At 61.6% G+C, this 56,784-nt stretch carries 51 protein-coding genes (2 of these 51 only partly in view); 22 read left to right on the forward strand and 29 right to left on the reverse strand.

What is annotated here, in order from left to right:
* From HCF10_RS22220 to HCF10_RS22240, 5 genes are all read right to left on the reverse strand, one after another.
* A protein-coding gene (locus HCF10_RS22220) for an ABC transporter ATP-binding protein (protein ID WP_131700401.1) crosses the window boundary here: on the reverse strand, positions 1–228 show its 5' portion. It extends 1,575 nt beyond the left edge of the window; 228 of the gene's 1,803 nt are visible here — the first part of the coding sequence; its start codon is at positions 226–228; the stop codon falls past the left edge of the window.
* Positions 221–823 carry a DsbA family protein gene (locus tag HCF10_RS22225; protein ID WP_178116745.1) on the reverse strand — a complete coding sequence of 201 codons (603 nt, stop codon included), beginning with the start codon at positions 821–823 and terminating at the stop codon, positions 221–223. Before HCF10_RS22225 ends, HCF10_RS22220 begins: the two co-directional genes overlap by 8 nt.
* Positions 824–859: 36 nt before the next feature.
* On the reverse strand, positions 860–1,801 hold the full coding sequence (gene trhO, locus HCF10_RS22230; protein ID WP_131700399.1) for an oxygen-dependent tRNA uridine(34) hydroxylase TrhO: 942 nt from the start codon (positions 1,799–1,801) through the stop codon (positions 860–862).
* A 118-nt stretch (positions 1,802–1,919) separates the two neighbouring features.
* Complete coding sequence (locus HCF10_RS22235) at positions 1,920–2,216, reverse strand: BolA family protein (RefSeq protein ID WP_131700398.1); 297 nt, start codon at positions 2,214–2,216, stop codon at positions 1,920–1,922.
* 6 nt (positions 2,217–2,222) lie between these two features.
* Positions 2,223–2,741, reverse strand: coding sequence for a DUF2059 domain-containing protein (locus HCF10_RS22240; protein WP_003236690.1), 519 nt, complete (start codon positions 2,739–2,741; stop codon positions 2,223–2,225).
* Positions 2,742–2,932: 191 nt separating this feature from the next.
* On the opposite strand from HCF10_RS22240, the gene HCF10_RS22245 reads away from it, so the two are divergent.
* A complete protein-coding gene (locus HCF10_RS22245; protein ID WP_167656419.1) occupies positions 2,933–4,315 on the forward strand; it encodes a class II fumarate hydratase in 1,383 nt (460 codons plus the stop codon).
* Here the strand turns inward: HCF10_RS22245 and HCF10_RS22250 are convergent.
* From HCF10_RS22250 to pap, 3 genes are all read right to left on the reverse strand, one after another.
* On the reverse strand, positions 4,312–5,268 hold the full coding sequence (locus HCF10_RS22250) for a DMT family transporter (protein WP_131700396.1): 957 nt from the start codon (positions 5,266–5,268) through the stop codon (positions 4,312–4,314). The genes HCF10_RS22245 and HCF10_RS22250 overlap by 4 nt on opposite strands.
* A gap of 115 nt (positions 5,269–5,383) precedes the next feature.
* On the reverse strand, positions 5,384–6,568 hold the full coding sequence (locus HCF10_RS22255) for a thiolase family protein (RefSeq protein ID WP_167656420.1): 1,185 nt from the start codon (positions 6,566–6,568) through the stop codon (positions 5,384–5,386).
* Positions 6,569–6,850: 282 nt separating this feature from the next.
* Positions 6,851–8,365, reverse strand: coding sequence for a polyphosphate:AMP phosphotransferase (pap, locus tag HCF10_RS22260; RefSeq protein ID WP_131700394.1), 1,515 nt, complete (start codon positions 8,363–8,365; stop codon positions 6,851–6,853).
* A 141-nt stretch (positions 8,366–8,506) separates the two neighbouring features.
* Between pap and mnmC the strand changes: the two genes are divergently transcribed.
* Positions 8,507–10,501, forward strand: coding sequence for a bifunctional tRNA (5-methylaminomethyl-2-thiouridine)(34)-methyltransferase MnmD/FAD-dependent 5-carboxymethylaminomethyl-2-thiouridine(34) oxidoreductase MnmC (gene mnmC / locus HCF10_RS22265; protein WP_167656421.1), 1,995 nt, complete (start codon positions 8,507–8,509; stop codon positions 10,499–10,501).
* Positions 10,502–10,509: 8 nt separating this feature from the next.
* Here the strand turns inward: mnmC and HCF10_RS22270 are convergent, their stop codons facing one another.
* Positions 10,510–15,330 carry an NEL-type E3 ubiquitin ligase domain-containing protein gene (locus HCF10_RS22270; RefSeq protein WP_167656422.1) on the reverse strand — a complete coding sequence of 1,607 codons (4,821 nt, stop codon included), beginning with the start codon at positions 15,328–15,330 and terminating at the stop codon, positions 10,510–10,512.
* Between the two features lie 309 nt (positions 15,331–15,639).
* Between HCF10_RS22270 and HCF10_RS22275 the strand changes: the two genes are divergently transcribed.
* The 4 genes from HCF10_RS22275 (at position 15,640) to HCF10_RS22290 (ending at position 20,841) form a co-directional block, all read left to right on the forward strand.
* Complete coding sequence (locus tag HCF10_RS22275; RefSeq protein ID WP_167656423.1) at positions 15,640–17,412, forward strand: N-acetylglutaminylglutamine amidotransferase; 1,773 nt, start codon at positions 15,640–15,642, stop codon at positions 17,410–17,412.
* 3 nt (positions 17,413–17,415) lie between these two features.
* Positions 17,416–19,164, forward strand: coding sequence for an N-acetylglutaminylglutamine synthetase (gene ngg, locus HCF10_RS22280; protein WP_131700390.1), 1,749 nt, complete (start codon positions 17,416–17,418; stop codon positions 19,162–19,164).
* 205 nt (positions 19,165–19,369) lie between these two features.
* Entirely contained in the window at positions 19,370–20,554 is a 1,185-nt protein-coding gene (locus HCF10_RS22285) for an osmoprotectant NAGGN system M42 family peptidase (RefSeq protein WP_131700389.1), read from the forward strand.
* A 59-nt stretch (positions 20,555–20,613) separates the two neighbouring features.
* Positions 20,614–20,841 (forward strand): YheU family protein, encoded by a 228-nt coding sequence (locus HCF10_RS22290; RefSeq protein ID WP_003236706.1) that lies wholly within the window; start codon positions 20,614–20,616, stop codon positions 20,839–20,841.
* Position 20,842: 1 nt separating this feature from the next.
* Here HCF10_RS22290 and csrA read toward each other — a convergent pair whose 3' ends face one another.
* The gene (csrA, locus tag HCF10_RS22295; RefSeq protein ID WP_131700388.1) at positions 20,843–21,040 is read right to left on the reverse strand and encodes a carbon storage regulator CsrA; all 198 of its coding nucleotides are present in this window, start codon (positions 21,038–21,040) and stop codon (positions 20,843–20,845) included.
* Positions 21,041–21,167: 127 nt separating this feature from the next.
* Complete coding sequence (locus tag HCF10_RS22300; RefSeq protein ID WP_090406965.1) at positions 21,168–21,983, reverse strand: SDR family oxidoreductase; 816 nt, start codon at positions 21,981–21,983, stop codon at positions 21,168–21,170.
* Positions 21,984–22,312: 329 nt separating this feature from the next.
* Between HCF10_RS22300 and HCF10_RS22305 the strand changes: the two genes are divergently transcribed.
* A complete protein-coding gene (locus HCF10_RS22305; RefSeq protein WP_015885095.1) occupies positions 22,313–22,465 on the forward strand; it encodes a DUF3309 family protein in 153 nt (50 codons plus the stop codon).
* A 53-nt stretch (positions 22,466–22,518) separates the two neighbouring features.
* Here HCF10_RS22305 and HCF10_RS22310 read toward each other — a convergent pair whose 3' ends face one another.
* The 5 genes from HCF10_RS22310 to HCF10_RS22330 all read right to left on the reverse strand — a co-directional run bounded on the left by HCF10_RS22310 (position 22,519) and on the right by HCF10_RS22330 (position 28,189).
* Positions 22,519–24,606 carry an LTA synthase family protein gene (locus tag HCF10_RS22310; protein ID WP_167656424.1) on the reverse strand — a complete coding sequence of 696 codons (2,088 nt, stop codon included), beginning with the start codon at positions 24,604–24,606 and terminating at the stop codon, positions 22,519–22,521.
* Between the two features lie 312 nt (positions 24,607–24,918).
* Complete coding sequence (locus HCF10_RS22315; protein WP_003172956.1) at positions 24,919–25,110, reverse strand: PLDc N-terminal domain-containing protein; 192 nt, start codon at positions 25,108–25,110, stop codon at positions 24,919–24,921.
* 67 nt (positions 25,111–25,177) lie between these two features.
* Positions 25,178–25,708 carry a hypothetical protein gene (locus HCF10_RS22320; protein ID WP_131700385.1) on the reverse strand — a complete coding sequence of 177 codons (531 nt, stop codon included), beginning with the start codon at positions 25,706–25,708 and terminating at the stop codon, positions 25,178–25,180.
* A gap of 41 nt (positions 25,709–25,749) precedes the next feature.
* Positions 25,750–26,265, reverse strand: a complete 516-nt coding sequence (locus HCF10_RS22325; protein ID WP_131700384.1) for an ankyrin repeat domain-containing protein — start codon at positions 26,263–26,265, stop codon at positions 25,750–25,752.
* Between the two features lie 97 nt (positions 26,266–26,362).
* On the reverse strand, positions 26,363–28,189 hold the full coding sequence (locus HCF10_RS22330) for a long-chain-acyl-CoA synthetase (RefSeq protein WP_167656425.1): 1,827 nt from the start codon (positions 28,187–28,189) through the stop codon (positions 26,363–26,365).
* A 393-nt stretch (positions 28,190–28,582) separates the two neighbouring features.
* Here HCF10_RS22330 and HCF10_RS22335 point away from each other — a divergent pair, with 393 nt between their 5' ends.
* On the forward strand, positions 28,583–28,861 hold the full coding sequence (locus HCF10_RS22335) for a DUF3509 domain-containing protein (protein WP_131700382.1): 279 nt from the start codon (positions 28,583–28,585) through the stop codon (positions 28,859–28,861).
* Between the two features lie 160 nt (positions 28,862–29,021).
* Here HCF10_RS22335 and HCF10_RS22340 read toward each other — a convergent pair whose 3' ends face one another.
* Complete coding sequence (locus HCF10_RS22340) at positions 29,022–29,930, reverse strand: LysR family transcriptional regulator (RefSeq protein ID WP_131700381.1); 909 nt, start codon at positions 29,928–29,930, stop codon at positions 29,022–29,024.
* 127 nt (positions 29,931–30,057) lie between these two features.
* Here HCF10_RS22340 and HCF10_RS22345 point away from each other — a divergent pair, with 127 nt between their 5' ends.
* Both HCF10_RS22345 and HCF10_RS22350 read left to right on the forward strand, forming a co-directional pair.
* Positions 30,058–30,810 (forward strand): SDR family oxidoreductase, encoded by a 753-nt coding sequence (locus HCF10_RS22345; protein ID WP_167656426.1) that lies wholly within the window; start codon positions 30,058–30,060, stop codon positions 30,808–30,810.
* 178 nt (positions 30,811–30,988) lie between these two features.
* Complete coding sequence (locus tag HCF10_RS22350; protein WP_167656427.1) at positions 30,989–31,660, forward strand: glutathione S-transferase family protein; 672 nt, start codon at positions 30,989–30,991, stop codon at positions 31,658–31,660.
* Between the two features lie 328 nt (positions 31,661–31,988).
* On the opposite strand, the gene HCF10_RS22355 is transcribed toward HCF10_RS22350, so the two are convergent.
* The 4 genes from HCF10_RS22355 to aroC form a co-directional block, all read right to left on the reverse strand.
* Positions 31,989–32,258: a response regulator transcription factor gene (locus HCF10_RS22355; RefSeq protein ID WP_131700378.1), complete on the reverse strand. Its 270-nt coding sequence runs from the start codon at positions 32,256–32,258 to the stop codon at positions 31,989–31,991.
* A gap of 210 nt (positions 32,259–32,468) precedes the next feature.
* Complete coding sequence (locus HCF10_RS22360) at positions 32,469–32,999, reverse strand: 1,2-dihydroxy-3-keto-5-methylthiopentene dioxygenase (protein WP_167656428.1); 531 nt, start codon at positions 32,997–32,999, stop codon at positions 32,469–32,471.
* Positions 32,996–34,156 carry an MFS transporter gene (locus tag HCF10_RS22365; protein WP_167656429.1) on the reverse strand — a complete coding sequence of 387 codons (1,161 nt, stop codon included), beginning with the start codon at positions 34,154–34,156 and terminating at the stop codon, positions 32,996–32,998. Before HCF10_RS22365 ends, HCF10_RS22360 begins: the two co-directional genes overlap by 4 nt.
* Positions 34,157–34,166: 10 nt before the next feature.
* Positions 34,167–35,258 carry a chorismate synthase gene (aroC, locus tag HCF10_RS22370; RefSeq protein WP_027603936.1) on the reverse strand — a complete coding sequence of 364 codons (1,092 nt, stop codon included), beginning with the start codon at positions 35,256–35,258 and terminating at the stop codon, positions 34,167–34,169.
* Between the two features lie 143 nt (positions 35,259–35,401).
* On the opposite strand from aroC, the gene HCF10_RS22375 reads away from it, so the two are divergent.
* The gene (locus HCF10_RS22375) at positions 35,402–36,364 is read left to right on the forward strand and encodes an alpha/beta hydrolase (RefSeq protein WP_167656430.1); all 963 of its coding nucleotides are present in this window, start codon (positions 35,402–35,404) and stop codon (positions 36,362–36,364) included.
* Between the two features lie 99 nt (positions 36,365–36,463).
* Complete coding sequence (locus HCF10_RS22380; RefSeq protein ID WP_065940505.1) at positions 36,464–37,273, forward strand: hypothetical protein; 810 nt, start codon at positions 36,464–36,466, stop codon at positions 37,271–37,273.
* Positions 37,274–37,339: 66 nt separating this feature from the next.
* On the opposite strand, the gene prmB is transcribed toward HCF10_RS22380, so the two are convergent.
* Complete coding sequence (prmB, locus tag HCF10_RS22385; RefSeq protein WP_145336485.1) at positions 37,340–38,248, reverse strand: 50S ribosomal protein L3 N(5)-glutamine methyltransferase; 909 nt, start codon at positions 38,246–38,248, stop codon at positions 37,340–37,342.
* 239 nt (positions 38,249–38,487) lie between these two features.
* Here prmB and HCF10_RS22390 point away from each other — a divergent pair, with 239 nt between their 5' ends.
* The 5 genes from HCF10_RS22390 (at position 38,488) to HCF10_RS22410 (ending at position 41,270) form a co-directional block, all read left to right on the forward strand.
* Complete coding sequence (locus HCF10_RS22390; RefSeq protein ID WP_065926616.1) at positions 38,488–39,078, forward strand: cysteine hydrolase family protein; 591 nt, start codon at positions 38,488–38,490, stop codon at positions 39,076–39,078.
* Positions 39,079–39,219: 141 nt separating this feature from the next.
* Positions 39,220–39,540: a hypothetical protein gene (locus tag HCF10_RS22395; protein ID WP_131700373.1), complete on the forward strand. Its 321-nt coding sequence runs from the start codon at positions 39,220–39,222 to the stop codon at positions 39,538–39,540.
* A 75-nt stretch (positions 39,541–39,615) separates the two neighbouring features.
* Positions 39,616–40,173 (forward strand): Smr/MutS family protein, encoded by a 558-nt coding sequence (locus tag HCF10_RS22400; RefSeq protein WP_105162625.1) that lies wholly within the window; start codon positions 39,616–39,618, stop codon positions 40,171–40,173.
* A 78-nt stretch (positions 40,174–40,251) separates the two neighbouring features.
* Positions 40,252–40,797: a GTP cyclohydrolase I FolE gene (folE, locus tag HCF10_RS22405; RefSeq protein WP_003442011.1), complete on the forward strand. Its 546-nt coding sequence runs from the start codon at positions 40,252–40,254 to the stop codon at positions 40,795–40,797.
* A 101-nt stretch (positions 40,798–40,898) separates the two neighbouring features.
* Positions 40,899–41,270 carry a glutathione S-transferase N-terminal domain-containing protein gene (locus tag HCF10_RS22410; RefSeq protein WP_065926614.1) on the forward strand — a complete coding sequence of 124 codons (372 nt, stop codon included), beginning with the start codon at positions 40,899–40,901 and terminating at the stop codon, positions 41,268–41,270.
* Positions 41,271–41,318: 48 nt separating this feature from the next.
* On the opposite strand, the gene HCF10_RS22415 is transcribed toward HCF10_RS22410, so the two are convergent.
* The 3 genes from HCF10_RS22415 to HCF10_RS22425 are packed head-to-tail and all read right to left on the reverse strand — an operon-like array spanning position 41,319 to position 44,261.
* Complete coding sequence (locus HCF10_RS22415) at positions 41,319–41,645, reverse strand: AtuA-related protein (protein WP_131700372.1); 327 nt, start codon at positions 41,643–41,645, stop codon at positions 41,319–41,321.
* Complete coding sequence (locus tag HCF10_RS22420) at positions 41,642–42,967, reverse strand: acyclic terpene utilization AtuA family protein (RefSeq protein WP_167656431.1); 1,326 nt, start codon at positions 42,965–42,967, stop codon at positions 41,642–41,644. Before HCF10_RS22420 ends, HCF10_RS22415 begins: the two co-directional genes overlap by 4 nt.
* A gap of 1 nt (position 42,968) precedes the next feature.
* Positions 42,969–44,261: a CitMHS family transporter gene (locus HCF10_RS22425; protein WP_167656432.1), complete on the reverse strand. Its 1,293-nt coding sequence runs from the start codon at positions 44,259–44,261 to the stop codon at positions 42,969–42,971.
* A 130-nt stretch (positions 44,262–44,391) separates the two neighbouring features.
* Here HCF10_RS22425 and HCF10_RS22430 point away from each other — a divergent pair, with 130 nt between their 5' ends.
* Positions 44,392–45,288, forward strand: a complete 897-nt coding sequence (locus tag HCF10_RS22430; protein WP_145336492.1) for a LysR family transcriptional regulator — start codon at positions 44,392–44,394, stop codon at positions 45,286–45,288.
* Positions 45,289–45,348: 60 nt separating this feature from the next.
* On the opposite strand, the gene HCF10_RS22435 is transcribed toward HCF10_RS22430, so the two are convergent.
* Positions 45,349–45,951 carry a glutathione S-transferase family protein gene (locus tag HCF10_RS22435; protein WP_131700368.1) on the reverse strand — a complete coding sequence of 201 codons (603 nt, stop codon included), beginning with the start codon at positions 45,949–45,951 and terminating at the stop codon, positions 45,349–45,351.
* A gap of 10 nt (positions 45,952–45,961) precedes the next feature.
* Entirely contained in the window at positions 45,962–47,128 is a 1,167-nt protein-coding gene (locus HCF10_RS22440; protein WP_167656433.1) for an aminotransferase-like domain-containing protein, read from the reverse strand.
* 81 nt (positions 47,129–47,209) lie between these two features.
* On the opposite strand from HCF10_RS22440, the gene HCF10_RS22445 reads away from it, so the two are divergent.
* The 3 genes from HCF10_RS22445 (at position 47,210) to HCF10_RS22455 (ending at position 49,837) form a co-directional block, all read left to right on the forward strand.
* Positions 47,210–47,644 carry a MarR family winged helix-turn-helix transcriptional regulator gene (locus HCF10_RS22445; RefSeq protein ID WP_167656434.1) on the forward strand — a complete coding sequence of 145 codons (435 nt, stop codon included), beginning with the start codon at positions 47,210–47,212 and terminating at the stop codon, positions 47,642–47,644.
* A gap of 190 nt (positions 47,645–47,834) precedes the next feature.
* A complete protein-coding gene (locus tag HCF10_RS22450; protein WP_167656435.1) occupies positions 47,835–49,181 on the forward strand; it encodes a solute carrier family 23 protein in 1,347 nt (448 codons plus the stop codon).
* A 14-nt stretch (positions 49,182–49,195) separates the two neighbouring features.
* Positions 49,196–49,837, forward strand: a complete 642-nt coding sequence (locus tag HCF10_RS22455; RefSeq protein ID WP_167656436.1) for a LysE family translocator — start codon at positions 49,196–49,198, stop codon at positions 49,835–49,837.
* Here HCF10_RS22455 and HCF10_RS22460 read toward each other — a convergent pair.
* Complete coding sequence (locus HCF10_RS22460; RefSeq protein WP_167656437.1) at positions 49,818–55,034, reverse strand: dermonecrotic toxin domain-containing protein; 5,217 nt, start codon at positions 55,032–55,034, stop codon at positions 49,818–49,820. The two genes, HCF10_RS22455 and HCF10_RS22460, sit on opposite strands and share 20 nt — an antisense overlap.
* A gap of 156 nt (positions 55,035–55,190) precedes the next feature.
* On the reverse strand, positions 55,191–55,544 hold the full coding sequence (gene uraH / locus HCF10_RS22465) for a hydroxyisourate hydrolase (RefSeq protein WP_131700362.1): 354 nt from the start codon (positions 55,542–55,544) through the stop codon (positions 55,191–55,193).
* A 380-nt stretch (positions 55,545–55,924) separates the two neighbouring features.
* Between uraH and puuE the strand changes: the two genes are divergently transcribed.
* Positions 55,925–56,784 carry the 5' portion of an allantoinase PuuE gene (gene puuE, locus HCF10_RS22470; protein ID WP_131700361.1) on the forward strand. 67 nt of this gene lie beyond the right edge of the window, so only the first 860 of its 927 coding nucleotides appear in the window; the start codon lies at positions 55,925–55,927; the stop codon falls past the right edge of the window.

A 56,784-nucleotide genomic window follows, 5' to 3' on the forward strand; every position in this document is an offset into this window, starting at 1 on the left:
CTGCCAGACCAGGGGCAATGCGTGGTTCATCACCTTGAGCGCGGCATCGCCATGGCCCAGCAGCACTTCGTCCACCAGCAACGGCAACAGCAAGGGGATCGGCACGCTGCATAGCGTCGCCAGCACGGCGACGCCATTGGCGATCCACAGGGATTTCTTGTGACGCAGGGCCAGGCGGCGAATTTCCGCCCAGGTCAGTCGGTCGGTGCGTGGTGATTGGTCATGCACAGGTTGCTCGCTCCAGCCATCGACCCAACAACGGTGACAGCTCGGACAGCGGCTGGTAGCCGTTAGTCAGCAACGCCAACTGGCCGTTACGCTCGGCGAGCAAGGTCGGAAAGCCAGCGATACCCAGGTCCTGGACCCAGGTGAAGTCAGCGGCCGTCGCGGCATGCTGCTCGGCACGGTCGAATTCGCCGGCAAACTCGATGCGCGGGATGCCCGCCTCCTCCGCCAACTCCACCAGCACGCTGGCGAGGGTTACGTCGCGGCCCTCGACATAAAACGCGCGCTGGATCAGGCCCAGCAGTTTCCACGCACAATCCGGCGCCAGGCTGCGCGCGGTGACAATGGCACGGCACGCAGGCTCGGTGTCGTAGACAAAACCGTCGGGCAACGCGCCGTCGCGCTTGAACGGCTGGCCGGTGGCGTCGGTGACCGCCTGCCAGTGCTCGAGGATATAGCGCCGCGTGGTCGGTTCCAGTGCCGCGCCGCTGCCGGTGCGAAGGCCGCCCACCACCAGGTGCACGTCCACGCCGGCCGCCTGGGCCTGCTCAACCAGCGCCTGCGCCACCGGGGCAAACCCCCAGCACCAGGAACACATCGGATCCATTACATAGAGCAGGCGCGCGGACATGGGTCAGGCCTCGGAAGGGGTTTGCTTATAGTTGAAGCCAATCGGGTGCGGCATATTGCGGGCCTTGGCCAGCTCAATCTGCTTTTGCCGATCGATCGCGCTGCGGCGGGTTTTCTCTGGCAGCTTATCCCAGCAATGGGGGCAGCTGATGCCAGCTACATAGTGTTCGGATGCGCGGTCTTCGACGCTCACCGGTGTGCGGCAGGCATGACATTGATCGTAGTCGCCTTCGCTCAGGTCGTGGCGCACAGTGACGCGATTGTCGAACACAAAGCAGTCGCCCTGCCATTTGGTTTCTGCCTGCGGCACCTCTTCGAGGTACTTCAGGATCCCGCCCTTGAGGTGGTAGACCTCATCGAAACCTTCGCTGAGCATGTAGCTCGACGCCTTCTCGCAACGAATGCCGCCGGTGCAGAACATGGCGACCTTCTTGTGCTTGGCCGGGTCGAAGTTGGCTTTGATATAGTCGGGAAATTCGCGAAAACTGGTGGTTTTCGGGTCGATTGCGCCTTCAAAGGTGCCAATCGACACTTCGTAGTCGTTGCGGGTATCGATCAACAGCACTTCGGGGTCGCTGATCAGCGCATTCCAGTCCTGCGGGTCCACATAGGTGCCGACTTTCTTGTTCGGGTCGACGCCTTCGACGCCCAGGGTCACGATCTCTTTCTTGAGCTTGACCTTGGTGCGGTAGAACGGCTGCTCATCGCAGTACGACTCTTTGTGGTCGATGTCGTCCATGCGCGGGTCATTCTTCAGCCAGGCCATCAGGCCATCAATGCCTTCGCGGCTGCCGGAAACGGTGCCGTTGATGCCTTCTTCGGCGATCAGCAAGGTGCCTTTGATGCCGTTGTCGACCATTGCCTGCAGCAATGGCTCGCGCAGGGCGACGTAATCTTCGAGGGTGACGAACTTATACAGTGCCGCCACGACAATCGGTTGAGTCATGGGTGTTCTCTCCAGGTGGCTACCCTCGTAAGGGGTGAACCGGATGCAAAAAAAACGCGCCGGCTAAGCGGCGCGTTGCGGATTCTAGCAAATGCAGGGTTTTAGAAACACCCGCGTATCAGCTATGCCCGCCGGCGCAGGTCGGCGAGGCCGGGGCTGCGTCGATTTTGGCCCATTCATCGGGCGTGTAGGTATGCAGCGCCAGCGCATGAAATTCGCTCATCAGGTCACCCAGGGTGGCGTAGACCTTCTGGTGGCGCTTGACGCGGTTAAGCCCCTCGAACTGCTGGCTGACCAGCACGGCCTTGAAGTGGGTCTGCAGCCCACGGCTGTGCATATGGCTTTCATCCAGCACGCTCAAGTGGTCCGGGTCCAGGGCGGCGAGCGCCGTTTCGATACGCTGTTGCATGGTCATTCCTGCTTACTTCTTCTTGGCCGGTGCAGCGGCTTTTGGCGTCAGCTCGTTGGTCATGTCTTCCAACAGTTTGTTCACCACCGGCACAGCACTTTCCAGCTTGGCCTGGGTCATCTGGGCCGATTGCTGGGTCAGCTGCGGCATTTTCTCCAGGACTTTCTTGCCCAGTGGCGACTGGTAGAAAGCAACCAGGTCCTTGAGCTCGGATTCACTGAAGTTGGTGGTGTAGAGCTTGACCATGTCCGGTTTCAGCTTCGGCCAGCCGATGGCCTGGTCCAGGGCGGCGTTGGCCTTGGCCTGGTAGCTGTCCAGTACGGACTGCTTGGCGGCAGGCGCCTTGGTCTGTTCGAAACGCTGGGCGAACATTTGCTGCACTTGCATGTACACCGGGGTACCCAGCTTGTCGGCATGGGCCAGGGTAAGGAAGGCTTCGGCACTGGCGTTGTGGCTGGCGGTATCGGCAAAAACCTGGCCGCTGGCGCAAACCAGAGCAACCGCGGTACAGATGGCACGAAGACGAGTCATCGAGTTTCCTTTCTAGCAGGCGAGGTAAGACCCCAAGGGCGCCCATTCTGCGCCTAAAAAACGCTGCGGCTCAACCCCGAGCCTTACCGGGCGCGGATTGCCGTGAATGAATCCGATGAAAAGTCTTTTAGGGAACCCCCCAGGCTGATCAGGGCCTAAACTGCGCAAACGAACCTGAAGGAGTGTGCCCGATGAGCCGTATCGAAACCGACAGCCTGGGAGAAGTGGAAGTCCCGGATGACGCTTACTGGGGCGCCCAGACCCAACGTTCGCTGGTGAATTTCGCCATCGGCGAGCAGCGCATGCCCCTGGCGGTACTGCACGCGCTGGCCCTGATCAAGAAGGCCGCCGCCCGGGTCAACGACCGCAACGGCGACCTGCCCGCCGACATTGCCCGCCTGATCGAACAAGCCGCCGACGAAGTGCTCAATGGCCAACATGATGACCAGTTCCCCCTGGTCGTCTGGCAAACCGGCAGCGGCACCCAGAGCAACATGAACGCCAACGAGGTCATTGCCGGCCGTGCCAACGAGCTGTCGGGCAAGCCCCGTGGCGGCAAAAGCCCGGTGCACCCCAACGATCATGTGAACCGCTCCCAAAGCTCCAACGACTGCTTCCCTACGGCCATGAGCATTGCGGCGGTGCAAGCGGTGCACCAGCAGTTGTTGCCGGCGATCAATACGCTGTCCGGCGGACTCGCGGAATTGTCGGCACGCCATGCAAAGCTGGTGAAGACGGGCCGCACCCACATGATGGACGCCACGCCGATCACCTTCGGCCAGGAAATCTCGGCGTTTATCGCCCAACTCGATTACGCCGAACGCGCGATCCGCAGCGCCCTGCCCCAGGTGTGCGAGCTGGCCCAGGGCGGTACGGCGGTGGGCACCGGGCTCAATGCGCCCCATGGCTTCAGCGAGGCGATTGCCTCGGAATTGGCAGCCTTATCGGGCCTGCCCTTCGTCACCGCGCCGAACAAATTCGCCGCGCTGGCCGGCCATGAACCGATAGTGACCTTGCACGGCGCCCTGAAAACCCTGGCCGTGGCCCTGATGAAAATCGCCAACGACCTGCGTCTGCTGGGCTCCGGCCCGCGGGCCGGCCTTGCGGAGGTAAAACTGCCGGCCAACGAGCCGGGCAGCTCGATCATGCCCGGCAAGGTCAACCCGACCCAGTGCGAAGCGCTGTCGATGCTGGCCTGCCAGGTACTGGGCAATGACGTGACCATCGGCATCGCGGCGAGCCAAGGGCATTTGCAGTTGAACGTGTACAAGCCGGTGATCATCCACAACCTGCTGGAATCGATCCGACTGCTGGCCGATGGCTGCAATAACTTCCAGGAGCACTGCATCGCCGGCCTCGAACCCGACGCCGGGAAAATGGCCGAGCACCTGGAGCGCGGGCTGATGCTGGTCACGGCGCTCAACCCGCACATCGGCTATGACAAGTCGGCAGAGATCGCCAAGAAGGCCTACGCCGAAGGTTTGACCCTTCGGGAAGCAGCGCTGGACCTGGGCTACCTCACCGACGCAGAGTTCGACCAGTGGGTACGCCCGGAAAACATGCTGGGCGCCTAAGACGCCATTCGTAGCCGCCGGGCCTTGAGCCCGGCGAGCAACGACGGCGCCAGCGCGACCGCCGCCGACCCCACGACCACCACCAACGCGCCGAAATAGCCCAAGGCATTGATCTCTTCGGCCTGCACATAGTGGGGCCACAACCACGCCGCCAACGCCACCGCGACAAAGGTCACCAACGGCGTCAGTGCCAGGGTTGCACTCACCCGCGAGGCTTCCCAGTGGGCCAGTGCTTCGGCAAATGCGCCATAGGCCACCAGTGTGTTCATGCAGCACGCGAGCAACAGCCAGCCTTGCAGCGGACTCAGGTCCAAAGCCTCCAGCGGATGCGCCCATGGCGTCAGCAACACGGCGCAAGACAGATAGATCACCATCATCACTTGCAGCGAATTCCATACCGTCAGCAACTGCTTCTGGCCCAGGGCGTAGAACACCCAGATCGAAGTGGCGAGCAGGATCGTCAGCACACCGGCGGTATAAGCGCCGAGGGACGTCAGCAACTCCTCCAGGCGTTGGTTGAAGAACAGACCGAAACCGACGATCAGCACCACCAGGCCCACGCTCTGCCCGACGCTGAAACGTTCCTTGAACACAAACACGCTGGCAATCATCAGGAAGATCGGCCCCATCTGCACCACCAGTTGCGCAGTACCGGGGCTGAGCACTTTCAGGCCCACCAGGTACAACACGTAGTTGCCCACCAAGCCGCACACCGCCATCGCCACCAGCCAGCCGCCCTTGGGGCCGAGCACTTTACGACTGGGCAGGCGCTTGGTCGCGGCGAGGTACACGAACAGGCAACTGCCGGCCACCACCATGCGAAACCAGGTGACGGTGATCGGGTCCATCACCTGCAAGACTTGCTTGAGTTTGATCGGCAGAATGCCCCAGAGCAGCGCGGTCAGCAGGGTCAGGAAAAAACCGTAGACCCAGCGGCCGGAAGAGATGTGCATGAGCGCCCCAGAAAATGCCAGAGGTGGAGGAGCGGCCATTCTAGGGGCAAGTGGACGAATTGGGATATGGCGCTGCTTACCTATGGGAGGGGGCACGTCCCCTCCCACATTTAACTTAGCGCACGGCTTCGAACAGCCCCGTGGCGCCCATGCCGCCGCCCACGCACATGGTGACGATGCCATAACGCAAATTACGCCGCTGCAGCTCACGCACCAGATGCCCTACCTGGCGCGAGCCGGTCATGCCAAACGGGTGGCCGATGGAAATCGAGCCGCCGTTGACGTTGTACCTGGCGTTGTCGATTTCCAGGCGATTGCGCGCATACAGGCACTGCGAAGCAAATGCCTCGTTGAGTTCCCACAGGTCGATGTCCGCCACCTGCAAGCCCCGCGCCTTGAGCAGCTTGGGCACCGAGAACACCGGGCCGATGCCCATCTCATCCGGCTCGCAACCGGCCACGGTGAAACCGCGGAAGAACGCCTTGGGCTTGAGCCCCAGCGCCAGGGCTTTCTCCAGGCTCATCACCAGCGTCATGGAGGCGCCGTCGGAGAGCTGCGACGAGTTACCCGCCGTCACCGAGCCGTCTTCGGCAAACACCGGCTTCAATCCAGACAGGCTGGCCAACGTGGTGTCCGGGCGATTGCAGTCATCGCGATCAACGACGCCGTCGAGGATTTGTACGGCGCCAGTGTGCTTGTCCTCGACCTTGTACTTGACCGCCATCGGCACGATTTCATCATCAAACAAGCCATCCGCCTGAGCCTGAGCCGTGCGCTGCTGGCTTTGCAGGGCATAAAGGTCCTGCTCTTCGCGGCTGACGTTATAGCGGCGGGCGACGATTTCGGCGGTCTGGCCCATGGGGAAGTAGATGCCCGGCACCTGTTCCTTGAGCAATGGGTTGATCAGGTTATCGGTGTTGACGCTTTTCATGGTCAGGCTGATGGACTCGACGCCGCCGGCAACGATGATCTCGCTGCAGCCCGACGCGATCTGGTTGGCCGCAATCGCAATCGCCTGCAAACCCGACGAGCAGAACCGGTTGAGGGTCATGCCCGCGGTGCCGGTACCCAATTGCGACAGCACTGCCACGTTGCGCCCGATGTTGTAGCCCTGGGCGCCTTCGTTGGAACCGGCACCGACGATGCAATCCTCGACACTGGCCGGGTCGATGCCGTTGCGGGTCAGCAGCGCGTTGACGCAATGGGCCGCCATGTCATCCGGGCGAGTCTGGTTGAACTTGCCGCGAAAGGATTTGGCCAGGCCGGTTCGCACGCTGTCGACGATCACTACTTCACGCATGGGCTACCTCGATCTTGTCGTTGTGGGGAGATGGATCGAGGATAGATCCAGGCCTGCCCCACCGCGACGATCATTCACCCGGCGTATACAAAAACATGGGGACGAACATAAACCTGTGGCGAGCAGGCTTGCCCTGCGTTGGGGCGCGAAGCGGCCCCGCCCCAGGCGCCGCGTTCTTTCAGGCAGACCTTATTGGCTGGTTTTGGGGCCGCTTCGCAGCCCAACGCGGGGCAAGCCCGCTCGCCACAGAGGCCTGCATCCTGGACAACACCAGGCAAGTGGTTATTTCTTTTTCTTCTTGTCGTGCTTGTCAGCCTTGGCGAACGCTTCCTCCAAGGCCAGGTTGATGGTGCGCAACACCTTGACCCGCGCCCAGCGTTTGTCATTGGCTTCCACCAGCGTCCACGGCGAGACCTCGGTGCTGGTGCGGTCGACCATATCGCCCACAGCGGCGCGGTAGTCGTCCCATTTGTCGCGGTTGCGCCAGTCGTCTTCGGTGATCTTGAAGCGCTTGAAGGGAATTTCCTCACGGGCCTGGAAACGTTCAAGTTGGGTCTGCTTGTCGATGGCCAGCCAGAACTTGACCACGATCACACCCGCGTCACGCAATTGCTCTTCAAAGTCATTGATCTCGCCATAGGCGCGCATCCAGTCGGCCGGCGTGCAGAAGCCCTCGATGCGCTCCACCAGTACGCGGCCGTACCACGAGCGGTCGAACACGGTGAACTTGCCCCGCGCCGGGATCTTCTGCCAGAACCGCCACAGGTACGGCTGGGCGCGCTCATCCTCGGTCGGCGCGGCAATCGGCACGATGTGGTACTGGCGCGGGTCGAGCGCGGCCGCCACCCGCCGGATCGCCCCGCCCTTGCCGGCCGCATCGTTCCCTTCAAAGACCGTCACCAGCGCGTGCTTGCGCATGCGCTTGTCGCGCATCAGGCCAGAGAAGCGCGCCTGCTCGGTAATCAGTTGTTCTTCGTAGTCGTCCTTGTCCAGGCTCAGGGTCATGTCGAGGCTGTTGAGCAAGCTCATTTGGTCCACGGACGACGGCAACGGTGCCGGGTTCATGCCGCTGGCCTTGCCCTTGGGCAGCTTCAGGGCATTCTGCAGGCCTTCGAGCAGGATCTTGCCCACCGTGAGGCTGCGGTAGTTGGCGTCGACGCCTTCGATCACATGCCAGGGTGCGTAATCGCGGCTGGTACGGCGCAGGATGCGCTCGCCGAAATGCACGAACTTGTCGTAGGTCTCGGACTGCTGCCAGTCCAGCGGGCTGATGCGCCAGCTGTGCAGCGGGTCGTCGGCCAGGGCCTTGAGTCGCGCCTTCATTTGCTTCTTGGACAGGTGGAACCAGAACTTGAAGATCAGCGCGCCTTCATCGCAGAACATCTTCTCCAGGCGCTCGGCACCGGCGATGGCCTGGTCGAGCCGCGCGTCCTTGATCTCGCCGTGGACCCGGCCCTGCAGCATCTGGCTGTACCAGTTGCCGAAAAAGATGCCCATGCGGCCTTTGGCAGGCAATTGGCGCCAATAGCGCCAGGCCGGTGGGCGCGCCAGTTCTTCGTCGGTCTGCTGGTCGAAGGTGCGCACCTCGATCAGGCGCGGGTCCATCCATTCATTCAGCAGTTTGACCGTCTCACCTTTACCGGCGCCTTCGATGCCATTGATCAGGATGATCACCGGGAAGCGCTTTTGCTGTTGCAGTTCGTACTGCACCTCCAGCAAGGCTTCGCGCAGGGCCGGCACTTCGGCGTCGTAGGTGTCTTTGTCGATGGCGTGACCGATTTCGGCAGATTCGAACATGGGCGGCTCCGTTCCAGAATTCAGCAAGACTAGCGGATTGGGCAGCGCGGCGTGCCAGGAAATTCCACTGCCGCTTGCCATGGATCAATGACGCGCCTGTTGATCGGCTAGAATGGCCGCCTTGCCTTTACCGAGCCGCCCATGAATCCCGTAACCCACGCCCAGCTCGACTGGGATGACCAAGGTCGCCCGCACTCGCGGGTGTTCGATGACGTGTACTTCTCTGACCAATCGGGCCTGGAAGAAACCCGCTACGTGTTCCTCCAACAGAACCGTTTGCAGGAACGCTTCGCCGCACTACCGGCGGTCGGGCGTCTGGTGATTGGCGAAACCGGCTTCGGCACCGGCCTGAATTTTCTCTGCGCCTGGCAGTTGTTCGAGCAACACGCAGTGGCCGGCGCGCGCCTGCATTTTGTCAGCGTGGAAAAGTACCCGCTGAGCCCCGTCGACCTGCAACGCGCCCTCGCCCTCTGGCCGGAGCTGGCGCCGTTCGCCGAGCAACTGCTAGCGCAATACATCGCCATCCACCAAGGCTTCCAGCGCCTGGTGCTGGATAACGGCCGCGTCACCCTCACGCTGCTGATCGGCGATGCCCTGGAGCAACTGCCGCAACTGGATGCGCAGATCGACGCGTGGTTTCTCGACGGTTTCGCCCCGGCGAAAAACCCCGAGATGTGGACCGCCGAACTGTTCGCTGAATTGGCACGCCTGGCCGCGCCGGGCTCGACCATCAGCACCTTCACCAGCACCGGCTGGGTACGGCGCCTGATCAATGCCGCCGGCTTCAAGATGAAGCGCACGCCGGGCATCGGCCACAAGTGGGAAATCCTGCGCGGGGAGTTTCTCGGCTGGCCGGCCGAGACCCCGGCACCGGTCGCCGCCAAGCCCTGGTTCGCGCGCCCGCCCGCACACAACGGCGAGCGCCACGCCCTGGTGATCGGCGGCGGCCTGGCCGGCTGCGCCAGCGCGGCCAGCCTGGCGGCGCGGGGTTGGCAGGTCAGCCTGCTGGAGCGCCATGACGGCCTGGCCCAGGAAGCCTCGGGCAACCCACAGGGCGTTTTGTACCTCAAGCTGTCCGCCCATGGCACGGCCTTGTCGCAGATGATTGTGAGCGGGTTCGGGCATACCCGGCGCCTGCTCGAGCACCTGCAACGCGGCGTGGATTGGGACGGGTGTGGCGTGCTGCAACTGGGGTTCAATGCCAAGGAGGCCGAACGCCAGGCGAAACTGGCCGAGGCGTTCGCTCCAGCGTTGCTGCAGTTGCTGGACCGCGACCAGGCCCAGATTCGCGCCGGGGTGGGCCTGGAGCATGGTGGGTTGTTTTTCCCCGAGGGCGGCTGGGTGCATCCGCCCGCACTGTGCCAGTGGCAGGCAAGCCAGCCAGGCATCGAGGTGCACGCCCACCATGATGTGCTGGAACTGCGCAAAGTCGGCGCTCAATGGCAGGCATGGGACGGTGATCGCCTGCTGGCCAGCGCCCCCGTGGTGGTGCTGGCCGGCGCGGCCGAGGTCAAGCGCTTTGCCGCCAGCGCCGAGCTCCCCCTCAAGCGCATCCGCGGGCAGATCACCCGCTTGCCCCAGACCGCCGACAGCCAGGCCCTGGCCACCGTGGTGTGTGCCGAAGGCTATGTGGCGCCGGCTCGGCTGGGCGAGCACACACTGGGGGCCAGCTTTGATTTCAACAACGATGACCTCACCCCCACCGCCGCCGAACACGCTGGAAACCTTGAGCTACTGCAAGAGATTTCCCCGGACCTGGCACAGCGCCTGCACGCCGCCGACCTTGCCGCAGACACGCTGGAAGGCCGCGCGGCATTTCGCTGCACCAGCCCGGACTACTTGCCGATTGTCGGGCCGCTGGCCGACACCCTGGCGTTCGCCCGGGCCTACGACGCGCTACGCAAAGATGCCCGCCACACGCCACAGGCCACCTGCCCGTGGCTGGACGGCCTGTACCTCAACAGCGGCCACGGCTCGCGAGGCCTGATCACCGCGCCGCTGTCCGGCGAGTTGCTGGCGGCGTGGCTGGACAACGAACCGCTGCCTCTGCCCCGCAGCGTCGCCGAGGCCTGCCACCCGAATCGCTTTGCGGTGCGCGCGTTGGTTCGCAGCAACGTTGCAAAAACGGCCCCGTAGGCGGCGCTTCAACCCATCGGCGGCAGTTCGCAGGTGCCCTGCGCATCGAACCTCAACGCTTCCTGGGTCAGGCGTTTGAGCTCGACGAGCTCGGCACTTTGCCGCGCGCGCTGGATCACGCCCATCTGGGTGTGATAGTCAGCGTCACCCAAGGTTTCCCTCTGCGCCCAAACGGCTTCCATGCGCTCGCCAAAGGGCTGGGTCAAGGTGTCGAACGAACCGCCATGGGCGCGCCTCAGGTAACTGCTCCAAAATGGCAGCTTCACCAGATAGTTCACCAGTTGCGGGGAAAGCTCGGCCGCCTTCACCTGCGCTTCGGCAACTTCCAGCATGTGCTCGGTCACCCCAGCCAGGCTGGCGAAGCGCATATGCCGGGGCTGCCCGGGCAAATGAAAGCGCTCCACCAGCCCGGTGCGATAAGCCAGGCTGACCTCCAGCGGATCGAGCATCGGATGCTCGACGCTGTGCCGGCTGGCCATGGATTCCAGGCGGTCGAGACGAAACAGCCCCCTGGCCAACCTGAGTAGCGGCTTGGCCGTGACCCTGCCGCCCTCCACCCGCTGCGAGGCCTCGTGGATTTCAACCAGCACCTCCAGGTCACTGAAGCTCACGGCAGCGGCGTCATCACAGTTCAATGGCGTGGCCGCCCGCTCGAAGACCTCGGTACGCAGTCGGGTATCGGCGGCGGCCGCCTCGAGCACACGCCAGACGCGGCGGTTCATGTCCTCGCGCACGTGGGTGGTGTCGGCGGTACCGCCCAGGCCGGCCAGCAATGTGAACAGGCCATCGGAGCCGGGCTCATCCTTGAGCCCCAGCCAGGTCTCGGCCTTTTCGGCGAAGTGTGTCGCGCGCTCATCGCCCAGCCACAGCTGACGCGCGGTCTGCTCGTTGAGTCGCGTAATGTCATCCTCCACGAAGCCCATGCCCACGCCGATGGTGTCCCGGTAACGGTTCAAGGCCTGACGAGTGCTGGCGTCCAAAGGGTTATGCCGCAAGTTGATGACTTCGGTTTGCTCGCGCGGCGCATTGAACAACCATGCCGGCAAACTGGCGATGTCATTGTCGCGCAGGTCGAGTTGCTCCAGGTACGGAACGCGGGTAAAGCCAGTCGGCAGGCTGGTCAGCCGGCAGTTGCGCAACACCAGGTTGCGCAACTCGAACATCTTGTTGGCGATGGGCGGGTCTACCAGGGGATTGTTGCTCAGGTCGAGCACGGCCAGCCCTTTGAGGTCTGCGAGTTTGGTGCGGGTGTACTCGGTCAGTTGCAGTTGGTTATCGGCCATGTACAGTTGCCTGAGCAACGGCATGTGCTGGAGCACTTCCGGCAGCCGCGTCAGCCGATTACCGTTCAACTCCAGGCTGCGCAGTCCCTTGAAGTGCTTGAGGAAATACGCAACGTCATCGTCGAGTCCCATGCGTTTCAATGACAATTGCCGGACATGCTCGAACTGCACGTGCGCCGGCAAGGTCGGCAACGCCCCGATGGTCATGCCGTCCAGGGACAGGCTCGGCACTTTCTGATGGAGTTCATCCGGCGCCAGCGACACATATTGCCAGCAGCGCTCGATGGCCCGTGCGGCTTGGTGGCGAGCCATGCGGTGGTCTCGCAGCGCGATGTCAGAGTATGGCTGCGCCGGTTTGTCCCTGGCCCACAGCCTCAGCGTCCGCTGCAGTGCGTCATATTGCTGTTCAAGGGCGCGTACGGCCCTGGCCCGGGACAGGTGGTCGCTACCCAAGTCCTGCAGGAAGGTCGACAGGCGCCGGTCATCGAATAACGGGAAGAGTTTGCGTGCCTTGCGCACTAGGCCAGCAGGCTGTGGAGGCTGCGCAGGCGGCGCACCTTGTACACACGACAAGGCGGGGTCCTCGGGCACTGCGCGCTCCGGCCACAAATAGCGACCGATGCGATTGCGTTCGTCCTGCGCCTTGCCAATCAGTGCATGCCGCAACTGGCTGGCCCTGCCGCTCGCGGTCAGGCGCAGCGCATCGAGTTGGGCGGCAGACAAACTGTTGAGCAACGCCTCATAGAAACCTTCCGGCCCGCCGGCCAGCGCGCCCAACGCCACACCTTGCCCATCGTGGGCGCGAAAGCCCTTGGCCGACTGCACCACGATGCGGCTCATATCAGCATCTGGGTTGCCCACTTGGCCCAGGACTGTGCCCTGAACGCTGTCGCGGCGTACCTGCAAAAACAGATCCTCGGGCCAGCCCGGAACCCGGTGCAGCAACCCGGTGGCCACGCGCCGTGTCGCATCGGTGGCCAGCTCCGGCAAGTACAGGCCGGCCAGGGCGTCGTCTTCCTCCAGCGCTTCCAGGGCTTCCCGGGCCCATTGGCCGACCCGCAGCGGCACACGCCCGGTATGGCGCAAGTGCCAGCGCTCCGCCGTGGAGGCCTGGGTCAGGACCTCCCAGGCCACCCGGATCGGCAATTGCGGCAAGCGCTGCTTGAGCTGGCCGTGATCGGTCTGATCGAAGAAGTCGGCATCCATGCGCAGCCGCTCATAGACCGCCTGATGCGTGTCCTTGAGTGAAGCCGTGAGACGCCCCGTCAGTGCGGCTTGCGCCTCGTCGGCGTGGAAGGTGCCGCCGAGCAATTGCGCGGTTTCTTCGGAGTCGAGCGCGGCCAGCAAGGTGGGCAGGATCTGCCCGTTCCTGAGTTGTTGCGTGGTGAGGTGGATGCTCAAGTCCTCGTAGTCGAACGGCGCGGTGTCTGGATGGCGCTCAAGCAGGTAGCCCTCGTCGTCGAGCAGTTCGAAAAAACGCCCGCGGGGCCACCCGTCCATCAGTGGCAGGGCCAGCATCTGCACACGGGTGGTGGCCGCATCGAGCGGGGCTTGATGCTCCATTTGCCAGATCAGGTCGCGAACCCCCTGGTTCTGATTGAACCGCAGCGCACAATCGCGCAGCCGCTCCGGCAACGGCAGGTTCTGCATCGCCAGTTGCTGCAAGCGCGGCAAGGTCGAGCCGGTGATGGCGGCGATATCCTGCAGATGCCCGGCCGGGAGGGTGGTGAGACTGGGGTCCAACCGCCCCAGGATATAGTCAGGGCTGTGCCATTCATCCGGTCGCTCGAACGAGAACTGCCAGCCGCCTTGGTAGTTGTGGGTCAAGGGCGGTCGATAGGCAGAATCCCGCTGCGGATGCCGGGCCCGCCAGCGCCCGGTGCGGGAGTCAAAGACAATCGAATACAGCGCGCCGTCGACATTCACGTAGGACTGGCCATTGAGTTGGTAGACCCCACGGGGACTGGCCACAGCGCCTTCAAGCGAGACGGTATGACGATACGGCTCGGTACGACTGCGCCATAAGCGCGCGGACTTGTCGGGCAGCCGCACGGCTTTCATGCTGTCGTAGAATCCAGCGGCCGGAGGCGTGGTTCGCCACAGCCGGCCCACCACTTTCGTGCCCGCCGCGAACAACGCCATGGCGGCAAGGTTTTCCGCGATGTTCGTCAGGTGCCTGAGGGCGCCAAGCTTGTCATGGTGCAGCCAGTCATCCACCCCCTCGAACACCTCGCCAAGCAACTGCCCAACAGCCACGCCGGTCATCAGTTGGCCCACCACCGGCACCACGAACCCTGCGACGTTGAGCACCGTCAAGCCGACATCCAGGTAATCCTGGATACGCTTGCGACGCGCGTCGTCATCGGCTTGGGCATTGGGAACCGCCAATATCCGCGCATCCAGCTGGGTCTTGCCGACGCAGGCATTGAAAAAGAACGTCGACAGCTTGCCCGTTACCGGGAGCGGCGCCACCCGCACGACGATTGCCTCTTGGTCAAAACGCTCGAAAAAACCGAAACGCTCGGACTCGTCCAGGTAACCCTTGAAGAAGTCACGATAGGTACTGACGTGAAGCTTGAGGGTGAGGTAGAGCTTGAAATGCTCCAGTGATTCATAGCGGTACCACGGCCGCACGGGCTCGTTGGGCATATACACCACGATCGGGCCGCTGGAGAACCCTTCGGCCGATGCACTGGAAAACACCAATACACCCCACAGGCAGGCACCGTCGATGTTCAGGCCTTGCCAGGCCAGCGGCTGGTGGTTGAACCACAGTTGCCGGATGTCCCTGGCGGGCATATCCGCCTTGACCAGGCCCAGCAGCAACGCACGGGTCGGCGCATCGATATCGCCCTTGGCATGGGCCAGATGCAGGTCGATCTGCATGTCCACGCAACGGGATTGGCCGACCTGCGCCACCGAAGGGTTGAAGTCCTGGTCGGGCGCCACCAGGTTGAACACTTCGCGCACATGGGTCTGATAGGCCTCTCCCAGGTTCAGTTCGCGGCAGTAGCCGATAAAGGTCTGGGCGGTGAGGGTTTGCGCAATTCGGCGCCTGGGCCCGATGCGCACCACGGCAGTGGTCGGCGAGCCGCCAGGCTCGGCAGTCGCCTGGGAGAAATTCTGCATGGCCGCTTGCAGCAGGCTGTGCTTCTCCAAGTGGACGGTCTCGACCACCTGGCCGCCCAGGTCCCGGCTGACACCACTGAACGAGCGCCGGGGGATTTCCAGGGTGTCGTTTTCGATGTCCAGGCCCCCATGCCCCTTGCCGTCCAGAAATGCCTTGAGCCGTTCGGCACAGAATTTATCCAGCGGTTGCAGACGGTTCAGCAACCGGTGCAGGGTTTCACGCGGGCGCTCGCTGTCGGCATACGCCTGCTCGATGGCCTGCAGTACATGGGAATCGGCCTTGACCAACCAGGCCGGCAGCGTGTCATGCAAGACCTGCGCTTTATCCAGGTCGCCGGTGATATCCAGCAGCGCTGCCATCAATTGGTCCTGGGCCACGGGCTTAAGCGCCTGGGTCAAATCAGCTGTTTGCTTCATTCGCAATGCTCCTTTATCGCGTTGAACAATGACGCCAGACGATAAGCGCTGCGCTGCCGCAAAAGGGTTCAAATAGCTACAGATCAGTCCTCCTGACCGTCGATTTTTTGCATCTCACCTCGACTTAATTACCGCCCCTTTCACCCACGTCGCACAGGCCGCAGAGGGGTGCCGAATGGGGGGCGGCGGTTTGCCATATAACTTATTGATCTAAAACTCCGCGTATAGCCTCGGGTCAGTCCCTAGGTACCCGCCATTTTGGCGCGGGTCTTTCTATCCCTCCCCAACGGAAAAACCGGTAAGGAACCTATGTGCGGATTAGCTGGCGAGTTACGTTTCGATCTTCAACCTGCGGACCTCGCAGCCGTGGAGCGAATCACCCATCATTTGGCCCCACGCGGCCCTGACGCGTGGGGCTTCCATGCCCAAGGGCCGATTGCCCTGGGCCATCGACGCCTGAAAATCATGGACCTGTCGGACGGCTCCGCCCAACCGATGGTCGACGCCCAACTGGGCCTGTCCCTGGCATTCAACGGCGCGATCTACAACTTCCCGGAATTGCGCCAGGAGCTTGAAGCCCTGGGTTACGCCTTCTATTCCGGCGGCGACACCGAAGTGCTGCTCAAGGGTTACCACGCCTGGGGGGAAGCGCTGCTGCCCAAACTCAACGGCATGTTTGCCTTTGCCATCTGGGAGCGCGATGCCCAGCGCCTGTTCATCGCCCGTGACCGTCTCGGCGTGAAGCCGTTGTACCTGTCGCGCACCGGCCAGCGCCTGCGTTTTGCTTCGGCCCTGCCGGCGCTGCTCAAGGGCGGTGACATCAACCCGATCCTCGACCCGGTGGCACTGAATCACTATTTGAATTTCCATGCGGTGGTGCCTGCACCGCGCACCCTGCTGGCGGGTATTGAAAAACTGCCGCCGGCCACTTGGATGCGCATCGATGCCGAAGGCAACACCGAGCAGAAAACCTGGTGGACCCTGCCCTACGGCCCCCATGAGGACGAGCGCAATCTCACCCTCGAAGACTGGACCGACCGCGTGCTCGACAGCACCCGCGAAGCCGTGGCGATCCGTCAACGGGCTGCCGTGGATGTCGGTGTGCTGCTCTCCGGCGGCGTCGACTCGAGCATGCTCGTCGGCCTGCTGCGTGAAGTCGGCGTGCAGGACCTGTCGACCTTCTCCATCGGTTTTGAAGACGCCGGTGGCGAGCGTGGCGACGAGTTCCAGTATTCGGACCTGATCGCCAAGCACTACGGCACCCGTCACCACCAACTGCGCATTGCCGAAAGCGAGATCATCGAACAACTGCCGGCGGCGTTCCGCGCCATGAGCGAGCCGATGGTCAGCCATGACTGCATCGCCTTCTACCTGCTGTCGCGGGAAGTGGCCAAGCATTGCAAGGTGGTGCAGAGCGGCCAGGGCGCCGACGAGCTGTTCGCCGGTTACCACTGGTACCCGCAGGTCGACGGCGCCAGCGATCCGTATGCGGCTTATCGCGAAGCGTTCTTCGACCGCAGCTACGACGACTACGCCGCCACCGTCGCGCCCAAATGGCTGACCGCCAACGACGCGGCCGGTGACTTCGTGCGCGAGCATTTTGCGATGCCCGGCGCGGACGCCGCCGTGGACAAGGCCCTGCGCCTGGACAGCACGGTGATGTTGGTGGATGACCCGGTCAAACGTGTCGACAACATGACCATGGCCTGGGGCCTGGAAGCCCGCACACCGTTCCTCGACTACCGCCTGGTGGAATTGTCAGCCCGCGTGCCCGGCAAATTCAAATTGCCCGACGGTGGCAAGCAAGTGTTGAAAGAGGCCGCACGCCGGGTCATCCCGAGCGAAGTCATCGACCGCAAGAAAGGCTACTTCCCGGTGCCGGGCCTCAAGCATTTACAAGGCAACACCCTGAACTGGGTGCGCGAATTGCTGCTGGACCCAAGCCAGGATCGCGGCCTGTTCAACCCGGCCATGCTCGACCGCCTGCTCACCGACCCGCAGGGCCAATTGACCCCGCTGCGCGGCTCGAAGCTGTGGCAACTGGCAGCGCTGAACCTGTGGCTCAGCGAACAAGGAATCTGATTGATGAAACCCCATGCAGCGGCTTACAGCCAACGCTTGTTGAAGGGCCAGGCACCGACCTACGAGCGCCTGCAAGCGCGCCTGGCCGAAGATGGCAGCCCGCTGGCCGCCGAGCCGATCGCGGTGCATTGCGGTTGGGGCCGGCTGTTGATCGGCCACACCTTCCCCGACCCGGCCAGCCTGGCCCAGGAACTGCTCAACGAGCAGCCCGGCGAGCGCGACATCGCGCTGTACGTGGCCGCGCCCCAGCAGATCCTCGGGATCGATCCGCAACAGTTGTTCCTCGACCCGTCCGACACCCTGCGCCTGTGGTTCAGCGACTATCGCCCGTCGACCCGGGTATTTCGCGGCTTCCGCATTCGCCGGGTGCAGACCGAGGCCGACTGGCGGGCGGTCAACCAGTTGTATCAGGGCCGCGGCATGTTGCCGGTCGATGCCGAGCGCCTCACGCCGCGCCATGAAGGTGGCCCGGTGTATTGGCTCGCAGAAGACGAAGACAGTGGCGCGGTGATCGGCAGCGTGATGGGCCTCAATCACCAGAAAGCCTTCCACGACCCGGAAAACGGGTGCAGCCTGTGGTGCCTGGCGGTCGACCCGCAGTGCACACGCCCCGGTGTGGGCGAAGTGTTGGTGCGCCATCTGGTGGAACACTTTATGAGCCGTGGCTTGAGTTATCTGGACCTGTCGGTGCTGCACGATAACCGACAGGCCAAGAACCTCTACGCCAAGCTCGGCTTCCGTGCGCTGACCACCTTTGCGATCAAGCGCAAGAACGGTATCAACCAGCCGCTGTTCCTCGGCCCCGGCCCGCAGGCGGGGTTCAACCCGTATGCGCGGATCATTGTCGAAGAAGCGCATCGACGCGGCATTGATGTGCAGGTGGACGACGCCGATGCCGGCCTGTTTACCCTCAGCCATGGTGGGCGCCGCGTGCGTTGCCGGGAGTCGCTGAGCGACCTGACCAGCGCCATCAGCATGACCCTGTGCCAGGACAAGAGCCTCACCCACAAGGTGTTGAAAGCGGCGGGTTTGAAACTGCCTGCGCAACAACTGGCAGGCAGCGCCGATGACAACCTGGAGTTCCTCGACGAACACCAGCGCATTGTGGTCAAGCCGCTGGATGGCGAGCAAGGCCAGGGCGTGGCGGTGGATCTGCAGAGCATCGAAGAGGTGCAGCAGGCGATCGAAGCGGCGCGGCAGTTCGACAGCCGCGTGTTGCTGGAAAGCTTCCACGAAGGCCTGGACCTGCGCATTTTGGTGATTGGCTTTGAGGTAGTCGCCGCCGCGATTCGCCGCCCCGCCGAAGTGACCGGTGACGGCCAGCATTCCATTGGTGCGCTGATCGAAGCCCAGAGCCGACGCCGTCAGGCGGCCACTGACGGCGAAAGCAAAATCCCCGTAGATGCCGAAACCGAACGCACCCTGCACGCCGCCGGCTACGACTACAGCAGCATCCTGCCCCGTGGCAAAACGCTCGCCGTGCGCCGTACCGCCAACCTGCACACCGGCGGTTGCCTGGAAGACGTCACGGCGATCCTCCACCCCACGCTGGTGGACGCCGCCGTGCGCGCCGCCCGCGCCCTGGACATCCCCATGGTCGGCCTGGACCTGATGGTGCCCGCTGCCGATCAGCCCGAGTACGTGTTTATCGAAGCCAACGAACGGGCCGGCCTGGCCAATCATGACCCGCAGCCGACGGCGGAGAAGTTTGTGGACCTGTTATTCCCCCATAGCCAGCCGACGGCTCAATAACCCTGTGGCGAGCGGGCTTGCCCCGCGTTGGGCTGCGAAGCAGCCCCAAAGGCTGCCAATGAGGGTTGACTGAAAGAGCGCGGCGCCCGGATTGAGGGCTGCTTCGCAGCCCAACACGGGGCAAGCCCGCTCGCCACAACAAGCCCCACTGGTCACAACAAGCCCCACTGGCCACAGAATTTCCCTTATTCCATCAGGAGTCTTTATGAGCCGAACCATTCCCGAACCGGATCTCAACTACCTGCAAAAAGTGCTGCTGGAAATGCTCGCCATTCCCAGCCCCACCGGGTTCACCGACACCATCGTGCGCTACGTCGCCGAGCGCCTGGAAGAGCTGGGCATCCCGTTTGAAATGACCCGGCGCGGGACCATTCGCGCCACCCTCAAGGGCCAGAAAAACAGCCCCGACCGCGCCGTGTCCGCGCACCTCGACACCATCGGCGCCGCCGTGCGCGCGATCAAGGACAATGGCCGCCTGACCCTTGCGCCGGTGGGCTGCTGGTCGAGCCGCTTTGCCGAAGGCAGTCGCGTCAGCCTGTTCACCGACAACGGCGTGATCCGTGGCAGCGTGTTGCCATTGATGGCCTCCGGGCACGCGTTCAACACCGCCGTGGATGAAATGCCGGTGAGCTGGGACCACGTGGAATTGCGCCTGGATGCCTACTGCGCCACCCGCGCCGATTGCGATTCCTTGGGGATCGGCATTGGCGACTACGTGGCGTTCGATCCGTTGCCCGAGTTCACCGAGAGCGGGCATATCAGTGCCCGCCACCTGGACGATAAAGCCGGTGTCGCCGCACTGTTGGCTGCGCTCAAGGCCATCGTCGACAGCGGCGAGCCCTTGCTGATCGACTGCCACCCGCTTTTCACCATCACCGAAGAAACCGGCAGCGGCGCTGCGGCGGCCCTGCCTTGGGATGTGAGTGAGTTTGTCGGCATCGATATCGCCCCCGTCGCCCCCGGCCAGCACTCCAGCGAGCACTCGGTCAGCGTGGCCATGCAGGATTCCGGCGGGCCGTATGACTATCACCTCTCCCGCCACTTGCTGCGCCTGGCCTCGGATAACGACTTGCCCGTGCGCCGCGACCTGTTCCGCTATTATTTCAGCGATGCCCACTCGGCGGTGACTGCAGGTCATGACATCCGCACCGCCTTACTGGCGTTCGGTTGCGATGCGACCCACGGTTATGAGCGCACCCATATCGACAGCCTGGCCGCCCTGAGCCGTCTGCTGGGCGCGTATATCCTCAGCCCGCCGGTGTTTGCCAGTGACGCACAACCGGCCCAGGGCTCACTGGATCGCTTCAGTCATCAGATCGAGCACGAAACGCAGATGGAGAGCGACACGCGTGTACCGTCGGTGGACAGCCTGGTCGGTCAGAAGTCCTGACGCTGGCAACTGCGGTCCCGGCGCAGTAGCATCGCCGGGATCCATCACCTGAGGCTTGTATGCTGATTCCCTACGACGCACTTGAAGTCGACACCCTGACCCGCCTTATCGAAGACTTCGTGACCCGCGACGGCACCGACAATGGCGACGACACGCCCCTGGAAACCCGCGTACTGCGCGTACGCCAGGCGCTGACCAAGGGCCAGGCGCTGATCGTGTTCGACCCGGACAGCGAGCAGTGCCAGTTGATGCTCAAGCACGATGTGCCCAAGCATCTGTTCGACTGACTCAGGGGGTGGTGGCGGGCTGGGGTTGCGGGGTTTGATGTTCACGGATCTTTTGGTAGACCTCGGCGCGGTGCACATGCACCCCGACGGGTGCGGCAATACCGAATTTCACGTGGTTACCGTTCAACTCAAGAATATGCACGGTGATGTCATCGCCGATGGCGATGATTTCGCCCACGGCGCGGCTTAAGACCAGCATGGCGGTTGTCCTTATCCAATAACAGGACCCCGACCATGCGCGCCGGGTCTGGCCGCAGCAATGCCTCGCGGCAAAATCAGGCAATACTTACTTAAGCAGGTAAATTGCCTGACAGACTACCGCCTGATTACCCCTTAACAGCCTGAGCCTTGGCCCTCATCTTGTCGGCCATGGTGGTCATTTCGTCATAGAGCAACTGCGGGTTCTTCTGCTTCAATGCCCACGCCATCCGCCCTTGCTCATGGGGCAGGATCATGAATTCGCCCTGCGCTACACGCTGGTAGATGTAGTCGGCAATGTCCGCCGCCGAGATCGGCGAACTCTCCAACAGCTTGCCTACCTGTGCCTTCATCGCGGGTGTGGGCCCACGAAACGAATCCAACAGGTTGGTCTGGAAGAACGACGGGCACACCACGTGCACGCCGACTTCCTGCTGCTTGAGCTCCACCAGCAAACTCTCCGACAGCGCCACCACACCCGCCTTGGCCACGTTGTAGTTGCTCATGGCCGGCCCCTGCATCAGGGCTGCCATCGAGGCGATGTTGATGATGCGGCCCTTGCTCTTTTCCAGCAGTGGCAGGAACGCCTTGCAGCCCTTGACCACGCCCATCAGGTTGATTGCGATCTGCCAGTCCCAGTCCTCCAGGGACAGCTCGGCAAAGAAACCACCCGAGGCCACGCCGGCGTTGTTGACGATCACATCAATGCCGCCCAACTTCACTTCGCAGGCCTGGGCAAACGCGGTGAGCTGGCTGTAGTCGCGCACGTCGCAGCGCTGGATAAACCCATCACCACCGGCTTCGCGCACTAATTTCAGGGTTTCCTGCAGGCCTGGCTCGCTGACATCCGACAAGGCCAACTGCCAACCCTCACGGGCCCAGCGCAGAGCGATTTCACGACCCAGGCCGGACCCGGCGCCAGTGATCATCATGCGATTTTGCATAGGAAGTAGCCTTGTGGTTCACAGAAGAAGTGATCGGCAGTGTAGCGAAGGTTTTTCCTGCACCCACTCACCATCAGATTGATGAATGCCCCAGGCAAACCGCGGGCCGGGTCGGATGCCTGCCCTCAGCCTAAGTTCAATGTTTTTCAACTAATAAGCGGTGAATGCGCGTGAATTAAAAGAAATAAGCGACTGATCGAAATGCTTTAAAAAAACATGGAATTTTCTACGAAGCGCCAGAGTCGGAGTTGTTAAGGCGTCTGTAATTAACTCTGCAGGCCTATCGTTAAACAACCGGTCTTTGCAGAAAGACAACAAGGAAAAAAACCATGAGCCTCATTCTGATCATTATCTTGATCCTCCTGCTGGTCGGTGGCCTGCCGGTATTCCCGCACTCGCGTAACTGGGGTTATGGCCCGTCGGGTATCCTCGGTGTCGTGCTGGTTGTCCTGCTGGTGTTGTTGTTACTCGGCCGGATATAAAATCCGGATAAAAAAAAGAGGCCTGTTAAGGCCTCTTTTTTATTGCCGGTTAGTTAGTCCGGCTTGCCGTTAACCACGCCGGCAGTGTTATCCAGCAGGCTCTTGGTCGCCGTTTGCAGGAACGACTCAAGTTTCTGCTTCAAGGCAGTCTCGTCCGGCGACTCGGCAATCACTTTCCCGGTCGGGTTTGCGCCCAGTTCGTATTCCCACAGCTTCGGTGGCATTTCCTTGGGCAGTACCAGAATGCGGTTTGCGGTGACCAAGGCCACGGTCTGGTCGCTGCCCGATGGTTTGATCACGCCAAAGCCCTTGTCGCCTTCCGGCAGGTTCAGCAGGTCGCGGCCCCAGCATTGGTGCAGAGTGTCGCCACCCAGGCGGCCCATGATGGTCGGCACGATGTCGATCTGGGTGCCCACGGTGTGGTCACGCTCGCCGAACTTCTCCTGTATGCCCGGTGCAATCATCAGCATCGGTACGTTGAAGCGGCCCAGGTCCATCTCAGTGATCTGCTGTTCGTTGCCGAAGCCGTGGTCGCCCACGATCACGAACAGGGTTTCCTTGAAGTACGGCTCCTTGCGGGCCTTTTCAAAGAACTGGCCCAGGGCCCAGTCGGAGTAACGCATGGCCGTCAAATGCTCGTTGAGGCTGCCACGGTCAGTGACTTTCTCCACCGGCAATGGCGTTGGCAACGCGTACGGCGTGTGGTTGGACAGGGTTTGCAGGAGTGCGTAGAACGGCTTGCCGCCTTCACGGGCCTTCAACTCTTCCAGGCCACGGTTGAACATGTCCTGGTCGGACACGCCCCACGTCGGGTCGGAGAACACCGGGTCGACGAAGTCGTTGCGGCCGATGAAGTTGGTCATGCCCTGGTTGCTGAAGAAGCCCGACTGGTTGTCCCAGGCAAAGTCGCCGTTGTAGACATACACGTCGTTGAAATCACGGGCGCTGAGCAACTGCGGCAGGCCTGACAGCTTGTGGCTGCCTTCCGGGGTCTGCATCAGGTATTCAAAGCCCGGCAGGTTCGGGAAACAGGCCATGGTGGCGAACATACCCTGGTGGGTGTGGGTGCCGTTGGAGAAGAAACGATCGAACAGCAGGCCTTCTTTGGACAGTTTGTCGAAGGATGGCGTGATGTTGCCCGGACGACCCAGGGCGCCTACCGAGTGACCGGCGAAGCTTTCCATCAGGATCACGACCACGTTCTTGATCGGCAGGGTCTTCTCGGCCGGTGGCGTGTAGTCACGGCGCACGGCGGCGATGTCGGTATCGACCAGTTTCTCTTGCGGCAGCACCAGCATGTCACGCACGGTCTGGGTCGCCAGCGGTTGGTCGAGGGTCGCCTTCCAGATATTGGAGCGGTCTTCACCGAACCGGGCCTTGGCCGCCGCGATCAGCGACAAGGTGCCATTAAGGCCCAACTGGTTGGCGAAGTTCGAATCGGTGGTGTAGACATCACCCCAACGCAGCGGCGGGCCCTGGCGCAGGGTGCCACGGGCGGCAACCACGGCAATCAGCAGGCACACCACGAACACCGCGATGCGGCTGTACCACGGCGCCACTTGCCGCGTACCAATGCTGCCGCCACTGAACGGGCCACGTGGGCGCGTGGCGCGATCAGCGCCCTTGAACGCCATGCTCAGGATCAACGTGCCCACGGCCCAGGCCAGCAGGTAGCGCACCACCGGGAAACCGTACCAGAGCATGCTCATCACGGTTTTCGGGTCTTCCTTCACGTACTGGAAGACCAGGCCGTTGAGGCGCTGGTGGAACTCGCGATAGAAGTCCATCTCCATCAAGCCCAGGAACAGGGCGATGCTGGACGCAATGGTCAGCCAGAAGCGGAAAAACCCACGCGCGGCCATGGCCCGTACGCTGAACAGGGCCAGCAGCAGCGGGATCAGCAGGTAGACCACCAGGCGGATGTCAAAACGCAGGCCGTTGGCGAACGCTTCAAGGAAAGTCGAGGCCGGCGTGTCGAGGATCATCTCGCGGTTGTAGACCAGCAGCGCCAGGCGCAGCAGGGAGAGCATCACCATCATGACCAGTGCGCAGAGCAGCGTGTACGCCAGATGGGATTTGACGGTCGGTTGCAGCAGGCGATTAGAAGCTCGCTGCTGACTCAGGGCGTCCGGGTTTGCCATGTCGTTTCAGGACCCATTGGAAGTTTAAGTGACGAAGTTTTACGGTGGCGCGAATGGTGCCCGATCAATGGCATCAAGGCTATTAATTACTGAGCGAGCACTGCTACGCCGCCTTTAAAAGCACCTGAGGCAGGGCCTTGGCAGGGAGATACAGCCGGCGGATTGTCTTGGATAAGATGTGAAAATTTTGTGCAGCGAATATATCGATACACAAATCTCTGGAGGGCGCTGAAGACCAATGTGGGGGGGGCGGTGCGACGATTCGACTGCTCCCTCCCACACTTACTGCTCACTCTCCAAGTGAGTGAGAGGTCAGATCCGCACGTTACCGCGCGGCCCTGCAATGGCCCAGATGATCAGGCCCAGTACCGGCAAGAGCAGGATCAACAGGATCCACAAGACCTTGGCGCCGGTACTCGCGCCGCTTTTGAACACGTTGATGATCGCCCAGATATCCAGCGCCAGGATGATCAGCCCGATCAAGCCATTAAAAGTGGAACCCATGGTGTCGCTCCTAAGTGAGGGCATGCCCTTGTAGGATAGCCAGCCCTGGTCGGGGTTCCGTTTTATTTCAGACGTGCACGGCGACTTTCAGCGCTTCCAGGGACGGCTCGGCCTTGATGCCGACTTCGGCGCACAACGCCAGCACGCGCTGCAGGTCATTGCCGAACACCAGGACGGCCTGGATCTCGTCATCCAGTGGCTGGCTGAAATTGAGCAGCACATAACCGCCGTCTTCCGGGCTCAGGGCACTCATCTGGATCTGGATACGGTTCAACGCGGTGAGGTCTTCAGTCTTGGCCAGTTGCTTGGGCTTGAGGTTGAACGCCACACCCGGGCCGAACGATGCGACGATCTGCGCAAACAGGTCGCCATAGGTATCGGCCTGGAACAGCACGGTGTCCGGCAGGCTGCCGACCACCACCCACTCCCCCAACGGGATCGGAAAGCTGTCGTCGTAGTTGATATCCGGGTTGGCCGCCAGGAAAGCCGCCGGGTCGGCGTAGGCCTGGGCGGCCTCTTCGGCGATGCGTGCCACCTCGTCCTCGCCCATGACCCCGGCGCTGATTTTGCTGATAAGTTCGACGAGGGTGGTTTTCATGGGGTGATCCTGTAGCGGGCTGGTTTTTGAGGGCGCACAGCCTACACCAGTTTCTCCAGCTGCGCCGCCGTGTCCTTCGCCCCCATGGTCTGCGCCGCCGCCAGCGCAGTCGCGCCTTGGGCATCGGTGGCCTTGGGGTTGGCGCCCTGGCTGAGCAGGTAGTCGACCATCTCGACGCGGTTGAACATGGCGGCCATCATCAGCGCGGTACGACCGTCGGACGAGGCGGCCTCGATCGGCGTGCCCCCTTCAATCAGCGCCTTGACCACCGGCAAATTACCCTTGAATGCCGCGCCGGCGATGGGCAGCTGGTTCTTGTCGTTGGCGATCAGCGGGTCGGCCTTGAATTCCAGCAGCACTTTTACCGCTTCGGCATGGCCGTGGTAGGCCGAGAGCATCAACAAGGTGTCGCCGTTGTGGTTGCGAAAGTTGGCCGGCAAGCCTTTGGCCAGCAGCGCGGCGAGCATAGCGGCGTCGCCTTTGCGGGCCACGTCGAAGACCTGCTCGGCAAATTCGGCGGCTTCGTCTTCGGTCATCTGTTTGGCTTGGTCTGACATGTGGGGGGCTCCTTGTCTGGTGCTTTATAGGCCGCCAGTGTCGCGAGGGAGTTCCCCACTGTCATGCCCTTTTTAGCAAAAGCGGCTATAGACAGAATCAATAGCGAAACTGGCCGCCCTGGATCTGCGCCAACAGTTGCCCGGTAACCGGCACATAGCAGTCCGAACCCGGCAGCCAGGCATACACCGGGTCGTTGCCGGCCTTGTCCGGATCAAAGGCTTCTTCCTTGAGCTTGACCTTCTGGTACTTAAAGGTACCGGTGGTTTCCATCTTGACCTTGATCCGCAGGAAGAGCGGCACCGCATAGTGCGGCAACTGGCCGTGGGCGAATTGCAGCAGCTCGCGCATGTCCAGTGAGGCCAGGGACTCACTCGGGGTGATGGCGACCATGCCCGCGCGGCCATTGGTGTTTTCGATCTCAACGCCATAGGCCACTGCTTCGGCGATCTGCGGGTGTTGCAGCAGGACGTTCTCTACCTCCGTGGTGGACACGTTTTCACCTTTCCAGCGATAGGTATCCCCCAGGCGATCCACGAACTGCGCATGACCGAAGCCGATGCTGCGCAACACATCGCCGGTATTGAAGTAGCGGTCACCTTTTTCAAACACGTCGGTGAGTACCACCCTGCGATTCTTTTCCGGGTCGGTGTAGCCGTCGAAGGGCGATTTTTCATCGATCCTGGCCAGTAACAGGCCTTGCCCGCCCGTGGGGACTTTACGCATAAAACCATCGCTGCCACGCAACGGCTCGCCGTTGTCGTGGGCGTAGTCCACCAGCGCCCAGTGCTGGAGGCAGAAACCGATGGTGTTGTCGAAATTCAGTACGTTGGTAAAACCGATATTGCCGTCACTGGCCGCGTACAGCTCACAGATATGCTCCACGCCATAGCGTGCCTTGAACTGCGCCCACACGCCGGGGCGCAAGCCATTGCCGACCATCTTGGTCACGCGGTTATCACGGTCGTTTTCGCCGGGTGGCTGGTCGAGCAGATAACGACACAACTCACCGACGTAGCCGAGGGTGGTCGCCTTGAATCTGCGCGCATCGTCCCAGAACTGGCTGGCGCTGAACTTGCGGCGAATGGCGAAGCCCGATGCCCCGACAATCGCCGAGCCCCAGCACACACAGAGCCCGGTGGCGTGGTACAGCGGCAACGTGCAATACAGGACGTCGTCAGGGCCCATGTCCAAGGCGATGCTGCCGAAGCTGACGGCGGTTTTAGTCCAGCGACCATGTTTCATGATGCCGGCCTTGGGCAGGCCGGTGGTGCCGGAGGTGTAGATATAGAAGCAAGGGTCGTTGAAGAAGATCTGCGCGGTGCTGGCCGGGTTGTCCACCGGGCACTCGCCGCTCGCAGCCAACAGGTCGATATACCCCTGCGGCACCAGGCTGGACGGCTGATCGGCGACGAACCAGGTTCGATCAGCCGCGATGGCCACCTGATCGCGCACCGCGTCATAGGGGGCGACCAATTCCGCGCCGACAATAATGGCTGCCGGACTCACCAGGTTCAGGCTGTGCACCAACGCCGCCTGGGTTTGTGCGGTATTGAGCATCGCGCAGATGCCCCCCAGCTTGGCCACCGCCAACACGTGCAAGAGCAATTCGGGGCGGTTTTCGATAAACAGCGCCACCACGTCCCCCTTGCCGATGCCCTGGGCTTGCAGGTGATGGGCAATACGGTTGGCACACTGGTTGGCGTCGGTGTAGCTGAGCACACGGTCGCCGTACAGCAACGCGTTGCCGTCGGGGTTGCGCAGGGTGGCTTGCTCAAAGTGCCAGCCCAACCCGCAAGGCTGCGCGGGGTCGGTGACATTGGCGGCACGCATGCCGCGCACTACGCGCGGCAGGGCGCGAACGATGGCCGGCACCTTTCTCAGCAGCTTGCCCCAGGTGATCATGTCGTTGTGCGGGTGGCTCATGGAGGAACGTCCTTTTTCTTATTCTTCGTCTGATCCCGAAACACCGACACTTCCGTAAGAGGAAGGCCGAATGCATTGCAGGAAAATACGTCAGCCGTTCTTCGGCTGTACACGCGGGATTTGAAAAGTTTTGTATCCCGTCGGGTGCGCGCTCAAAAAAGGAATTTAGCTGCCCGCGAGTAGTCTTTATCCATACAGGCGCGTCCATCCCACTCCATTGAGTAACGCAAAATGCAGGATGCATGATGGCCATTCATGCAATTTGCACGAAACCGAAATCTTCTACTTTTTCAAACTATTGATTTATAACGATATTTTATAAATCATAAGATGGCACAATCACTGCACCTATCACTCCATGCTTGCCAACTTGAGCCAACGGAGCTGATAGACATGAGCCTGATCCAAGATAAATTCGCTTCAGTATTCTCCAACTACGACGTCACCACCCAGCCACGTCCCGACGGTGGCATCCTGTTGACCCTGCGCAACAGTGACGGCAAACAGGTCAAGCGTTCGATCTCTTACCAGCAGTTGCATACTGCCGATCAATTGACTTGGGTGATCAGCGCGATTCGCCGCGACCTGGCCGAACAGGCCAGTGAATTGCCGCACATTTCGATGCTGCAAAGTCAGAATCGCTTTGCCCTGCCGACCTACCATTCGGCGTAAATACCGCAGTCATAAAAAGGCCGCGACGCTCTTGAGCGTCGCGGCCTTTTTTGTTTGACGATGACTCCAGCCCGGCACTTCGCTGGACTGCGCCTAACCCCGATACAGCGTGTTTATCAAACACTTAGGCGAGTTCAACATAGGCCGGTGCCGTCTCGTCCTATAGCGTCGGCACAGGGGTGCCGCCGTTCAAGGCAGGAATCTTTGAAAACACCTCAGCCATAAAATCCATGAACACGATAGCCCGCGTGGGGAGCAGTCTATTGGCGACATAAACCATCTGCACGGGGACAGGGGGAGCCCCATGGTTGGCGAGAATGAACTGTAATCTCCCGCTGTTCAGCCCGCCCTCAAACAGCCACGCAGGTCCATGCGCCACACCCAGGCCCGCCACGACCGCCGCACTCACAGCGTCGGGAGAGTTGACCCTGAGCCTGCCGGTAATCGGAATGTCCGCGTCCCGGAATCGCCAGGTCGCCCCGGACGACAGTAAGGTGTAGATGATGCAATCGTGGTCGCGTAGATCCTCCGGGGTCTGCGGAACGCCGCGTTTAGCCAAGTAGTCCTTGCTGGCGACGAAGACCCGGTCGTACCATCCAAGAGGCCGGGCGCGCAAGGTGCTGTCCTCCATCTGTCCTATGCGAATGGCGAGTTCGGTGCCTTCATTGACCAGGTCTACGTATCGATCGTTGAGCTGGAGATCCAAGATCAATTGAGGGTAGCGTTCCAAAAAGGCCGGCACATGCGGCAGCACAAACGCGTGTGCGAGAGCTGTCGGACAGGCTACGCGCAAGAGTCCCGATGGATCGACGTTGTTTCTGAAGGACGATTCGGATTCATCCACCGCATCCAGGATGCGCCGGATGTCCGCATAGTAGCGTTCGCCCTCCGGTGTCAACGACAGCTTGCGCGTAGACCGGTGGAGCAAACGCGTCTGCAAATGATCCTCCAGAGCCGCTACATAACGGCTTACATTGGGTTGCCCCAGCCCTAGATCCCGCCCTGCCGCCGAAAAGCTCCCGGTTTCTACCGCACGCGCGAAGCATGTCATCAAAAGAAATCGGTCCACTTCTCCACCTCAATTCATGCTCAATTTGCATGAATTATATGCGAACAAGCAGTCTTATATGCTATAGGGCATGAGCGCATAGTTCTCCATGTCGACCGCAGTGGTCGTCATTTACCGGAGAATTCAAATGTCGCGCTTGCAAGGTAAACGTACGCTCATCACTGGCGGCACCAGTGGCATCGGGCTGGAAACGGCAAAGCAGTTCCTGGCGGAGGGTGCTCGCGTGATAGTAACGGGTGTCAACCCCGATTCGATTGCAAAGGCCCAGGCCGAATTAGGCCCGGAAGTGCCGGTGCTGCGCGCCGACTCGGCCAGCGTTGCAGCACAAAAGGAGCTGGCACAAGTCATCAAGGAACACTACGGCCAACTCGACGTTGCCTTCCTCAATGCCGGCGTATCCGTCTGGCTGCCCATTGAGGAATGGACGGAAGATATGTTCGACCGCTCTTTCGACATCAACGTCAAAGGGCCGTACTTCCTGATTCAGGCGCTGTTGCCGGTCTTCGCCAATCCTGCTTCCGTAGTGTTGACGACTTCCGTAAGCGCACATGCAGGCGCAGATCGCTCGTCCGTGTATGCCGCAACGAAGGCCGCACTGCTGAACATGTCGAAGACGCTCTCGACCGAATTGCTGGGCCGTGGCATCCGTGTCAACGCAGTGAGCCCTGGCCCCGTCGAGACTCCGCTTTACGACAAGCTGGGTATTCCGGAAGCTTATCGCGCGCAGCTTAACAAAGAGATCGCGGCAACCATTCCGCTTGGGCGCTTCGGTACCTCCGACGAGGTGGCCAAAGCAGTGCTGTATCTGGCATCCGACGAGTCACGCTGGACGGTCGGCTCTGAAATCGTCCTTGACGGCGGCCGCCTGCTGAATGGCTAAGCGCGCAGCTCAAGAATTATGCGAATGCCACATCGGCCGGGCTAAGTCAATCAGGTACTGAACGCCCGCCCCAGCACTCAACGACGAACCAGTCCAATCCAGACTGCGCACACAGCGGCACGCGGGAAACCTCTGCCGCTGTTTCCGCTTGATAAACCATCCAGGGCCACTAAAAGCAATGAACGCTCTTACGCTAATAAGCCACCCACTATGCCCATTCGTACAGCGCGCCGCGATTGTGCTTCTTGAAAAGGGTATCCAATTCGATCGGATAGATGTCGATTTATCAGCCAAGCCAGACTGGTTCCTGGCCGTTTCGCCAACCGGCAAGGTCCCCGTGCTCAAGGTGCGCCAGGACAATGCGCAAGATGCGATCCTATTCGAAAGCATGGTCATCTGCGAGTACCTCGACGAAACCCAAGGTGGCACGCCGATGTACCCCATTGATGCGTTAGCTCGCGCACGGAATCGCGCATGGATCGAATTCGCGTCGCAGACTCAAGCTGAAGCCTGGCAGTTTCTCCACGCTCGTGACTCTGCGACCGCAGATGCCAAGCGCACCGCATTTCGCGAACGGCTCGGCAAACTGGAATCAGAAATAGGCGCGGGGCCGTTCTTCGATGGCTCGGCCTTTGGAATGGTTGATGCGGTTTATGCCCCGCTTTTCCGTTACTTCGAGAGTATCGACGCAACTGTCGCACACCAGATTTTCGACGGTCTTCCGCGCATTTCGGCTTGGCGTGAGGCGCTTGAGGCGCGCTCCAGCGTAAGGGATGCCGTTGTCGAAGACTATGCCGATCGTTTCCAGACGCATCTGCGCCAACAAGGAGCGCTGATCGCTGCCGCTTAGCCGACGCGATCAATCAAAAGACTGACGTCGAGCCTAGCGCCACCAATGCGACGTTAGACATCGAGCCCCCCGAATGTGAATGGGCGACACGATGATGAGGTCAATTAGGTGCAAGGTCGAGGTCATGGCATTACCGTTATTGCGCATGTTCATTCGAGAGTTCGACCGAGCATGGGATGCCCTTTTGCGCGTCAAGATCGACCAGGCGTTGCCGGAGCGCCGCACGAATGCCTTGATAGGCCGAAGCACGGCTTCGTTGTGGCTGGACTATGACGCTTCAAACCGATTGCTTCGGTGGCCGAAAGTCCTCCTCCAAGGCTCGCTTGGGTCAGCATAAACCTTGGCGTGCCGCCTCATTCATCGCCTGCACGCGGTTGGTCACTCCAAGTTTGCCGTAGATATTGCGCAGGTGGAATTTCACTGTCGCTTCGGACGTGGCGCGAATCTGGCTGATTTCCCAGACGGTCTTGCCTTCGGAGGCCCAACGCAGGATTTCCAGTTCCGTAGGCGTCAGTGGCTTTCCGGACAAACTCAAACGCCTTCTGACAGCGCTGGGCACGGAGTTTGGCGTTGGAAACAATTCCCTGGGGCCTCTCATTAGTTTCACTCCCTTTTGTTGGCTATCGCCCTATCACCTTCGGATTCCTCCTATTGACAGGTGATATAAACGTTGATGCCGCAAAGAGTTACATAACCAATGGCACTAAGGCGCAGGCCCCGCGATAAACAGCCGGGCCTTACAAGAATAAGAGTTTATTCCCACAACAACTTCCAACATGCGGGGGTTGAAGTTTTCGATACACCGTAATTAGTCATCCAGACCCGGAAAGCGTCGGGCGATATCGTCGCCCGTCAACTCCGGCACTGGGTTTTGCGCCTTATTGAAGAGTCGCAGCGTTATACAGTGCGGGTTCTCCCCCATATCAAACCAGTGCGCCATACCGGCCGGCACCCCCAGCAGGTCGTTTTTCTCACAACGCACGGCATACACGTAGTCGCCAACATGCAGGTTGAACAAACCCTGGCCGGCGATGAAAAAACGCACTTCGTCTTCGTTGTAGCGGCGCTCATCCAGGAACCGGGCCCGCCATTCGGCTTTCTGCGGGTGGTCGCTCGTGACACGGAGCACCGCCACCGCACCATAGCCGAGTGCATCGATCTGCGGCTGATAGGCGGCAATCATTTCAGCGTCGCTGGCGTCCCTCTCGATCAGGCCTGGCTGCCAGCGCTCGAACCGCACACCGTGCTCGGCCAGGGTGGCAACGATGTCGTCGACATGGGTCAGGACCTTGTTCGGGGTATCCGGTGAAGCAACGGGGTAGACGGCGACATAACTCATTGAAGGGTTCCTTGGTTCTGCTCTTGCAATCGAAAACCGATGATAACGGCCGCGGCCAGGGCTGCGACGCTGGCAATACTAAAGGTGACGGTCGGCCCCAGCAGGTTCCAGCTGTAGCCGGAATACAGCGCACCCAGCGCACCGCCGGTGCCGGCCAGGGCGGCGTACAGCGCCTGGCCCTGGCCTTGTTGCTTATCGCCAAAGCTGCGCTGCACAAAGGCAATCGCCGCCGCGTGAAAACTGCCGAACGTGGCAGCGTGCATGACCTGCGCCAGCAACAGCACCCAGAGGAGTTCGGCAAACGAGCCCAGCAGCAACCAGCGCAGCGCCGCCAGCAGGAAACTGGCCAGCAGCACCCGGCGTACCGAAAAACGCGCAAGGATGCGGCTCATGCCCAGGAACATCAGCACTTCCGCCACCACCCCCAGGGCCCACAGCGTGCCGATCACGCCACGGCTGTAGCCGAGGTGTTCGAGGTGCAGGGTCAGGAAGGTGTAATACGGGCCATGGCTCATTTGCATCAGCGCCACACAGGCGTAAAACGCCAGTACGCCGGGGCTGCGCAATTGCTTGAGGAATCCATCAGCCGCCAGGCGATTGCCGTGGCTGGCGGGCTGCGCATTCGGCACCCACAGGCTGGCGCCGATGATGCCAGCCATGATCACCACGACCACCACCGGGTAGATGTCCAGGCTCAGCCAGTCGAACAGGCGACCCATGATCACCACGGTGAGGATAAAACCGATGGAGCCCCACAGGCGTACCTGGCTATAGCGCGAGGTCTGTTTTTGCAGGTGGGCCAGGGTGATCACTTCGAACTGCGGCAGCACCGCGTGCCAGAAAAACGCATGCAGGGCCATCACCAGGGCCAGCCAGGCGTAGGTGTGGCTGATGAAGATCAGGGAAAAACTCAACAGGGTGCACACCGCGCCGAAGCGCACGATGGCCAGACGTCGGCCGGTGTAGTCGCCCAGCCAGCCCCACAGGTTGGGGGCCACGCAGCGCATCAGCATGGGGATGGCCACCAGCTCGCCGATACGCGCGCTGGAGAACCCCAGGTGGTCGAAGTACAGCGCCAGGAACGGCGCCGTCGCCCCGAGGAGGGCGAAGTAGAACAGGTAGAAGCTGGAGAGACGCCAGTATGGGAGGGCTGTCACCGCCGCGCCGTCACAGTTGGCCCAGCACCGGGGTACTCACGCGCACATCGGCGTTTTGCCCGCGATTGCGCAACAGGTGGTCCATCAACACGATGGCCATCATCGCTTCGGCAATCGGCGTGGCACGGATGCCCACGCACGGGTCGTGACGGCCCTTGGTGATCACGTCCACCGGGTTGCCGTGCACATCGATGGAACGGCCGGGGGTAGTGATGCTCGAGGTGGCCTTGAGTGCCAGGTGCGCAACAATCGGCTGGCCGGAGGAAATACCGCCGAGGATGCCGCCCGCGTTGTTGCTGAGGAAGCCTTCCGGGGTCAGTTCATCGCGGTGCTCGGTACCGCGTTGGGAGACGCAGGCGAAACCGGCGCCGATTTCCACACCTTTCACCGCATTGATGCTCATCAGCGCATGGGCCAGTTCGGCGTCGAGGCGGTCGAAGATCGGCTCGCCCAGGCCCGGCTTGACGCCTTCGGCGACCACGGTGATCTTGGCGCCGACCGAATCCTGGTCGCGGCGCAGCTGGTCCATGTAGGCTTCCAGTTCCGGCACTTTGTCCGGGTCAGGGCAGAAAAAGGCGTTGTCTTCCACGCTGTCCCAGGTCTTGAACGGGATTTCAATCGGGCCCAACTGGCTCATGTAGCCACGGATGACGATGCCCTGGGTCGCCAGGTATTTCTTGGCGATGGCGCCAGCAGCCACACGCATCGCGGTTTCGCGCGCCGAGCTGCGGCCGCCGCCACGGTAGTCACGTTCGCCGTATTTATGGTGGTAGGTGTAGTCGGCGTGAGCCGGACGGAACAGATCCTTGATCGCCGAGTAGTCCTTGGACTTCTGGTCGGTGTTACGAATCAGCAGGCCGATGGCGCACCCGGTGGTGCGGCCTTCGAACACCCCGGAGAGGATCTCGACTTCGTCGGGCTCCTGGCGCTGGGTGGTGTGGCGGCTGGTGCCGGGCTTGCGGCGGTCGAGGTCACGCTGCAGGTCTTCCAGGGACAGCTCGAGGCCGGGCGGGCAGCCGTCGACAATGGCGACCAACGCCGGGCCATGGCTTTCGCCCGCGGTGGTGACAGTGAACAGCTTGCCGAAGGTATTGCCGGACATGCAGGGCGCTCCGTGAAATCAGTTGAATCAAGTCAACCGTAATAACTTAAGGCGGCCAGTATACGCAGGCTAACCGACTAGTTCATCCTCGAAACCTTACCGGTAGACCTTGGTCCAACCGGCACCTTCCTCATGATGGCGCGATGATGCTGCGAGTTCTTCTGTTTACCCTGACCCTGTTTACCGCCGTGGCCCACGCCGCCTCCCCTGTCGTACTGCAACGCCCGATCAGCCTGGACACCGGCAGCGGCGAACTGTTTGGCTCGCTGCTGCTGCCCCAGTCCGACAAGCCGGTGCCGGTGGTGTTGATCATCGCCGGCTCCGGCCCCACCGACCGCAACGGCAACAGCGCCGACGGCGCACGCAATGACAGCCTCAAGCGCCTGGCCTGGGTGCTGGCCCGGCACAACATCGCCAGCGTGCGCTACGACAAGCGCGGTGTGGCCGCCAGCCTGGCCGCCACGCCCGACGAACGCAACCTGACCCTCGACGCCTATGTGGCCGACGCGGTGGCCTGGGGTAAATTGCTCAAAGCCGACAAACGCATGGGCCCGCTGATTGTGCTGGGCCACAGCGAAGGCGCGCTGGTGGCCGCACTGGCTGCACCGCAACTCGACCCGGCCGGGGTGATATCCCTGTCCGGCAGCGCCCGCCCGGTGGATCAGGTCATCCGCCAGCAACTGGCCGATCACCTGCCCCCTGCCCTGCTGCTGCGCAGCAATGAAATCCTTGATCACCTCAAGGCCGGTCAGGTGGATGCCGATGTGCCTGGCCCGTTGGAGGGCATTTTCCGACCCAGCGTGCAGCCGTATCTGATCAGCCTGTTTCGCGCCGACCCATCGGCGGCCTTTGCGAAACTGCGCATGCCGGCGTTGATCATCCAGGGCACCAACGATATTCAGGTAGGTGTCGGCGACGCCCAGCAACTCAAAAGGGCGAAGTCCGATGCCGAACTGACGGTGATCAAAGGCATGAACCACGTGATGCGCATCGTGCCCAACGACGTAAAGCAACAATTGGCCTCCTACAATGACCCGCAATTACCCCTCGCCGCCGAGCTGGGCAACCGTGTGGTGCGCTTTATCGACGGACTTCAACCCCGTTAAGCGACAATTTGCCTCCAGTCCTGCAGAAATCGGCCGATAAGCCCAGGGTCGACGGCAAAAAGACGGTCGACTTGCAGGGCTTGGACAGGATCGCACCGCATGACAACCACTGAAGCAACACCGGAACCGACCGCCGACACCCCGGCTGAAAAAACCGAGGCCATCGACACGGCGGCTCCCCTGCCGTGGGCGGATGTTCAGGCCGAGCATTTCAAGATGCTGCGCCTGGCCCCACTGGCCACCGACCGCGCCACCGGCCTGCGGCCGCTACGGTTCGTACAGTTCGGCTATGCCGAGCGCCATGACAAACACCACAGCCTGTTGCGCATGGTCATCCAATTGCCGGGGCAACGGGTGCGCCGTGAGCAGAACCATCTGGATATCTGGGTGGATCACGATAAACACCGCGTGCACTTCGGCCCGGGCAACAGCCTGGAAATCGAACCGGCCAACCGCGGCATCGGTCGCTTCCTGGTGGCCCAGGGCGCCGCGTGGGCGAAGAAGAAATGGTCGCACTACCGCGTCGATGGCGTGGACCTGGCCAACAAGGATGCACTCAACGAAGCCACACGCCTGCGCCGCGATCACTTCCTGCGCGTCCAGGGTTTCGATGTGGCCTACGCCGATGTGCAGCACCTCAAAGGCAACGTGCAGCCGGGCAAGGTCAGCGACGTGCTCGACAGTTGGAACACCGAGAAGGTGCAGTTCGTGGAGATCCTTGAAGCCGCGCAGATGCTGCAACAGGCCGAGCACAACCTGTTGGAGCAGGAAGTGAAGCTGCGCAAGGAAGAAGAAAAGGTCACCAAGTTCAAGCGTGAGGACAGCGGGTTGCGGTTTACCATCACCTGCCTGGTGGCGTTCACCGTGTTTCAGGCGGGGCTGTTGATCTGGATTGCCACGCACCGCTAGCCGGCTGGAAAGCAATCAAAATGTGGGGGGCTTTCCCCCTCCCACATTTTCTACAGATAAGGTTGGTTAAACCCGAGCGGCGAAGATTGCCTGATGTTCCCGGCACTGTTCGGCCGTGAGCATGAACACCCCATGCCCACCCCGCTGGAAGTCCAGCCAGGCGAAGTCCACTTCCGGGTACAGCGCGTCAACATGCACCTGGCTGTTACCCACCTCGACAATCAGCAAACCCTTCTCGTTCAGGTGGTCCGCCGCCTCGGCCAGCATGCGCCGCACCAGGTTCAAGCCATCGTCGCCACAGGCCAGGCCCAGCTCCGGCTCGTGCTGGTATTCGTCCGGCATGTCGGCAAAGTCTTCGGCATCCACATACGGTGGGTTGGACACAATCAGGTCAAAGCGCTGGCCCGGCAGGCCGTCGAAGCCATCGCCCTGCACGGTGTACACGCGCTCGTCGACACCATGGCGCTCGATATTCTGGTTGGCTACTTCCAGGGCTTCGAAGGACAAGTCACCGAGTACCACTTCGGCGTCCTGGAACTCGTAAGCGCAGGCAATGCCGATGCAACCGGAGCCGGTGCACAGGTCGAGGATGCGCGCCGGCGGTTGGGCCAGCCAAGGCTCGAAGCGGTTTTCGATCAACTCGCCGATGGGTGAACGCGGGATCAGCACGCGCTCGTCAACGATAAACGACATGCCGCAGAACCACGCCTCTTTCAACAGATACGCGGTAGGCACGCGCTCGTGGATACGGCGATGCAGCAAGCGTTGTACGTGGGAGATTTCCTCTTCTTCCAGGTTGCAATCCAGGTAGCTGTCGGCAATTTCCCATGGCAGGTGCAAAGCGCCGAGCACCAACTGCCGGGCTTCGTCCCAGGCATTGTCGGTACCGTGGCCAAAAAACAGGTCTTCCCCATGGAAACGGCTGACAGCCCAACGGATGTGGTCGCGCAAGGTGCGCAGGCGGGATGTGATCACGGGGGCAGACTCCTGGAAAAAACGACTGGCGATTCTAACAGCCTTCGCCTGTGCCGACGATGTACGAAAACCTGTCGCCGTACGTCGGATTTCATCCAAATCGCCATCATTCGGTTAAACATCACCGCCACTTGACATGGCTGCACGCCAGCAACGGCGTACCTTACGATAGTAGCGATTCACAGAACCGCTCAGCCAGTGGACAATGACGCAAAAGCCCCCCTCACAGGAGCCCCAGAATGTCCGTTCCAAAGACGATGTTTCAACTCAGCGGTCGTGGTTACGCAGCTGCCAACCTTGGCCATGCGACCCTCGTGATCATCGACGCCCAAAAGGAATACCTCAGTGGCCCGCTCGCCCTCTCCGGCATGGACGCGGCGGTCGGCAATATCAAGCAACTGGTCGCCGCTGCGCGCAACGCCGGACGCCCGATCGTGCATGTGCGCCACCTCGGTACCGTGGGCGGCCTGTTTGACCCGCAGGGCGAGCGTGGTGAGTTCATCCCCGGCCTTGAACCTCAAGGTGACGAAACCATCATCGGCAAGCTGCTGCCCAGCGCCTTCCACGGCACCGGCCTGGAAAAACACCTGCAGGACCTCGGCTCCCTGGACCTGATCGTCTGCGGCTTCATGAGCCATTCCAGCGTCAGCACCACCGTACGCGCTGCCAAGAACCTGGGCTTTCGCTGCACCCTGGTGGAAGACGCCTGCGCCACCCGCGACCTGCCCTACAAGGGCGGCATCCTGAGCGCCGAGCATGTGCAGCAGACCGAGATGGCCATCATGGCTGACAACTTCGCCACCCTCGCCCTGACTAAAGATCTGATCTGATCGTGCTTCTGATGAGCGGTGCGGCCTGTTGATGGCCCCGCTCATCTGCAAATGCCTGTCATTTGCTGCAATTACCTCTGGCACAGGAACAACCTGTGTAACTTCCGGTCGAAGGGCCGATACCCTGGAGGAAAGGTCGGAATGAAGATATCCGATGGTTTTGACGCTCGTCGCTTGCGCCCCAAGGGCCCGAGCAACTGGCGTCTGCGCTTGGTGGCCGGCATTGCCGCGCTGCTGGCGGTAGTAGGTTTGCTGTTGACCGGCGCTGGTGGCGCCGGTTTGTTTGGCCACTCGCCGGCCCTTGGTGAACTGAATGCCAGCCCCGGCGGTTCGGCGCTCCTGGCGGTGATCGGGTTGCTGGTGCTGTGGCTGGGCGTCTGGTTATGGCGACGCAGCCGTCGGAAGATGCGCCAGCCGTTGTCACTGAACATCGCTTCGCACCTGATGAAAAAGCACGACTGATGGCGCTTGGATAGCGTTTCCTGCGCCCCGGCCGCCGCGATTTAGGTAAACTGCCCGCCCTTCGCGGAGGCTGACATGCAAGACGACGATTTTTCCCTGTTCAAAAACGAGCTGCGCGGCGTCAAGCCGATCAAGCACGACCGCGCCGACACCGGCAAACCCAAGGCCGACCGGGCGCAGATCGCCAAATTGCGCCAGGCCGCGACCGTGCGCACCGACGCCACTACCGTCGATGGCCTGTCGGACCAGTTCGTGATTGACGTCGGCCCTGAAGACGAACTGATGTGGGCCCGCGACGGCGTGCAGGAAAGCCAGATGCGCAAGCTCAAGGTTGGTCAGATCCCGTTCGAAGGCAGCCTCGACTTGCACGGCATGAACGTGGAAAAAGCCCGGGAAACCCTGTGGGCCTTCCTCGCCGAAGCCACCAAGTTCGAAATCCGCTGCGTGCGCGTCACCCATGGCAAGGCCGTGCGGTTGGACGGCAAGCGGCCGATGATCAAGAGCCACGTCAACACCTGGCTGCGCCAGCATGCCCAGGTGCTCGGCTTTACCTCGTGCCAGGCACGCCACGGTGGGGCGGGGGCGGTGTATGTGATGCTCAAGCGCACGATGATGGAAGGGCGCGACGAGTAACAAGTGCCATCGTCAGGCTTGCAGCGATGTGTCGGCCACCGTAACCTTGCGCTTTGCGAAAATCCCACAGGTAGTTTCATGTCCCTGGAACAGAATTACACCGCGATCCTCGGCCAACTCGGCGAGGACGTTTCCCGCGAGGGCCTGCTCGACACGCCTAAGCGTGCCGCCAAGGCGATGCAGTACCTTTGCCGCGGCTATGAACAGACACTCGAAGAAGTCACCAACGGTGCCTTGTTCAGCTCCGACAACAGCGAAATGGTGCTGGTCAAGGACATCGAGTTGTACTCGTTGTGCGAACACCACCTGCTGCCGTTTATCGGCAAGGCGCATGTGGCGTATATCCCGAGCGGCAAAGTGCTGGGCCTGTCGAAGGTCGCGCGGATTGTCGACATGTATGCGCGCCGCCTGCAGATCCAGGAAAACCTCAGCCGCCAGATCGCCGACGCGGTGATGCAAGTGACCGGCGCCCTGGGCGTGGCCGTGGTGATCGAAGCCAAGCACATGTGCATGATGATGCGCGGTGTGGAGAAACAGAATTCGTCGATGATCACGTCGGTGATGCTGGGTGAGTTCCGCGAAAATGCGGCCACCCGCAGCGAATTCCTAAGCCTGATCAAGTAATAGGCTGCGTAGAAAAACACCGGCGTTCATCGCCGGTTTTTTTTCGCCTGCAGAATTAAGGTAAGCTGCGGCCCCTTCTTCATGGGCAAGAGGTTTCAGCCATGTTCGTCAAAGCACTTCGAGTGGGCCTCGGCCACGTCATCATCGCCGGCGACTTACTTACCCGTCCGCGCAAAAAGCAGCGCCCTGCCGAACAACAGGCGCAGGTGAACGCAGCGGCCAAGGACCTGACCCTGTATCAATTCCACGCCTGCCCGTTCTGCGTGAAGACCCGCCGCACCCTGCACCGCCTGAATGTGCCGGTGGCATTGAAGGACGCGAAGAACAACGAGCAGGACCGCCAGACCCTGCTGGAGCAAGGCGGCAAGATCAAGGTGCCGTGCCTGCGCATCGAAGAGAATGGCCAGACCACCTGGATGTATGACTCCAAAGTGATCATCGATTACCTGGACAAGCGTTTCGCTGCGGTCTGACAGACCTGCTGAGATCCAATGTGGGAGGGAGCTTGCTCCCTCCCACATTCAGTTCGGTGTTGGCAAATCCAGGTCCAACTCAAGCAGCGCCGAGCCGAGGCACTTGCCATGGGCATCCAGCGCCAGCGAACGGGTTACGCCGCCGCGCAATATCCCCGGCAGTACGAAGTTCAGCGCTTGCACGTTGGGCAGTTCATAACGCCGTACCGGCGCAGCGCCAGGCTCCAGCAAGCCCGCAAAAAACTCGGCCACGCGCTCGGCCGTGAGCTGCTCACGCAGCAACGGATAATCCTCGACGCGATAGGCAATGATCGAGATGTTCGAGGTGTCGCCCTTATCGCCGGTACGGGAATGGGCCAGCGTGTGCAGTTTCATGCTTCGATCCTCGGGTTGACCGCGTCACGGGGCAGCAGCAACGACACCACCGCCACCACCTGCCGTACGCTTTTACTCGCACCACCGCCACCGGACGGGCCGTTGGTGTAGAGGGTTTCCACTTCGTTGCCGACCCGCACAGCTTCGCTGCGGTCTTCACAGCGGGCAGCCACGCGCAGGCGTACTTCCCAGGGCTCTATGCTGCTGCGTGGACCGTGCAGCGAGTCCATGCCGATCAGTTCGGCGCGTACGTCCTGCATCTTCACGCCCATCAGTTCCAAACGCTTGAGTACGACATCCCGCGCCAGCTGCGCCCGTGCGACCGCGCCGGGGCCGCCGTAGGACATCTGCCCTTCGCCAATCCAGCCATCCAGGTAACCGACGCTGACCTTCAACTGCTCCGGCCGTGCACGACCACTCGCCCCCTGGGCGCGCACGCGATCAACAGCCTCTTCGACAAACCCCACCTGGGAGAAGTCGGCCGTCACGTCAGGCGTCAAATACGCCGCAGGGTCATGCACTTCGTAGATCAGTTGTTCTGTGCAAGTGGCACGGCTGACCCGCCCACCGGAGCCTGCAACCTTGGTAATCACGGCCTCACCGGCAGCATCGATCTCGGCCAACGGGAAACCCAGGCGCGCAAGATCGTCCACGTCCTTGAAACCGGGATCGGCAAAATAACCACCGCTGACCTGCCCGGCACACTCCAGCAAATGCCCGACCAACGTGCCGCGCCCCAGGCGCTGCCAGTCGTCCGCCGCCCAGCCGAACTCAAACACCTGCGGGGCGAGGAACAGCGACGGGTCGGCCACACGCCCGGTGATCACCACATCAGCGTCGGCGCGCAAGGCGTCAAGAATGCCGTCGACGCCCAGGTAGGCATTCGCGGAAATCAGGCGCTTGCCGAGTGACCCCACGGTCTGGCCGTTATCCAGCAATTGCTCGGGCCGCAAGACCTCCAACACATCATCGCCCACCACGGCCACGACCTTGAGGTGCAGGCCCAGCTCCGTGGCGATACGGCGCACTTCAACGGCGGCCGACACCGGGTTGGCCGCGCCCATATTGGTGATCACCCGCAGGCGGCGGCGCCCTTCATGGCGGCCGACGTAAGGCAGCACACGCTGCATACGCTCACTGAGCAGCGGGTCATAACCACCCTGTGGGTCGCTGATTCGTGCCTGCTGCGCCAGGGCGATAGTGCGTTCGGCCAGGCACTCGAACACCAGGTAATCCAGGTCGCCCCGCTCGGCCAATTCCACGGCAGGCTCGATACGGTCACCGGAATAGCCGGCGCCGGAACCGATGCGCAAGGTTTTCATCTCAAATCACTCCCAGGAGCAACGCGGTCAGGGTCATCAACACCGACGCGGCAAACAGAAAAGGGATGGTGAAGCGCTGGTGATCGGCCAATTCGATCTTGCACAGGCCCACCAACAGGAAGGTCGCCGGGGTCAGCGGGCTGACCGGGAAACCGGTGGTGTGTACACCCAGCAACGAGGCCTGGGCCACTTGCAGTGGGTCGACGCCCAGCGCCTTGCCGACTTCGGCGATCACCGGCATTACGCCGAAATAGTAAGAGTCGGGGTCGAACAGCATACTCAGCGGCATGGACAGGAAGCCCACCACCGCTGGGATCAGCTTGCCGTGGCCGGCCGGAATCTGCGCTACCGCCACTTCAGCGATGGCCTTGAGCATGCCCGTGCCTTGCATGATGCCAGTGAACACCCCAGCGGCGAGCAGGATACTGGCCATGGTCAGGGCGGTTTTCGCATGGGCATCGATGCGTGCGCGCTGGGCGTCCACGTTCGGGTAGTTGATGCACAGCGCTACCACGGTGCCAAGCATGAACATCACCACCGGGTCGACCCAGCCGGCGATCATCACCACCATGACCAGCACGGTCAGGATCAGGTTGACCCAGAACAGGCGTGGGCGGCGCAGCTTGATGTCGTCGTCGCTGAGCACCCGTTGCGGCACGGCATCCACGCTGGAGCCGGCGCCCAGGCCCAGGCGTTTTTCTTCACGCCGGCCGAGCCACCACGCGCAGGCAAAGACGAAGATCAGGCCGACGATCTGCACCGGGATCAGCGGCTGGAACAGGTCCGCCACCGGTACGTGCAAGGCCGCCGAAGAGCGCAGCACCGGGCCGGTCCACGGCAGGAAGTTGACCCCGGCCGCCATCGCGCAGACACAGGCGAGGATGCGTTTGTCGATGCCCAGCCGCGTATACAACGGCAGCATCGCCGGCACCGTCACCAGAAAGGTGACCGCCCCGGAACCGTCCAGGTGCACCAGCAGGGCCAGGGTCGCGGTACCGACGACAATCCGTGTAGGACGCGTCCCTACCGTGCGCAGGATGCGATCAATGATGGGATCGAGCATCCCGGCATCGGTCATGATCCCGAAAAACAGGATCGCGAACACGAACATGCCCACCACAGGGGCGACGTTCTTGATGCCGCTAATGATGAAGGCACTGGTTTGCAGGCCGAACCCACCGAGCAGCGCGGCGATGATCGGCAAGGCGATCAGGGCCACCAGTGGCGAGAGGCGTTTGCTCATGACGGCAGCGAGCAGGCACAGGATGGTAATGACACCCAGGGTAGCGAGCATGGGTTACTCCAGAGCGGCCTTGGTGGCCGGTTATTGTTTTCCCTGGAGTATTGGAAGCGCGTTAGTCTTTGTAAATTGGAATGTTCAGCCAGTCATATTCGTAAAAACAAAACGCTCGAGAAAAACAACAATGAAAAATTCGATCCAGCATATTCAAGCGTTCCTTGCGGTGGCCCGTACCGGCAGCTTTACCAAGGCCGCCCATGAGCTGCATCTTTCGCCTTCGGCACTCACCGTGCAGGTGCAACAACTCGAAGACTGGCTCGGCGTCGCCCTGCTCGACCGCAGCCCCCGGCATGTGAGCATCACCGCTGCCGGCCAGGACGCGCGCGGGCCGATGGAAAAGCTGCTGCTGGACCTGGACAACATCGTCACCGGCTCCCGCGACCTCGCGGCCTTGCGCCGTGGCGTGGTCACCCTCGCGGCCCTGCCTTCGGTCTGCGCCGGCGCCCTGCCCCCGGCCCTGCGCCGGTTTCGCGAGCGTTTTGCCGGGATCGAGGTGCGTTTGCAGGACCTGGTGGCCCACCGTATTCATGCCCAGGTGCGCGCAGGCGAAGTGGATTTTGGTATTGGCGTACGGGCGCGGCTAAGCCATGGCCTGGAGTTCGTGCCGGTGCTGAATGATCGGCTGTGTGCATTTGTGCCGCTGGATCACCCCCTCGCCCACCATCGCCAATTGACCCTGGAGCAACTGGCGGACCAACCGATCATCCTCACCGGCCGCGACAGCAGCGTGCGCGAGCAGGTGGACGCGCTGTTTGACGAAACGCGGCTGACGATGAATGCCGGGATGGAGGCCAACTACATGTCGACGGTGCTGGCGTTGGTGCGCCAGGGCCTGGGGATCAGTGTGCTGCCGGAGTCGGCGGCGGACAGCCTGGCGGGGTTGAAGCGCATCGACATTGACCATCCTGGGGTGAACCGGGAGATCGGGTTGATCAGTCGCAGCGGCATGGGCCTGAGCCCGGCGGCGCAGCGCTGTTTTGACCTGCTGAATTATGAATTATCTGACACGACATCGAGCTGAATGTGGGAGGGGGCAAGTCGAATCGTCGCACCGCCCTCCCACATTTTTTGACCGCGGTGATCAGTCGAGCATCGCCACATGCTTGGGATGGCTGGCCACGCGCTTCAACCACGCCTGCACCGCGGGGTAAGGCGCCAGGTCAAAACCCCCTTCATGGGCCACATGGGTGTAGGCATACAGCGCAATATCGGCAATCGAATACTGGTCGCCCACCAGGTAAGGCGTGGCCTGCAACTGACGCTCCATCACCCGCAAGGCCTTGTAACCGCCCTTGTGGGTGGTCTTGTATTCCTCCAGGCGATCTTCCGGCATGTTCAGGTAAAACTGGATAAACCGCGCCACTGCAATGTACGGCTCGTGGCTGTACTGCTCGAAGAACTGCCATTGCAGCACTTGGGTGCGCAGGCGCGGCTCGGTAGGCAGGAACTCGCTGCCATCGGCAAGGAAGTTGAGGATCGCGTTGGACTCCCACAGGCAGGTGCCGTCTTCCAGTTCCAGCACCGGGATCTTACCGTTGGGGTTCTTGGCCAGGAACTCAGGGGTCTCGGTATCGCCGTTGAGGATGTCGATATCCACCCATTGATACGGGATGCCCAGCAGGTTGAGCATCAATTTGACCTTGTAGCAGTTGCCCGACTTGTAATCGCCATAAACCTTGTACATGGGGCTCCCCTTATGCCGCTTGCGCGTGCAGTGCTTGACGGACCACCGCGGCCAGGCGCTTGAGCCCTTCGTCCAGGCGGGCCGGGTCGATGTGGCTGAAGTTGAGTCGCAGTGAGCCTAAATGCTGGTCCGGCTCGGAAAAGAACGGTTCACCGGGCATGAACGCGACGTCCTGATCGAGCGCAGGAGCCAACAAGGTGCGGGTATCGAGCGGCTGTTTCAAGGTCAGCCAGAAGAATAATCCGCCCTGGGGCACTTGCCAGTCGGCCAGATCGGCGAAGTGACGCGCCAATGCAACCTGGAATGCATCGCGGCGCTCGCGGTAGAAACTGCGCAGTTCCACCAAGTGCTGCTGGTATTTCTGCGTGCCGATCCACTGCATGGCCTGCCACTGGCCGACGCGATTGGTGTGCAGGTCCGCCGACTGCTTGAGCTTGAGCAAGTGCGGGAACAGGTCGGGGCTGGCGATCAGGTAGCCCACGCGCAGGCCGGGCAGCAGGGTCTTGGAGACCGTGCCGGTGTAGATCCAGCTGGCTTTTTTCAAGCGGCCGACGATGGGCTGCGCACTGCCGCCGTCGAAGGTCAGCTCGCGATAGGGTTCGTCTTCGATCAGGGTCACGCCGAACTCGTCGAGCAAGGCGGCGACGGCCTCGCGCTTGGCTTCGCTGTAGCGCACGGCCGAAGGGTTCTGGAAGGTCGGGATCAGGTAGATGAACGCCGGGCGATGGCGCTCGAGGTTGGCGCGCAGGCTGGGCAGGTTGGGGCCATCGGCTTCCAGTTGCACGGTGAGACAGTCGGCGCCGAACAGCTGGAAGATCTGCAACGCAGCGAGGTAAGTCGGGCCTTCCAGCAGGATCTGGGTGCCTTTGTCGATATACAGCTTGGCCGCCAGGTCCAGGGTTTGCTGGGAACCGCTGACCACCAGCACCTGGCTGGCCTGGCACGGCACACCCAACGCACGCGCCTCGGCGGCGAGCAGTTCACGCAACTGCGGCTCACCTTCGCTCATGCCGTATTGGCCGATATTCAGCGGCATATCATCCCAGTCCAGCGCCGGCAGCATGGCTTCGGCCGGCAGGCCACCGGCAAACGACATCACTTCCGGGCGCTGGGCGGCCGCGAGGATTTCACGGATCAAGGAGCTTTTGAGGCGCGTAACACGTTCAGAGAAGGCCATAAGGTCACCGCTAGCGAAGCCTGTGGGAAATACGTCAAACTGGTTGACCGAAATTACGTCAGCTTGAGTGGATACGTCAACATGCTTGACCTTAAAAACCAAAACAGCCAGCAACAAGCCATGGAAGCGTTCTTCTTCGGTTACCAGGCGTTCACTGCCAAGGCCGATGAAATGCTCGAGCGCCGTGGGCTGAGCCGGGTGCACCAGCGCATCGTGTTTTTTATCGCGCGCTACCCGGCGTTGAGCGTCAAGGAACTGCTGGAATTGCTCGGTGTGAGCAAGCAGGCGCTGAACATGCCGCTACGCCAATTGCAGGAAATGTACCTGGTGGACAGCGTTGCGTCGGAGACCGACAAGCGCAAACGCCTGCTGGAATTGACCGAGGAAGGCCTGCGTTTCGAGCAGTCGCTGCGCCGTGAACAGGTGAAGTTGTTGCGGCGTGCCTTCGCCGAAGCCGGGGAAGAAGCGGTGACGGGCTGGCTGGCGGTGAATCAGGCACTTGCAGGCCAGCCTTGATCCCGGTGGCGAGTGAGCGTTGCCTTTCATCCTTTTCACACAGAAAATAGAAAACATTATTTGCTTTCTTTGTATACAAAAGCATAATTCGCTTCGTGCGAGTTCCTGACCTATCAGTCAACAAAACCCGCCGGTACCTCACAGCGCACCGCGCTGGACATAACAATAAAATGCTTGAGGAGTACTCGCTGTGGATAGCCGCAAATCCGAAGCCCCGACGCTGGACCTTGCCCCCTCACAGAACGGCTGGCTGGAACGCCTGTTCAAACTGCGCTTGCATGGCACCACAGTGAAGACCGAGCTGATCGCCGGCCTCACCACCTTCATCACCATGGCCTACATCATCTTCGTCAACCCCAATATCATGGCCGACGCCGGCATCGATCACGGCGCTGCGTTCGTCGCCACCTGCATCGCCGCCGCGCTGGGGTGCCTTTTGATGGGCCTGTACGCCAACTGGCCGGTGGGCCTGGCGCCGGGCATGGGGCTGAATGCGTTTTTCACCTACACCGTGGTCGGCACCATGGGCTACCACTGGGAAACCGCGCTGGGTGCGGTGTTTATTTCCGGGGTGCTGTTCATGGGCCTGACGCTCTCCCGGGTGCGCGAATGGCTGCTCAACAGCATTCCGGTGAGCCTGCGCCACGCCATGGGCGCCGGTGTCGGGTTGTTCCTCGGGGTGATCGGACTGAAAACCGCTGGCATTATCGTCGACAGCCCGGCCACGCTGATCAAGCTCGGTTCGCTGCACGAGCCGGCGCCGCTGCTGGCGGCGGTGTGTTTCCTGCTGATCGCGATCCTCAGCTACCACCGGGTGTTCGGCGCGATCCTCATCAGCATCATCGCCGTGACCCTGGCCGGCTGGGGTCTCGACCTGGTGCACTACAACGGCATTCTCTCCACGCCACCGAGCCTGGCGCCGACCTGGATGGCCATGGACATAAAAGGTGTATTCAATGTCAGCATGATCAGCGTTGTATTTGCCTTCCTGTTTGTGCACATGTTTGACACTGCGGGTACACTGATGGGCGTTGCGCAACGCGCCGGGTTGGTCAACGCCGACGGCAAGATCGATAACCTGTCCCGCGCCCTGAAGGCCGACAGCGCTTCGAGTGTGTTCGGCGCCATGGTGGGTGTGCCGCCGGTGACCAGCTACGTGGAAAGCGCTGCCGGAGTTGCCGCCGGGGGCCGTACCGGGTTGACGGCGGTAACGGTCGGCGTGTTGTTTGTAGCGGCGATGTTTTTCGCGCCGCTGGCGGGGATGATTCCGGCCTATGCCACCGCAGGCGCGCTGATCTACGTGGCGATGCTGATGATGGCGAGCATGGCCCACATCAATTGGGATGAGGCCACCGACAGCATCCCGGCCATCGTGACCGCGATCATGATGCCCCTGACCTTCTCGGTCGCCGACGGTATCGCCCTGGGCTTTATCACCTATGTGGCGCTCAAGGCCGGTACCGGCAAGTACCGCGAGATTTCCGTAAGCCTGTGGGTGTTGGGCGCGATCTTTATCGCCAAGTTCGTCTTTCTATAGAAAAGGAGCATGCAATGAGTCTGGAAACCTGGCTGCTGTTCAGCGGCGCTGCGCTGGTGGTGATCCTGATCCCGGGGCCGCTGTCGTTGCTGATGATCAGCAACAGCCTGAACTACGGCCTGCGCCGCTCCTACCCGGCGTTTCTCGGCGGAGTGATCGCCTCGATCTGCCTGCTGAGCGCGTCGGCCCTGGGCCTGGGCGCATTGCTGCTCGCTTCGGAACAACTCTTCAGCGCGTTGAAGATTGTCGGTGCGCTGTACCTGTTCTACCTCGCCTGGCAGAGCTGGCAGCAATCGCGCCTGCCGTCCCAGGGCGCGAAGGTTCCGGAAGCGGCCCCGGTGCCGCGTTTTCGCGCGCTGTTCGGTCGCGCCTTTGTACTGGGGGCCAGCAATCCCAAGGACATCCTGTTTTTCGCCGCCTTCCTGCCGCAATTCCTCAGTAGCCAGCAACCCTTCCTGCCGCAATTGCTGATCATGATCGCCACCTGGACCCTGCTCGACCTGCTGTGCAAGCTGGCCTATGGCCTGGGCGCCCATGGGGCTGCGCGGTACCTGCGCAGCGGTTCGGGCCAGAGCTGGTTCAACCGTGTCAGTGCCGCCCTGTTCGGCTGTGCCGGCGTCGCCTCGCTGATCAAAGTCAGAGCGGGTTCACTTTGACAAAGTAAACCGTGGGCGGCACGTTTCCCAGGCTGGGCCATTGAACGCCGGTGACGATCCGGACCAGGCGTTGTTCATCCAGAGCCCCCTGGACCGTCGCGGCCAGCACGGAATCCTTATGGGATTGGATTGCCGTGTTGAGCCACTTATCCGAGAGTTTCGTTTTCAACTGAATGGCCCCTCGCTCAAGCCATTGGTAAGTCATGTAGTACAGATGGTTCGAACGGGGATGAGTCGCTATCAATTCATTAGGGCGTATCGTTCCGCGCCGCACCTGCCATTCGTGAAGACTGAAGCCCTGCCCTTCCAGCACGGCCTTGACTGCCGCCTGCTGCGCGGTACTGCGCTGCGGCGCGAGTTGCTTGCTCTCGGTTCTGAGCCTCGGCTCCAACGTTACATCCGGCCTGAAATCGACACGGGTAAAGCCGGGCGCCTTGCCTTCGTAACCGATAAGTAAATTGGCGCCCCTCCTTTCAGTGGGCCGCAACAACTTCAGTAAATCATCCGTCTGACCAAGCCTCACGGGGTTTGGGGTCAACCAGTCGTCCAGCGTTGCACGCAGGTTAAGCAAATGACTGGCCGTTACCGAGCGAGAAGCGTCTGCCAACTCAATGACCCTTGCGAGCGCAAACTCCCGGCTCTTGCTGGTCATGGTCGGAAAAGCCCTGCCGATCAATGGCTCGAGCGGCCCATCGAAGAGCGGCGCATGCAACTGCCATTGACCCGATGAAGTGCGCGAGACCGGAATCGGCTGCTCTCCAAGCGCTGTACCTGTCCAACGCTCGATGTCTACGTGAGCCTTTGAAACCAGCGGTTCGTTCCTGGCGATAAACGCGATGTTGTCCAACGGCGCATGCTCGCCTTGGTGCAGCAACCGGTAATAGCCGATCCCCGAGTGCGTTGGCGTGTCATACCTCGGTCCCACGTAGATGGCATCGTAGGGAAACCCTGGAGCTTCCTGATGAAGATGAAACACACCGGAAGCCGAGCTACCCAACGATTGATTCTCGGGCACCTGGATTCGCCAGTCGGACCAATAATTGGCGGGCGCGGATGACTGGCGAATGCGATTTTCCGTCGCATTGCGCGCAATGGGGGGGTGCCAGTCCGCCGGCTGGGCGAGCGCTCGCAACGGGCTCAGTACCCCCGAACTCGGTCCGGCCACGGGTGCATCTGCCCCAAGCAGCCATTCACCCGGGGAATAAATCGTCAGAATCAGCTCATCCGCCCCCGGTGTCGTCTTGTTCTTCAGGCGAAAGAACCCCTCATCGCCACGGCGGTATACCGGGAAGTGATGCGTACCTTCGACAATGAAATGCTCGCCGCGCGCAACGTAAATGCCCTGCTCGCCCAGCCCGCTCAACGCGACGGCGTCCGCTGGCACACCCTGGCCCCTGAAGCCCTCCACGGGCTTGAGCCGGGTGACCATCGATGGCGACTTGGGCAGGCGGGAAACCCGGCCGGGCTGGATGGCCGCCGAGCGGTGGATACGATTCAAGCCGAGATCGAGCGAACGCCGCCATGGACGAACCACAGCGCCCGGCTTCGGTTTGGGGCCGGGAACGAAGGTCAGCAAAAGCTCTATGCTCAAGAACAGCGTGCCGAAAGCCACATCTACCGCGTCGCGACCCTCACCACTGTGGTGATAACGCCGCGAGGTCAGTAGCAACTCATACAACTGGTTAACCAACCCGAACAGGGGGGAAAAAACAGATACCAATGCGCGCCGGCGGGTATCCTTTTCCTCTTCCAGCCGCAGCTCTCGGTACTTTTCCAGGGTCTTGCCGGAATTGCTGTTGGCCTGGGCCTGATGGTGCTGGTCCAGTACCCGTGCGTGATACAACAAGGCCCTGGCATCGCAGTGTGAGGTAGGCACCAGGGCCAGCCAGTTCAGGGAATCGCTGGCAATCTGCTCATGGATCTGTTTTTCGATCTCCTCGACAAGCGCAGTGGGCAACCGGTGTTTAATGGTGAATGAGCGCACGAACTCGGCGCCGCGCCAGACCCCGTGCGACATCGCATATTCAGGGCTTAGAAAGGCCAGGCCGAACGATACCGGCGCCCCGCCCAGTGGGCCGGGATGATGAGTAATGGCTTCAAACGCCCAGCCGGGCGCGACATGACGGGCCAGTGCCGCGACATTATCAGGCCGCGCGCCCATGCTGTTCAGGTACTCTCTGGCGTGCTGCAGGCTGACATGCTCCGTGAGGTTGACGGTATCCGGCGCAGTCGGCCAGTAGACCACGCAGAGCAGGGAAGACAGGTCGTGGATCACCAGGATTCCGCCGATGTAGCGATCGTGCTGCAGGGTGTGGCCCACCAGATGAACCACGTAGAGTTGCAATTGATGGCCGTTTTTACGCAGGTGTTCGGGAGTTTCCGCTGCCATCGCGGTATTGAAAAGGCTCTGCGCACTCGCTGTCAGCCCCTGTTGAATCGCCGAATACAGATGAACATCGGTGCCGGTCAGCAAAGCGCGCTGGAGCAATTGTGGGACACGCGCGTCACCGTCACTGGACTCACCAGCAGGCGGCGGATAAAAGACCTTGTTGATCAACGCCTCGTAGCGGCCTCCTACATCCAGCGACGACACCATGTTGACCAGATAATGTGTGCCCAGCAGCTGTTTCCAGGCCGCCTGCAGATAGCGCCCGTAGCGGAAACGCCACCAGGTGGGCATCATTTGTGGGTCCAGGTTATGCAGCACCAATTGCAGGAGGCTGAAGGATCTGCGCTGCGTGCTGGGGGTCAGGATCTCGTTGCGGTCCCCCACCGGACAGGCGCTATCCCATCCGCAGAACCGTCCATCGACCTGGTCCGGCAGCTCGATAAAGGGGGTGTCGATGTCCAGTTTCGGATACAGGCCATCCTCGCGCAGGCGGGCGACCAAGGCACTGCGGGCAAAGGTTTGCAGATCAGGCAAACGCCGCCTAAGGCCCTCTTCAAAAGCCCACGTATTGCCCAGGTAGCGGCTCTGCAAATGTTTGAAGCGGTTACGTTGGGCCACTGCCGCCTTGGCCAGCCACAGCGGCAACTTTTTTCTCGCACCTGCGGCTTTACGTACCAGGTCGAAATGCGCCCGTGCTTGAATCAGCGCAGCGTTGACGGGTGCGCTGAGGCCCTCCTCCAACTCGACCGCCAACAACAGGCGGCTCAGTTGGGCATCCTGGGTTTCACTGAAAATACTCGCGCGGTCATTGATACTGCGCTGCAGGCTGACATACCCCTTGACCAACCTTTTGAGCGCAAGCAGTACGGGGTTGCCCTCGATGGGTTCGTACCCCACCACCAAGGTTTGACGGCCGACATGCTCACGCACCGCGTTGCGATCCGGCCGATCGACATAGCGCCATAACATCGACTCATCCCGACTGCCGAGACTGGCCTTGATGCTGCGGGATAACGCCGCCAAGCGGCTAAAGGTGGCCACGCCGCCCTCCCGTCCGAAAGCGCAGAGCACCACAGGAGCCCGCTGCCCGTGATCACGGACCGCCGCTGCCCGGGTGACCGCAAACACGCTGTGCAGCGGGTACATGGCGTCAGTCCCATTGCCCAGCCGCACGCCAAGCACGCGGCAGTCACTGCCCTGGCGCCTGCTGGCCAGCGGCTTGTCCAGCACCTCGACGAGCAGATTCAGAGCGTCGATGCCAATCAACCCGAGTCGGTGCTGTAACTGGATCGCGCAACGCAGCGTGTCAGTCCACGCGCGGATAACCGTGCCCAGGCGTCTCTGTTTTCCGTCGGGACGCGCTTTCCAGAAGGCCGCCTGGAACAGTTGCAACTGCGCATTTTTCAACAGCGCGCGCAGTGAGTCCGCCGGCCCCTTGCACTGCGCCTCAAGCGCCACGAAGTCTCGAAAGGCCTGCGGGTCGTCCAAAGGATCCTGCGGGTCGAGCAGCGACATCAGGCCTTGTTCATAACGCTTGAGCTGTTGCAGTACGGTGTTCACCGCCAACGTGGGTGCGGTACTGGCGAAAATGATTTCCTCACGCCGCCGATGCGCATCCCAGCCCTGCAACTCACGGCGAATATTTCCCAGGCGAGCCTTGCCCACCCAGTGTTGCCTGCCGCGTTCTATGTAGGTGAGGAAAGGGGCTGCGCTGATCGTCGGTGGCAGGTGCCCGCTGGAAAACACCTGCGCGAGGTTGACCGACACCGCACAGGCCAACTCATTTTCCCATTGCCCCTCCAGCACCGCCTGCGCGCTGAACGTCAACGCATCGCCGCGCAACGCCAAGCCGCGAGCAGCCGCGAGGACAGCGGCGGGCCCGCACACCTCGTGCCGACGCCGCAGTGGCAGGCACTGCCAGAGGTCGTCGAACAGCGCGCCATTGATCAGCGCCACCAGGCCACACTGCATGCGAGCAAAGGATGGGTACTCGTAGAACGTGCGATTTGCGCCCGGGAGATACATCACATGGGGTGCCTCCGTCGGGTCGCCCTCACGATAGATATGCAGCGCTCCGGGAATCGGCATCAGCCGTGGCCCCATGCCGGGCCACATCAGCTCACACGCCTGGACGCTGGCTAACGGCCCGCCCGCGCGCTGACGGGCCTCGACCGTCGACGCGTCCACCACCGCCTGGACCATTAGCGCCCCGGCGCTCGAGAGCTCGTTCAATTGCCGCGCCACAAAGGCCTGGTCGGCGAACAGCTGCTTGTGCAGTTCAACCCAGCGCTCTTTGCGGGTCAGCCAGGAGCCCAGCTCCAATGCCTGCCAATACGCGCCCTGCACGTGGGTAAGCCGAGCCAGCAGATTCAGCGCAATGACCCGCCGCAACGCCTCCAGGGGGGTAAATGGCAAACGGCGGGACGGGTCGGCCTTGAGGCTGACGACCGTAAACTGATTGAGGTTGATCGGCACCGACGGCAAGACCAGCAGCCGTAACGCCCGGTCGGTCAAACTGTCGATTTTTTGTGCCGCGGCCGGCGGCTTGGGTTCGGTAAACAGCAGGGTATCGGGGTCCAGATCAAAGGCCTGGCGCAACTCGGCGCGGATTACTCGCAGCACCCTGGGGGCTCTAAGGATCAGTCGCGCCTGGCATTTCGCCGATTCGGCACAACGCAGGTCGACGCCGACGAGCCGATTGATCAAGAGGCTGGGATGAGGACTGGCGTTGATCCGCCGTGTCAGTTCGGTACGCATGGCCTGCAACGCATCGTTGTCAGGTACATCGGAATCGTCAGGTGAGGTCACGGCGGTATCTTCATCGTGGAAAACACCTAGCCTATGCAGCCCATTCCCTCAGGAGGCGCTAGATAATTGAACGCTCTGACATGCAAAAAAAAGCCCGCAGTGTGGGCGGGCGAAAAACCAACGAAGAGCTTTGGGGGTGTGAAGCGAGGTGACGACTCAGCTACCGCGATAGGTGGAGTAGCTGTAAGGCGAAATCAGCAGGGGCACGTGGTAGTGATCCTGCTCGGCGCTGATGCCAAAGCGCAGCACCACGACGTCGAGGAAGGCCGGCTCCGGCAATTGCACGCCACGGGCGCGATAGTAGTCACCGGCGCTGAATTGCAATTGGTACACGCCACTGCGGTACGCTTCGCCTTGCAACAGCGGCGCGTCACAGCGCCCGTCGCTGTTGGTCACGGCGGTACTCACAAGCTCCAACTGCGCGCCTTCGACGCGGTACAGCTCAACCTGGATGGCGCTGCCGGGGCAGCCGTGGGCGGCGTCCAGCACGTGTGTGGTCAGTCGTCCCATGGGGCGGGGCTCCCTTGCATGAAGTGAAATAGGCTGCACCTATACGGGGCATGAAAAAGCCGTTGACGCATCGATTAAGACACTTTTAACAAAAATTGTACACAATAAAAATCACAAAGTTTTGCACACCCTGCGGCGGCTCGATCCTCTACGCGATTTCCCAGCAAGCCTTGCTTTTTAAAGACCTTTTGTCCGTTTGCTGACCAACTGGGCAAGTTTCTTGCAGTACTAAATTGAGCCAAGCACCTGGAAAAAATGCGGAAATGCAGACTTACAAAGTGAGCATTAAGTTGTATACAATCAGCCCATCGCTGTGACGCCACCCAGTCTTTCCGCTGGCCGCCACACACTTGCTACCACGAACAAGAAGGAAGACTGCAGTGAGCGCTGACTACCCACGCGACCTGATCGGTTACGGCAGTAACCCTCCTCACCCCCACTGGCCGGGCAACGCACGCATTGCGCTGTCTTTCGTACTCAACTACGAAGAAGGCGGCGAACGCAACATTTTGCATGGCGACAAAGAGTCCGAAGCCTTCCTCTCGGAAATGGTCTCGGCCCAGCCGCTGCAAGGCGAGCGCAACATGAGCATGGAGTCGCTGTACGAATACGGCAGCCGTGCCGGCGTGTGGCGCATCCTCAAGTTGTTCAAGGAATTCGACATTCCGCTGACCATCTTCGCCGTGGCCATGGCGGCCCAGCGCCATCCGGATGTGATCCGCGCCATGGTTGAAGCCGGCCACGAGATCTGCAGCCACGGCTACCGTTGGATCGACTACCAATACATGGACGAGGCCCAGGAGCGCGAGCACATGCTCGAAGCCATCCGTATCCTCACCGAACTGACCGGCGAACGCCCGTTGGGCTGGTACACCGGGCGCACCGGCCCCAACACGCGGCGGCTGGTAATGGAGGAAGGCGGCTTCCTCTACGACTGCGATACCTACGACGACGACCTGCCCTACTGGGAACCCAACACGCCCAACGGCAAGCCGCACCTGGTGATCCCCTACACCCTGGACACCAACGATATGCGCTTCACCCAGGTGCAGGGCTTCAACAAGGGCGATGACTTTTTCGAGTACCTCAAGGACGCTTTCGACGTGCTGTATGCCGAAGGCAGCGAGGCACCGAAAATGTTGTCCATCGGCCTGCACTGCCGCCTGATCGGCCGTCCGGCGCGCCTGGCCGCGTTGAAGCGCTTTATCGAATACGCCAAAGGCCACGAACAGGTGTGGTT

Origin of the sequence: Pseudomonas sp. B14(2022) (genome assembly GCF_012030485.1) — a bacterium.
Taxonomy (GTDB): domain Bacteria; phylum Pseudomonadota; class Gammaproteobacteria; order Pseudomonadales; family Pseudomonadaceae; genus Aquipseudomonas.

Bases quoted from the DNA above. Each gene is read 5' to 3' on its own strand.
- HCF10_RS22440 (WP_167656433.1), bottom strand. From the start codon at position 47,128: ATGGCCTTCTCTGAACGTGTTACGCGCCTCAAAAGCTCCTTGATCCGT.
- HCF10_RS22310 (WP_167656424.1), bottom strand. From the start codon at position 24,606: ATGGCAAACCCGGACGCCCTGAGTCAGCAGCGAGCTTCTAATCGCCTG.
- folE (WP_003442011.1), top strand. From the start codon at position 40,252: ATGTCCCTGGAACAGAATTACACCGCGATCCTCGGCCAACTCGGCGAG.
- HCF10_RS22375 (WP_167656430.1), top strand. From the start codon at position 35,402: ATGATGCTGCGAGTTCTTCTGTTTACCCTGACCCTGTTTACCGCCGTG.
- HCF10_RS22245 (WP_167656419.1), top strand. From the start codon at position 2,933: ATGAGCCGTATCGAAACCGACAGCCTGGGAGAAGTGGAAGTCCCGGAT.
- HCF10_RS22275 (WP_167656423.1), top strand. From the start codon at position 15,640: ATGTGCGGATTAGCTGGCGAGTTACGTTTCGATCTTCAACCTGCGGAC.
- mnmC (WP_167656421.1), top strand. From the start codon at position 8,507: ATGAATCCCGTAACCCACGCCCAGCTCGACTGGGATGACCAAGGTCGC.
- HCF10_RS22435 (WP_131700368.1), bottom strand. From the start codon at position 45,951: ATGTACAAGGTTTATGGCGATTACAAGTCGGGCAACTGCTACAAGGTC.
- HCF10_RS22355 (WP_131700378.1), bottom strand. From the start codon at position 32,258: ATGAGAGGCCCCAGGGAATTGTTTCCAACGCCAAACTCCGTGCCCAGC.
- HCF10_RS22400 (WP_105162625.1), top strand. From the start codon at position 39,616: ATGCAAGACGACGATTTTTCCCTGTTCAAAAACGAGCTGCGCGGCGTC.
- HCF10_RS22255 (WP_167656420.1), bottom strand. From the start codon at position 6,568: ATGCGTGAAGTAGTGATCGTCGACAGCGTGCGAACCGGCCTGGCCAAA.
- HCF10_RS22270 (WP_167656422.1), bottom strand. From the start codon at position 15,330: ATGAAGCAAACAGCTGATTTGACCCAGGCGCTTAAGCCCGTGGCCCAG.
- HCF10_RS22390 (WP_065926616.1), top strand. From the start codon at position 38,488: ATGTCCGTTCCAAAGACGATGTTTCAACTCAGCGGTCGTGGTTACGCA.
- HCF10_RS22330 (WP_167656425.1), bottom strand. From the start codon at position 28,189: ATGAGCCACCCGCACAACGACATGATCACCTGGGGCAAGCTGCTGAGA.
- HCF10_RS22305 (WP_015885095.1), top strand. From the start codon at position 22,313: ATGAGCCTCATTCTGATCATTATCTTGATCCTCCTGCTGGTCGGTGGC.
- HCF10_RS22420 (WP_167656431.1), bottom strand. From the start codon at position 42,967: ATGAAAACCTTGCGCATCGGTTCCGGCGCCGGCTATTCCGGTGACCGT.
- HCF10_RS22380 (WP_065940505.1), top strand. From the start codon at position 36,464: ATGACAACCACTGAAGCAACACCGGAACCGACCGCCGACACCCCGGCT.
- HCF10_RS22410 (WP_065926614.1), top strand. From the start codon at position 40,899: ATGTTCGTCAAAGCACTTCGAGTGGGCCTCGGCCACGTCATCATCGCC.
- HCF10_RS22250 (WP_131700396.1), bottom strand. From the start codon at position 5,268: ATGCACATCTCTTCCGGCCGCTGGGTCTACGGTTTTTTCCTGACCCTG.
- ngg (WP_131700390.1), top strand. From the start codon at position 17,416: ATGAAACCCCATGCAGCGGCTTACAGCCAACGCTTGTTGAAGGGCCAG.
- HCF10_RS22345 (WP_167656426.1), top strand. From the start codon at position 30,058: ATGTCGCGCTTGCAAGGTAAACGTACGCTCATCACTGGCGGCACCAGT.
- HCF10_RS22315 (WP_003172956.1), bottom strand. From the start codon at position 25,110: ATGGGTTCCACTTTTAATGGCTTGATCGGGCTGATCATCCTGGCGCTG.
- HCF10_RS22290 (WP_003236706.1), top strand. From the start codon at position 20,614: ATGCTGATTCCCTACGACGCACTTGAAGTCGACACCCTGACCCGCCTT.
- HCF10_RS22360 (WP_167656428.1), bottom strand. From the start codon at position 32,999: ATGAGTTATGTCGCCGTCTACCCCGTTGCTTCACCGGATACCCCGAAC.
- trhO (WP_131700399.1), bottom strand. From the start codon at position 1,801: ATGACTCAACCGATTGTCGTGGCGGCACTGTATAAGTTCGTCACCCTC.
- HCF10_RS22415 (WP_131700372.1), bottom strand. From the start codon at position 41,645: ATGAAACTGCACACGCTGGCCCATTCCCGTACCGGCGATAAGGGCGAC.
- HCF10_RS22325 (WP_131700384.1), bottom strand. From the start codon at position 26,265: ATGTCAGACCAAGCCAAACAGATGACCGAAGACGAAGCCGCCGAATTT.
- HCF10_RS22335 (WP_131700382.1), top strand. From the start codon at position 28,583: ATGAGCCTGATCCAAGATAAATTCGCTTCAGTATTCTCCAACTACGAC.
- HCF10_RS22455 (WP_167656436.1), top strand. From the start codon at position 49,196: ATGAGTCTGGAAACCTGGCTGCTGTTCAGCGGCGCTGCGCTGGTGGTG.
- HCF10_RS22430 (WP_145336492.1), top strand. From the start codon at position 44,392: ATGAAAAATTCGATCCAGCATATTCAAGCGTTCCTTGCGGTGGCCCGT.
- HCF10_RS22240 (WP_003236690.1), bottom strand. From the start codon at position 2,741: ATGACTCGTCTTCGTGCCATCTGTACCGCGGTTGCTCTGGTTTGCGCC.
- pap (WP_131700394.1), bottom strand. From the start codon at position 8,365: ATGTTCGAATCTGCCGAAATCGGTCACGCCATCGACAAAGACACCTAC.
- HCF10_RS22235 (WP_131700398.1), bottom strand. From the start codon at position 2,216: ATGACCATGCAACAGCGTATCGAAACGGCGCTCGCCGCCCTGGACCCG.
- HCF10_RS22300 (WP_090406965.1), bottom strand. From the start codon at position 21,983: ATGCAAAATCGCATGATGATCACTGGCGCCGGGTCCGGCCTGGGTCGT.
- HCF10_RS22445 (WP_167656434.1), top strand. From the start codon at position 47,210: ATGCTTGACCTTAAAAACCAAAACAGCCAGCAACAAGCCATGGAAGCG.
- HCF10_RS22285 (WP_131700389.1), top strand. From the start codon at position 19,370: ATGAGCCGAACCATTCCCGAACCGGATCTCAACTACCTGCAAAAAGTG.
- HCF10_RS22395 (WP_131700373.1), top strand. From the start codon at position 39,220: ATGAAGATATCCGATGGTTTTGACGCTCGTCGCTTGCGCCCCAAGGGC.
- HCF10_RS22350 (WP_167656427.1), top strand. From the start codon at position 30,989: ATGAACGCTCTTACGCTAATAAGCCACCCACTATGCCCATTCGTACAG.
- uraH (WP_131700362.1), bottom strand. From the start codon at position 55,544: ATGGGACGACTGACCACACACGTGCTGGACGCCGCCCACGGCTGCCCC.
- aroC (WP_027603936.1), bottom strand. From the start codon at position 35,258: ATGTCCGGCAATACCTTCGGCAAGCTGTTCACTGTCACCACCGCGGGC.
- HCF10_RS22425 (WP_167656432.1), bottom strand. From the start codon at position 44,261: ATGCTCGCTACCCTGGGTGTCATTACCATCCTGTGCCTGCTCGCTGCC.
- HCF10_RS22225 (WP_178116745.1), bottom strand. From the start codon at position 823: ATGTGTTCCTGGTGCTGGGGGTTTGCCCCGGTGGCGCAGGCGCTGGTT.
- csrA (WP_131700388.1), bottom strand. From the start codon at position 21,040: ATGCTGGTCTTAAGCCGCGCCGTGGGCGAAATCATCGCCATCGGCGAT.
- HCF10_RS22320 (WP_131700385.1), bottom strand. From the start codon at position 25,708: ATGAAAACCACCCTCGTCGAACTTATCAGCAAAATCAGCGCCGGGGTC.